Below are 57671 nucleotides of genomic sequence, written 5' to 3'. Positions count from 1 at the left end.
CCGACGGCTTCGCCCGCCTCGCGGACGTCATCGACCCGTCGGAACTGGAGGCCGTCGTCACCGGCTACGCCCGGCTCTCCGGCGCCACCCGCGACCAGGTGAACCGGACGGGGTGACCCCGGAGATGGCGCGGCTCCATGAGGAGGCCCTGGGCCCCACCGGGCCGCCGCCGAGGTGCCGGTCGAAGGCCGCGCGGAACGCGTCCAGCATGATCTCGAACGCGGCTATCAGGCGCTCCGCGAGCTTGAGCTCCAGTGGCTGGGCGAACCCGTGACCGATGCCGACGAGCTCGCGGCTCCGTCGTCCGAGCAGGCGTCCATCGCCGACATCGCGGCGAGAGGCGGACCTCGTCCGCCGCTCCACGTGTTCCGCGGCAGGGGCGGCAAGCTCCTTCGCATCCCCGCCGACCTGCCCGCCCAGGCGGTCTTCGAGTTGAAGGGCCACGGGCAGGGCACGACCAGATTCGGCATGCGCCGCTGGAAGATCTCGCCGGACCGGCTCCAGAGCACGGTCACCGGCGACGGAGTCGTCCGCGGCTTGTTCCACCACGGGTGGCTGCACGAACACCGGTACATCCGGATCGCGTCCGACACGGAATGGACGCTCTCCTTCCTGGACCGCGCGGGAGTGCCCCGGTTCGAGTCACGGGCGCAGGGGTCGGGGGACGACGTCGTCCTCTACACCGGCGGCCCGGCTTTTCCACCGAGATCGAAGGCTCAGGCTGCGAGTTCGGAGACCCCACGTCCATGACCTTCGAAACGACCCTCCTCCTGAAGGAGGGAAGCGTCCTTCAGGTCATGGCGGAGGAAGGCGACTGGACCATCCAGACCACCCCGGACCAGCCGTCCACTCCGCCGGAGGAATGACTCTGAGCGGGCGTTAGCTTCCAGGCCGTCCCAGGGTGGGTTCAAGACCGCGGGACCGTCTCCGCGAGGGGCTCGAAACCTGGAGCTATCGAGCAGAAAGTTTCGGCGCGAGTTGCTTGATGATGATCGCGATTCTGTTTGCTCTGTCCAGGAATTTGGACTTTCGTCGGGATGACATCCGCTGACCAGGCGAAAGGCGGGCTGAACGAAAGCGGCGGCTTCGAAAGGTTTCCGAAACTGTTGACATGCCACGGGGGCCGAACGAACACTGGCGCCATCGACGGAGGCCGCCCCCCGCCCGCGTCCACGAGTAAGGACCCACCCCCATGAAGAGCGCGCCCATCAGCGACACCATCCGGCTCCCCCGCAGACGCCGCCCCGCGTCCCTCATCCGCACCAGGCCCCTCATCGGCGCCTGCGCCGTGGCGCTGGCGGCGGCCACGGCGCTCCTGCCCGGCACCGCCAGTGCCGACACGACCATCACCACGAACCAGACCGGCACGAACAACGGCTACTACTACTCCTTCTGGACGGACGGCGGCGGGTCCACGTCCATGACCCTCGGCTCCGGCGGCAACTACCGCATGAACTGGAGCAACGTCGGCAACTTCGTCGCCGGCAAGGGATGGAGCAACGGCGGCCGCAGGAGCGTGAGCTACTCGGGCAGCTTCAACCCGTCCGGCAACGCCTACCTGGCCCTCTACGGCTGGACGTCCAACCCGCTCGTCGAGTACTACATCGTCGACAACTGGGGCACCTACCGGCCCACCGGGACGTACAAGGGCACCGTCACCAGCGACGGCGGCACCTACGACATCTACCAGACGACGCGGTACAACGCGCCGTCGGTCGAGGGCACGAAGACCTTCCAGCAGTACTGGAGCGTCCGGCAGTCGAAGCGGACCGGCGGGACCATCACGACCGGCAACCACTTCGACGCCTGGGCGAGCAAGGGCATGTCCCTGGGCAGCTTCAACTACTACATGATCCTCGCGACCGAGGGTTACCAGAGCAGCGGCAGCTCCAACATCACGGTCGGCGGCACCGGCGGCGGGGGCGGCGGGGGCGGCGGGGGCGGCGGGGGCGGCACCGGCGGCTGCACCGCGACCCTGTCGGCCGGGCAGCAGTGGAGCGACCGGTACAACCTCAACGTCTCGGTGTCCGGGTCCAGCAACTGGACCGTGACGATGAACGTCCCGTCCCCCGAGAAGATCATCGCGACCTGGAACACCGCCGCGAGCTGGGACTCCAGCGGCCAGGTCATGACGGCGCGGCCGAACGGCAACGGCAACAACTTCGGCGTGACCATCCAGTCCAACGGCACGTGGACGTGGCCGACGGTCTCCTGCAGCGCCTGAACAGAACACCGCTCTTGTGGCGCGGCGACCAGGCCTCCGGTCGCCGCGCCACACCGTCCCCTATCTGAAGGCGGCGACGTTGGCGCGGGCCCACTCGGCGAAGGTGCGGGGCGCCCGGCCGAGGACGCGCTCGACGTCGGGGCTCAGCCGCAGCTCGGCGGGCCTCGGGTCGCCGAGGACCCGCAGCGTCGTCTCGACGACCGGCTCCGGCATGAACGCCGACATCCGTTCGTACGCCTGCGCCCGGGTCAGCTCCACGAACCGGACCGGCTCGCCGAGGGCCGCGCCGATCGCCGCGGCCTGCTGCCGGGGCGTGACGGCGGCCGGCCCGTTCAGCTCGTAGACCCGGCCCGCGTGCTCGTCCTTGCGCAGGGCGGCGGCCGCGACCGCCGCGATGTCCGCCGGGTCGATCACCGGGATGCCGACGTCGCCGAACGGCGCGGCGACGGTCCGCTCGGCGCGCACCGACTCCGCCCAGCCGTAGGCGTTGGACGCGAAGGCGCCGGGCCGCAGGATCGTCCAGGCGAGGCCCGACCCGCGCACCGCCTCCTCGCGCGCCGCCATGACGCCTCCGTGCGAGGGCGACTCCGGCCGGGTCGCCACGCCCTGCGACGAGAGCAGGACGACGCGCCGCACGCCGGCGTCCCGGGCCGCGTCCAGGACGGCCCCCGAGCCGAGGCCCTGGCCGCCGGCGCCGCCGTCGTGCAGGAACAGGGTCTCGGCACCGTCGAACGCGGGCCGCAGCGTCTCCGGCCGGGACAGGTCGGCGCGCACGTGCGCGGCCCCGTCCGGCAGATCCGCCGGCGTGCCGCGCGACACCGCCGTCACCCGCTCCCCCGCCTCCGCGAGGGCCCGCACCAGCGGCCGGCCGACGTTCCCGGTCGCACCCGTCACCACGATCATGTTCGACTCCCCGTCTCCTCGATGCCGCGTCTCCTGCGCGACGACGGGGACGCTAACAGCCCCTGGATAGTAGGTACCTAGGAGAAAGCGACTACCCCGGAGGAGACGATCGCGGCGGGCGGCGCGGGTGCGGCGGGGGCCTTCCCGGCATTCGGCCGTCCGGAAGAGGGCCGAATGCCGGGCTGTGACCGGTCACTCGGGTCCGCCGTTTACGGGGGGCCGGAAAGTCGCCGGTTGAACCGGTTCGAATGGCCGGCCACGTCAATTACCGACCCGAGCGGAATTGGTTGATCATTCAATATGGCGCCGTTCACATCGCCGTTTCGCGCGGGGTCAGGTTCATCGTGATGTCGTCGGCCGCCCACAGCACGAAGCGCTCGATGGGCGTGACCGTCTGACCGGGGGCGAGTTCGAACTGGAACCGCTTCAGCAGGACGGCCAGGACCAGTTCGGCCTCCACCATCGCCAGCGTCGAGCCCTCGCAGCTGCGCGGGCCGAGCCCGAACGGGATGTAGGCGAACCGCGGACGCCCTGCGGACGCCTCCGGAGTGAACCGCTCCGGGTCGTAGACCTGCGGGTCCGGCCAGTACTCGGGGTTCATGTGGACGGCCCAGAACGGATAGAAGATGGTCGTCCCGGCGGGCACCGTGTACTCGCCGAGGACGACGTCCTCGGTGGCCTCCCGCGCGCCGTAGGGCCCCGGCGGGTAGAGGCGCATCGCCTCCTTGAGGGCCATGTCCAGCTGGGTGAGCGCCTTCAGGTCGGCGTAGTCGGGCGCGGCCCGGTCGCCGAGGACGCCGTCCACCTCGTCGGCGACGCGCTTGGCCACATCGGGGTGCTGCGCCAGCAGGTACAGCGTCCAGGAGATCGCGACGCCGGTGGTGTGGTGGGCGGCGAGCATCGTCATCAGCACCGTGTCGCGGATCCGCGCGGGCGACTCGCCGGACGCCGCCAGCGCCGCGATCAGGTCGCTGCGCTCGGCCTCGCCGGTGCCGCGCTCGCGGTGGGCGGCGAGGACCTCGTCGACGGTTCCGCGCAGGAAGGCCAGCGCCTCCTCGGCCTGCGCGCTCGCCGGGCCCGGCGACCCCATGTACTCGGTGAGGACGGTCTCGAACGCCTCCACCACGCGGCCCGCGGACGCCTCGTCGTCCAGGCCGCTGCCGAGGGCGTAGCGGCAGATCATGCGCAGCGACAGCGCGCTCAGGTCCCGCTGCAGGACGACCGGCCCCGCCGCGGCCGCCCAGCGGTCGGCGAGCTCGGTCGCCAGCACGGTGAACTGCGCGAAGTGCGCCTCGTGGGACGGCCGCCCGGCCAGCACCGACAGCATCGTCCGCCGCCACGGGCCGTGCTCCTCGGCGGGGATCGTCTGCAGGTTGCCCGCCTCCTGCAGCGGCGCGAGGAACTCGAACAGCTTCTCCGGCCGCTTGTCGATCTTCGCGGTGGCCTCCAGCAGGACGGGGTCGGCGACCGACACCGCCACGTCCGCGCCGGGCAGCGGGAACCGCACCACCGGCCCGTACTCGGCGTGCAGTTCCAACTGGTAGTTGTGCAGCCCGCCGGCCGCCGCGATGGCCGCGGCGCCGTCATTTTCCGCGGCCGGTCCGGGGATCTGCGAGGGGATGCCTCCGTCGCGTCGCATTTGCGCTCTCCCGCCGTCAGGATGGTCGATTCGGTTGTTACGGAGTTGATCACAATGCTTACATGTTCGTGCATAGTTCGCGATATGCCGGGCAGAAAATCGTCCGGCTCCGGCAGAACGGGGGAGAAGACACTGGACACCGTTGATCCGACGACGCCGAACGTCCCGCGGATGTACGACTACCTGCTCGGCGGCAAGGACAACTACGCCGCCGACCGGGAGGCCGTGGAGGAGGTCGTCCGGCACGCGCCGGACACCCCGTTCCTCGCGCGGGAGAACCGCGCCTTCCTGCGCCGCGCGGTGCGCTTCCTGGCCGAGTCCGGGATCCGGCAGTTCATCGACATCGGCTCCGGGCTGCCCACGCAGGGCAACGTCCACGAGATCGCGCACCAGGTCGCCCCGGACGCGCGCGTCGTGTACGTCGACATCGAGCCGGTCGTCCTCGCGCACGGGCGGGCGCTGCTGGCCGGCACGCCGGAGGTGACCGTCATCCAGGGCGACGCCCGGCGCCCCGGCGACATCCTGGCCGACCGCGAGCTGAACGACCTCATCGACTTCGACCGGCCGGTCGCGGTGCTGATGCTGGCGGTGCTGCACTTCATCGGCGACGAGGCCGACCCGCCCGGCATCGTGGCGCGGCTCCGCTCCGCCATGGCCCCCGGCAGCTACCTCGCGGTGTCGCACGTGACCGCCGACTTCGACGCCGACAGCCGCGTCCGGGAGGCGGGCGCGGTGTACGACAAGGCCACCTACCAGATCACCCTGCGCAGCCGCGACCACGTGATGCGGCTGTTCGAGGGGTTCGACCTGGTGGAGCCGGGCCTCACCACGCTGTCGCTGTGGCGCCCCGATCCGCGCGCGACCGTCCCGCCTGGTGCCGAGCGCCAGTGGTGCTACGCGGGCGTCGCCCGCAAGGTCGACTAGCCGCGGCCAGGGCCGGTTAGCCGAGGCCGGAGAAGTCCCGCGTGACGACGGTGTTGCGGTCGGCCGGACGGTTCCCCAGGGAGAGCTGTGGCCACTGGCCGGACAGCTCCTGGCGGCTGCGTTCGCTCCAGGCCCGCGCCTCGTCGCCGCGCGTCTTGTAGAAGTTGAGCGCATAACCGCCGGTGTGGACGCGGAGCAGCGTGAAACCGCCCGGGTACTCCTTCACCGCCCCCACCTCCTGCTGGACGACCCGTGGCGCGAGAGGGAACGTCGAGCGCTGGTTGCGGTGCGTGTGCCCGGCATGGTGCAGGAAGACGCCGGGAGTGCGGTTGTAGGCCGTCAGGATGCGCAGGGACTGTCCCGCGTCCAGCGAATGGGCGCCGGTGATGGCGAGCGGGTCGTTCTCGGTGAAGAGCGGATGGTGGCCGAAGACGAGGGTCGGCCGGTCCGGCTCCTTCGCCAGCTCCGCCTCGAACCAGGCCCGCTGGTCGGCGGAGAGCCCGCCGGAGTCGCCGCCGTCACCCGGCTTGTCGTAGGTGTCGAGGCCGATGACGCGCAGGCCGCGCAGGTCGTGCGAGAAGAACGTCCGGCCCGACGGGAAGAACGCGTCCTTGAAGCAGTCGTTCCCCTGCCACGAACCGGGCGTGCAGGCGCCGTAGGGCTCCCCCGAATGCGCGCGGTCGTGGTTTCCGCGCGCCACCAGGTAGTCGCCGCCGAGGGTGCCGAACGTGTCGAGGATGCTCTTGGCACTCTGCAGGTCGGCGGGGGCGGCTTCGCTGGACACGTCCCCGGCGGCCAGGAGGTAGGACGCGCCCCGGCTCCGGGCGTCCTCGATCAGGGCCTTCGCCATGACCTCGGGATAGGGCGGATGGCCCGGCACCTGCTCGATGCCCTTGATCCACGGGAGCTGTCCGACGAGGCCCGCGACCGTCTCGCCCAGATGCAGGTCGTTGCAGAGGGCGATGGAGAAGAGGTGGCGGCCGGGCGGCGGCTGCGGCGTCGTGAACGCGAACACCTCGCCTTGCGGGCTGCCCGCCGCCGTACCGAAGGCCAGCCAGGTCGGCGCCGCGTCCTGCCCGGCCGAGCGCGCCTTGTAGTAGTACGTGCGTCCCGGTTCGAGACCGGTCAGTTCCACATAGTGGTAGGGCGTGCCTGAAGGGCCGTGGGCGACGGACGTCAGGCGGGACGGGTCCGTCCCGTAGAGCACCTCCGCGTCGGACGGCGCGGGCCGCATGCGCCCCAAGCCGTCGTCGGTTCCGGGGACGCCGGTGTACCAGGTGAGGACGGCCGTCGTCTCGGTGACGGTGACCAGTTCGAGGTTCACCGGCCGGACGGCGCCGCCGTCCGCCCGCGCGGTGCCGGGCAGCAGCGACGCGCCCGCGGCGATGGCGCTCCAGCGGAGCAGGGCCCGGCGGCTCGGGCGGCAGCAGATCATGATCGCTACGGTGGCACCGGGGCCGCCGTCCAACCAGACCCAAAACCGCCCGGAACCGGCCGATCTGCTCTCGGCAGGGTCAGCCGACGACGGCGCGCAGGCGCTCCTCGCGGAGGCGGCCCGCCCAGGAGTCGTCCAGCGGCTGCAGCTCGCGGCCGACCGCCCAGCGCAGCAGCAGGTCGGCGAGGCCCGGGTTGCGGACGAGCGCCGGCCCGTGCATGTAGGTGCCGAGGACGCGCCCGCTGTAGGCGCCCTCGAAGCCGTCGCCGTTGCCGATGCCGTGCACGACCTTCGCGAACGGCTGCGCGTTCGGGCCGAGGTGCGTGACGCCCTGGTGGTTCTCGAAGCCGGTGATGCGCGGGACGTTCAGCTCGGCCGCCACGTCCCCGACGATCTCGCCGACGGCGCGCTGCTCGCCGCGCCCGGAGCGGATGTCGAGCAGGCCGAGACCGGGCACGGGCTGCCCCTCCTCGCCGCCGAACTCGTGGCCGAGCAGCTGGTAGCCGGCGCAGACGGCGAAGACCACCGCGCCGGACTGGACGGCGCGCGCGAGGCCGCCGTCGCCGCGCAGCCGGTGCGCCGCGAGGATCTGCGGGCGGTCCTCGCCGCCGCCGAGCAGGTAGATGTCGCCGTCGGCGGGGACCGGTTCGTCCGAGCGCAGGCTCACGGTCTCCGTCGGGATGCCGCGCAGCGCCGCGCGCCGCTCCAGGACGATCGTGTTGCCCTGGTCGCCGTAGGTGCTGAGCAGGTCCGGGTAGATCCAGACGATCTTTATGCGGTCAGACGACACGGCCGTACCTCGTTCGGATGCTCTGGAAGGCGGTGTAGTTGGCGATCACGTCGAGGTGCCCGGGCGGGACCGCCATGACCGCCTGGTCGATGTCGTCCACCACGGTGAACGTCACGTCGGCCGCCTCCAGCCGGGCGGCGAGGTCGATGCGGCGCTCGCCGGTGACCCACACGGGGCGGCCGCGCAGGATGCGGTAGTCGACGTCCCACAGCCAGGACGTGTCGCGGCCGTCCGGCCCCTGCGCGTTGATCGACAGGGCGACCGGGCCGGGCGCGGGCTGCAGCACGTCGAACGCCTCCAGCCAGCCCGCCGGGTTCTTCGACAGCAGCAGCCGGATCGACCGGCCCTCGTGCTCGACCGTCGTGTACCGGCCGGCGACGGAGGTGACCTGCGACAGCAGCGGGAGGGCCTGCTCGGGCGGGACGCCGAACTGGGCGACGACCGCGAGCGCGATCAGCGCGTTCGAGCGGTTCGCGCGGCCCGGCAGCGACAGCCCGGCGAGCGAGAACGCCCGGCCGTCGGGTCCGGTGACGGTGTCGCCGCGCAGCGCCCAGTCGGGGCGGGGGCGGCGGAAGTGGCACTGGCGGCAGGCCCAGTCGCTGTCCTCGTCGGTGTCCTGCCGGTCGAGGGGGCCGCCGCACTCGGGGCAGCACCAGGAGTCCTCGCGCCAGTGCTGGCCGGCGGCGACCCACGTGACGCTCTTGGCGGTGGCCGCACCCCAGGTGACGAGCGGGTCGTCGCAGTTGGCGATGACGTGGCTGGTCGGGGACGCCTCCAGCGCGCGGCGCCACTTGCCCGCCAGCAGCCAGATCTCGGCGGCCCGGTCCATCTGGTCGCGGCTCAGGTTCATCAGCGCGACGAGGTTCGCCCCGGTCTCCTTCAGGACCATCGGGACGTACTTCTCGTCGCACTCCAGCACGCCGTAGCGGGCGGACGGCGCGGACGCGAGCGCGGACACGTGGCCCGTCGGCATGTTCGCGCCGAACGCGTTCGTGGCGACCTCCCCGAGCGGCGTCATCGCCGAGGTGATCAGCCGGGTCGTCGTCGTCTTGCCGTTGGTGGCGCTGACGAGGACGAGCTTGCGGTCCTTCGCGAGCCTGGTCAGCAGCTCGGGGTCGAGGCGGAGGCCGACCCGTCCGCCGATCACCGAGCCGTCCCCGCGGCCCGCCATTCGGGACATCTTGGCGGCCGTACGACCGAGCGCGACGGCCAGCTGCGAACGCAGCGGAAGATCGCTCATGGACTCCGTCTTCTCTGGATGCGCCGGAAAACCGTTCCGAGCCTAGCCGCTGGACGCACCGGTCCGGGCGCGTTGGGGGCGTACCGGCGGGTTCGCGGGCGTCCCCCGGCGAGAGCGTGCACAATGTGAGCATCATCACACGCGACGGTGTAAACCAACCGGGGCATTGTTGACCAGACCTGACATGTCGTGATTCGGTGCGACCTCCGACTGCGGTGTGCCAGATTTCCGTCCACGCATCCGAGAACGGCGGCACCCACTACTTTTGTCGGGAGCCCTGCTGGTTTCGCGGGGAGGCGGTGCCCGTCCCGGCCGGCGGGCCAGGACCGCTAGCGTGGCAAAGCGGCGATAATGCGAGGTCTGAGCGATGCAGTGTCCGACGTGCGGCAATGACACGCCCGGGACGCTCGGCAAGTGTTCGCACTGCGCGGCGCCGATCGACGTGTACTCGGTCGGGCCCGCGGTCCCGCTCGCGGCGCCCGTCGCGGACCAGGCCCCCGGGGCCGGCGCCGCCGACGGGCTCGGCGACCGGACGATGATGGTGCCGCCGCCCACGCCGTCCTGGGCCCCGGAGCCGCAGCCGCCCGCACTGCCGGACTTCTCCGCCCCGCCGGGCGCGATGCCGCCGTCCCCGACGCCGCAGGCCGGTTCGCCGTACGCCGCGACTCCTCCGGCGGGCTCACCGCACGCCGGTCTGCCGCACGCCGGGTCGCCGCAGGCGACGGCCCCCGAGCCGCCGCGGGCCGCGGCCCCGCCCGCCGCCGACCCCGCCGACCCCGAGGACACCGCAGCCTGGACGTTCAACCCGGACGAGGACGACTCGGGCTCCTACGGCACCGTTCCGCCGCCACCCGCCTGGGGCGGCGGGGCGCAGTCCGCGCAGCCCGCACTGCCCGCGAACGAGAGGCCGGCGCTGCCCGCCGCCGGGGGTGCCAACCCGTTCGGCCTCGCCGACGCGCCCGAGCCGACCGAGTCGATCGTCCCGGACTCATGGTTCGCGCAGCCGCGCAAGCCGCAGGAGCCGGACGCGGACGCCACCCAGGTATGGGGCGGGCAGGCCGGCGCCGCGCAGCCGCCCGCCCTCCCGGACCCGGATGCCACGCAGCTCGCCCCCGGGCCGATGCAGCCCGCGCCCATGAACCCCGGCTTCCAGGGCGGGTTCGGAGGCGGGGACTTCGACCAGACCCGGATGGACCCCGGCGCTCCCATGGGCGCCCCCATGGGAGCCCCGCCGATGGGCCAGATGGGGCAGCCCGCCATGGGCCAGATGGGCGCGATGGGCCAGCCCGGCATGGGGCAGCAGCCCGGCATGGCTCCCATGGGCGGGATGGCCCCCATGGGCGGGATGGGGCCCGGCGGTCCCGAGTACGGGGGCTACCCGCCCCAGCACCCGGGCGGTTCGAAGGGCGGCGGGACGAGCAAGCCGCTCATCGCCGCCGTCGCCGCGCTCGTCACGGTCGCGGCCGGGGCCGTGGTGTTCGTCGTGTGGCCGTCCGGTGACGACTCGTCCGCCAGCACGTCGCCGACCGCGACGCCGTCCAGCCAGCAGGTCGCGCAGAAGAACACGATCCCGCCCGAGACCAAGCAGCAGGCCGCGGTGCTGAACAAGATCCTGGACGACAGCGTCGCCACCCGGCGGGTCCTCGCCGGGGCGCTCGGCCGGGCCGGCAAGTGCAAGACGCTGCCGCAGGCGATCCAGGGGTTCCAGCAGGTCGCGCAGCGCCGCCAGGACCAGCTCGGCCGCACCAAGGCCCTCCAGGTCGACAAGCTGGCGAACGGGGAGCGGCTGCGCGGCTCGCTGTCGGAGGCGCTGGACGCCTCCCTCCAGGTCGACCTGGTCCTGCTGAAGTGGGCCCAGGCGAACCAGAGCAAGTGCCGCGGCAAGCCGAAGCCGAGCGCGGCGCAGGTGCCCGGCCGGGCGGCGCAGGAGCGGCGCGCGACCTCGGCGAAGAAGAAGTTCGTCGTCCTGTGGAACCCGGTGGCGAAGAAGACGGGCCAGCCGCAACGCAGCTGGAGGCGCGTGTAACGATCGGTGACGGCCGGTTACGGCCGGGTATCGAACGGGGACGAACCGCCCCGGCCCGGTGGTCCCGCGTTATCTTGTGACCGATCGTTTTCACGGGGGCAGGGAGCCGTCATGCGGTGTCCGAACTGCGGGACCGACACCACGTCGTCGTCCCCGGCGTGCATGCGCTGCAACGCGCCCCTGCCGCCGGACGACGACGCGACGGTCGGCGACGCCACGGCCCGCGACCCCTTCGGTCAGCCGCCCGGCGGGTTCGGGCGGCCTCCCGGCGGGTTCGGGCAGCCGTCCGGCGGCGACCCGTTCGGCGAGGTGCCCGTCCCCCGCGACCCGGTGCCGCCGCCGTGGGCCGGGCAGAGCCCCACCCCGTGGGAGCCCGCGGGCGACTTCACGACCCCGATGCCGCCGTCGGACGAGCACTCGACCCAGCTGTCCCCCGAGCCGTGGGCGGAGCCGCCGATCTGGCAGCCGCCCCCGCCGCCGGGCCGGAGCAGGCTCCCGTACCTCCTGGGCGCGGCCGGCGCCGTCGTCCTCCTCGGAGTGGCGCTCGCGATCGTGTTCTGGCCGAGCGGGTCGAGCGGTCCGGAGCGTCCGCCGGCCGCGGTGCAGGAGTCCGCACCGCAGGAGTCGTCGCCGCCGACGCAGGGCGTCGTGTCCGAGACGGGCGACACCGGCGACCTCGACGCGCAGGCCGGCGCCGTGAACGAGCTGCTCGAGGCGATGGGCGCGACCCGTTCCTCGCTCGGCACGGTCGTCGAGGAGGGCTGCACGACGAGCGGCCTGCAGCGCATCCTCGAAGAGCGGCGCGGCCAGCTGGAGAAGGCGCGCGAGCTGGAGGTCGGCGCGATGCAGAACGGCACCCAGATGAAGGACGCGCTGATCCGCGCGCTGGAGGCGTCGACCGAGTCGAACCAGCGCTACCTCGACGTCGCGCCCGGCTGCCCGTCCGACGGCGAGGTCGCGGACGTCAACCAGCGGGCGAGCAGCGCCAAGAGCGCGTTCATCGGCTACTGGACGCCGATCGCCGAGCAGGCCGGGCTGCCCGCCCGCACCGAGAGCGACATCTAGGCCCGCCGGGGCGTCAGCCGCCCATGCCCAAGGCGGCGCCGAGCGCGCCGACGGCCTCCGCGAGCACCGCCACCCCGGCGACGCGGCGGCCGAGGCGGGCGAGGGCGCCCTCCATGCGCTCGGGGTCGGGGTCGCCGGAGCCGGCCTCCTCGCGGACGTCGGCGAGGTCGCGGCGGGCCCGTCCCGGCTCGGCGAGTTCGGCCTCGTGCGCCGCCAGCAGCCGGTCGAGCCGGTCGAGCGCGGCCGCGACGTCCGCCGCCCGCCCGGCCGGTGCGGCCTGCTGGTACTGCGCGACGTTGTCGCCCGACGCGACCTGCCCGGACACGTTGGCGTTGCCGCCGATCCTGATGCCCCGGTCGCCGTGCTCGCTCATGCCGCCTCCACTGGAAGGTCAGGGGTTGCCGCGGCGGGCGCCGCCGCCCTGCCGCTGGTCGACGCGGCCGCCCGCGGCGACCTGCCCGTTGACGGTGCCGCCGGTCATGATGACGCCCTCGTTCATGATCACGCCGGCCTGCGCCCGGTAGGCCGACACGTCGAGGCCGCACTCGTCGCTCAGGTAGTCGAGCAGCGCCTCGTTGACGCGCCACTCGATCAGCCGGGTGTACTTGTCGGCGTCCATCTCCTGGACGTAGGTGTCGAACGCGTCGGCGGCGCACAGTTCCCGGACGCTGACCCGAGCGCCGTAGTCGTGCACCAGCCGCTGCGCCGACGTCTGCGCGAGCGTCGCCACGATCAGGCTGCGCGCCATCGCCCAGCAGGCCGCGACCGTCCGGACGCCGGGCAGCACCATCGCGCGCAGCATGCCGCGCCGCGCGCGGGCGAAGGCGCGCAGCACCTGGCTCCCGGTGCCCCAGGCGGGCAGCAGGTCGACGACGCGGAACTCGCGCCGGACTGGCGGCAGCACGGTCGCCGCGAAGTGCCCGTACAGCATCCGGCCCTCGACGGCCAGGTACACGAAGGCCGTGAGGGAGATGTCCTGCTCCTCGGCGGGGGCGACGATCCGCCCGTCCCGGCCGAGCACCGCCTGCCCGTGGGCGCCGACGGTGACGCGCTGGAAGCAGCGGATGTGCGACTGCGGATGCCGGATGAGCGCCTCGGCGGCCTCCGGCGTCGCCATCGAGAACGGGCAGCCGTTCGCCGGGTCGATCAGCGGGTGCGGCGGCAGCGTGATCGCGTTCGCCGGATCGGCCGGACGGGTGCGCCGCACGCTCTCCCCGCGTCCGGCGATGTGCATGCCGGTGAGCAGCGCGGTGATCCGCTCGTTCGGCGGCAGCGGCTCGGCGTCTCCCGCGCGGCCGGGCGGCCGCTCGTCCCGCATGGCGTGCAGCCGCTCCCGGACCCGCAGGTGCATGGTCATCGGATCGACGCGGGGCGGAGCGCCGTCCTCGCCCTTGGCGCCCTTCGTGAGGTCGACGGGGCCGGTCGCGGGCCGGTCCAGTTCGAGGACGATCGACCAGGCCCGCGCCCACGGCGAGGTGAGGTCGCCGGCGCCGATGAACGGGTTCGTCCCCGAGTGCAGCGTCACGTTGCCGCGCTGCGCGGACCGGACGCGGGCGAGCACCCGGGTCGCGCGCTCGCTGAACGTGCGCGGCGGCGCGGCGGTGGAGCCGGGCGCGAGGTCGCGCGCCAGCACCCCGTAGACGGCCGCGAGATGCCCGATGATCGTCAGAGCCAGCACGAGGGTGAGGATGATCAGGCTCGGCACGAGCAGGTCCGTCTGGAGGAGCTCAAGCGGCCCCTTGGTCTGCTCCCGTTCGTAGGAGCTGAACCCGGAGTCCTCGGCCCACCGCTCGCCCGCGAGGACGAACAGGACGCCGAACACCGCCCACATGACGACCCCGGAACCGAGCCACGCCCCGGCCAGCCGCCACCCCCAGGGGAGCCGCCGCCACGGGACCGCCGCCAGGCCGGCCAGCACCAGCAGGACGAAGAAGTACCCGACCGCGACGAGTTGCAGGAAGACGAGCGCGGCCAGCCAGATCCCGCAGAGGACCAGGTCGCGGACGAGCCGGTAGCGGCGCGCCCGGAGCGCGTGCAGCACCACCGGCTCCACGTCGAACCCGTAGGACGGGACGACGGCGCGGTTCTCGTCGTCCAGGAACTCGGCGATGACGCGGTCCCCGATCCGCCGGTCCAGGTAGACGGCGGCGCAGAGATACCGGGTGGTGTTCTGCATCGGCTGCCGGGACGTCTCCGCGCCGGGCTGCGCGTGGTAGAACGGCGGCGCGGCGCCGGGGGTCGCCTGCTCCACGGTCATGCGGACGAAATTATCCGGATCATGCCGTTGACACGTGAGAAAGCGCCCAGTTGTGGCCGGGTGGCCACACTTGGTCACGACTCGGGCGGCTCCTCCGCGTCCCGGGCCGGGGCGAGGAACGAGAGCCCGGCGGAGGGGTCCTCGAAGGGGTGCACGAAACGCTCGAACCAGCTCAGCACGGGTTCGAGCCACTCGGTGACGCCCATCGTCCGGGCGACGTGGTCGATCTGCTCGTCCTCGTCGAAGCCGATCGCGACCACGGAGAGGTCCTGGTAGAAGCCCGCCTGGTCGTCGTCGCCGTACAGGGCCGTGAGCGCGATCGGCCGGTTGCGGGCCAGCTCCATCGACAGCGGGTGGCGGCGCAGGGCGCGCAGCCGGTGGCCGAGCCTGGCGTCCGGCGGCTGCTTGAGCCCGGCGAGCGGGTAGTCCAGCGGCGGCGCGAGGGCGTGCTTGTCGGGGGCGCCGCCGCCGTAGGGGAACAGGCGGTCCAGCTCGTGCAGCCACTTGACCTGCGGGATCATCCACTGCGGGCCGGGCGCCCCACCGGGCGCGGCGCCGCCGAGGAGCCGCCCGGCGACGTCCGCGGCGGCGGCGGTGAGGTCCGCCGGCGGGTAGCCGGCCCGCAGCGACCGCGACCGCCGCGTCACGGCCCGTTCGAGGACCGTCGCCAGCGCGCACTCCCGGAGCCGGGGCGCCAGCCGCGACCACGACCGCCCGAGCTCCGCCGGGACGGCGGGCAGCGGCCGGTTCACCACATGCGCCAGCACGAGCGTGTCGGCCCACAGCCGCAGCCACGCCCAGTCGGCCCCGCCGGCGAGGAGGTCGGCCTCGCGCAACTCGAACAGCGTGCACGCACGCCCCGACCGGCATTCGCAGCCGCAGGCCGCGGAGCGCCGTCCGTCCACGGGCGGCGGCGGACCGGGCAGCTCCGCCTCGCGCCCCTCGCCCAGCGGCACCCGGACCCGCAGCGGACGGTCCATGCCGTCCGCGAACACCGCCGCGACCCCGGGACGCAGCGACACCACCTCACGCGACTGGTCGCCGTCCAGGTTCATCGCCGCGCCGACCTGATGCCGGTCGTCGAACGCGGGCAGCCGGTGGACGACCTTCAACGCCGTGTTCTTGATGACGTCCGGAACCAGCTTCGTCGGAATCTGCTCGGCGACGATGATGCCCTCGCCATAGGCCCGAATCTCGGCGAGCATCCCGGCGAACAACTCCACCGCGTGCGAACTGCCGCGCTCGGGCCCCCGATTGCGAAGCAGCCGATGCGCCTCCTCGATGACGATGACGTGCCGCAGCACCGACCCCGTCGCCCTGTCGCGCTTGCGCTCCCGCATCCGCAGATGCTCGACGATGCGGATGATGAGCGTCCCCATGAGGAACGCCTTGTCCTCGTCGTTCGCGACGTCCTCGATCGCGAGCACGATGTTGTCGCGCAGCATCCCGCCGATATCGGCCGGGTGCCCGCCTTCAAAGAACCGCCCAGCGGACCCGATGCGCAGCGACCGCAGCCGCACATCGACGAACCCCTGCACATCGGCCATCAACTCGCGCCCGTACCCGACGTCCTGGATGACCTGGAGCGCCGCATTCTGCAACTGCTCCAACGTCGGAACCGCGGGCTCGATCAGCGACCCGGGCACACCCGCGCCCGTCACCACGTCCCACCCGTTGTTCTCGTACACCCGCTGAAGCGCCTGCGCCATGATCTGCGGGAACGGCTCCTCCGCGTCGAACGCGGCCTGGAACAGCGCCCGCACCATGTCGATATGCGCCTGCACCGGATACCCCGGCTCCGGCGCGAGCGGATTCACCGACAACGGCACCGAATCCGGGTCGGACGGATTCACCACCGTCACCGGCCCGCCCAGATCCTGAATGCGCCCCGCCATCGCCGCGTACTCCGACTTCGCCGGCTCGATCGCCAGCCAGGGAATGCCCGCCCGCGTCAACTGCTCCAGCAGATGCCGCACGGTCTGCGACTTCCCGGCACCCGTGGCGCCCGTCACGAAAACATGCCGGTTGATGGTCGAGCGGGGCACGGCGAACCGTCCGACCTCCCGGTCCTGCCCGTCCAGGATGGCGCCCAGCTCGATCTGCGGCTCCCCGCCCTGCGGCTCGGTCTCCGACGTGACGTCGAAATACCCGGCCTCCAGCACCCGCAGCCCGGGGACCTCCCGCCGCGGCAGCCCGGCCAAGGCCGCCAGCGCCCCCGCCGTGGCGACGAACGGGAACCGCTGCTCCGCCTCCGCCATCGGCCGTACCGGCACGGGCCCCATCCCGGGGCTGAGCATCTCGGCGAACGACCCGCTCCCCTGCCCCGACCTCAGCCGGTACGGATGGTGCCCGAGCTCCATCGACCCGACCAGCACGGGCGCGATCTGCCCCAGCTCGTCCTGCGACGCCGCCCCCGCCACCACCCTGACCTGCCACAACCCGGCCTCGCGGAACGCGTCCAGCTCGGCGAGCCGCTGATCGGCCCGCGCCACCGCCAGCCGCGCGTGCTCGTCCTCACCCCTCCGGAGCATGCGCAGCTCGTGATGCAGCTCCCGCATCTCCTCGTCGATCATCCGCTCGTCACACGGATCGGCGACGACGAACCACCCGAACGGACGCTCCATCAACGTCACGAGCGTCGCCTCGAACAACCCGGGCCCGCCCGCGGCCCCCTGCGGCGCGAGCCGTCCCGGACACCGCGTCCACGTCATCCGCTCCGCCTGCCGCAGCCACCCGTCCCCGACGGGCACCCCCCGCGCCCCGCTGGGGAACAGCAGCCCGTGCGTCTCGACACCCGGTACCGGCGTCCCGATCGGCCCCGCATTGGTGATCAGCTCCAGGGGCGCGCCCGCCCCCGCCGACAGCCACCCCACCACGAACGGCCTGCCCCGCCGCGCCGCCGACAGCGCCGCGGGCAGCACGCTCACGAAGTCCCACTCCGCCGACCCGTCCCGCTGCGGCGCCGGAATCGCCTGGATCCGGTACCAGGGCCCCGGCAGCACGAACGGCTGATGCTCCGGCGGCCCGCCCCGCATCCCCGCCGGCGGCCCACCCGGCGGAACCCCGCTCCCCGTTCGGTAGGGCGGCATCGGCGGCATCCCAGGCGGCAAAGTCACCCCAGCATCCTGACGCGCCCCCACCCCCCACGCCAACGCCCCCCGAAAACCTCACACCCCGATCAGTGACCGGGCCGGCCGATTCCTCCGAGGAACAGGGCCAAGAGCCGGCTGAGCGCGCGGGCCGCGCGCGGAGGCCATGAATCCGGCACCGATCTGGTGGAGTTCCCGGCCGCCCGCCGACCGCCTTGCCGAAGCAGCCGTCCGATCAGACCTCCGGCGGGCCCAGATAGGTGAGGAGATCGGAACGCCCGTCTTGACTGACCGCCGACTCCAGTACCGCGGTGATCGCACGAACGCCACCGTCACGCACTATCACTAGGTCAGGGCAGCGAAAAACGGTGCCGTTCTGCCCCTCCCCGCTCATGCGCCAGCGATCCATGATCCGCTCTATCTCACGAACCGTGAGGAAGGTCGCCCCCCACCGCGTTCCATCCGAGAACGTGACCTCCACATCAACATTCTCCACCGAGTCGGGTTCATCATCCCTTCCCAGCATGAACGTAGCTTCGAAGTCGTCCGTGGCAACCACATGGAATGGACTACTCGCCATACATCTCCAACAGCCTGTTTATTACCCTTTGCTCGTTCTTCTTATCCGCCTTGCCGACGACCTGAACGCCTCCCTCCACGTTCCTGAAGAACAGACGCGCCCCATTCGCGCCGCGCGCATAGTAGACATCGGTGCCTTCAAGCGCGCTGGTTCCGATCCCCGGGTTCATGTTCCCATTCGCGAGCTGCCTGAACAGGTTGTCCATCTCGCGCTGCACCGTCTGATCCCTGCCCGCCCTCTGCGCGGCCCTGACCAGGAGGGGATCCTCGCTGACGATCGAGGACATCACCAGGCACGACTGATCGGCGTTGTGCACGAGGACCGGCGCACCGTCCGCTGCCACATAGTACGTGTGGGTGTTGGCGACGGTGAGGTTATGGACGCGCTGGTGTTCGACGGCCCGCCTTCCAGTGGCGGCGACCTGCACGTAGGTTCCGGCACCGGTACGAAGCCACATACCGGGTTCGAGATCGCCCGCCTCGACCCAGGCGTTGACGTCGCCGGCGACCCAGACGGGGTGGTTGTCGGTGGCGATGAGCACGCCGCTCTTCGACTTCTGAAGGACGAGGGGTGCCGCAGTCGCAGGTCCGAATGCTTCACCGGTCATCCAGCCGAGGGCGGGAGCCTCCGCGTCGACAGCGATCTGAATGAGATTCTTTTCGCCCGCACTGACGATTGTTCCGAGTACGGGCTGCGCTTCGGTCCTACCGGTTTCCGGATCGGTGGCGAGAACCTTGTCACCGACCTTGACATCCTCGATCCGCTTCTTTGCACCGTCCGCCATGAGCACTTGCGTTCCGGGCACGAAGCTGCTGCACATTCCGAGCGACCGCGCCGCCTTGAGTGCCTTCGATCCCTTGACTCCAACTTTTCCCGCTCCGGCGATATCTCCGAGAATCGGTATCACGGACAGCAAGGAGAAGGACGCTTCGCCCGGCTTGCCCTCCAGCCCGTAGTAGATGGCATTCGCGCCGTCTGCGGCGGGTCCGACGTAAGGCATTATTCCGAAAATGTCTAGGAGGGTATGTGCACTTGGGCCGCCCATGTCTCCGCAGAGCACATCAGTAACGAACTCGGCGCAGAAGGCATTCTTGGCCTGGTTGTAGCGCTGCAGTTCAGGGACGGTTTTAGCGATCCCCATCATTTGGGTGATGACGGAGCGGAGGGCGATCTGCCGCTCGTCTCGTGGCATGGTCGCTGGTGGGAGTTTCATGCCCCGCGGATAATTCGGGGCGCTCGTCCCGTGGCGGGTCAGCACGCCCCATGGGCTGGTCGAACTGACCCATCTTCCCTTGCGGTCGTAGACGGAGTAGCCGTGCTTGGTGGGTCGGCGGTCGACTCCGTCTCCGTTGGAGCACTCCATGTATCCACCAATGCGGCGGCACATCTTCCCGTCGGGGTCGCTGTTGGTGATGGGGCTGTTGTTGGCGTAGGTGTAGCCGTTCATCTGCTGGGGGTCGGCCTGGTCCATGAGGGGGTCGACGGAGATGAAGCGGCCGGTGTCGGGATCGTATTCGCGGGCGCCGAGGTGGGTGAGGCCCGTGGGATCTTGGGTGCCGCCGACGAAGCCCTTGTCGTTCGGCCAGGTGGCGTCCTCGTCAAAGCCACGAATCGATCCGAAGGGGGTGAAACGGCGGATTGTGCTCGCCTGTGTGGTGGCATTGATGGCGACCTGGCCGCTACCGGCATGGTCGGCGCTCAGGTACGTGATGGTGCCGCCGGAGGTGCGCATCGCGACGGTCTGGCCAGCGAAGGTGTAGTACCGGGTGCCGGTGGCGGTGGTGGCGCCGCTCAGGGCGCGCAGTTCGGTGCCGCCCGGCAGGTAGAGCGTGGCACCGGCGGGATCCTTGCGGATGAGGCGGTTGCCGTCGGCGTCGTAGACGTAGGTTTCGTCGTTGCCGTTCTCGGTGACCTTGGACAGCTCGCCTTCCGTCCCCCATTCGAAGGTTTGGCCTGCGCCCGGGGTCCCGGAGCCGATGGTTCGTTGGGTGGTGTTGCCGGTGTCGTCGTAGCCGTAGGTGTCGGTGCGGTTTCCGGTGGGGCCGGTCTGTGTGACCTGGGTGAGGCGGTTGCCCTGTCCGGCGGGGGCGTAGGTGTAGGTGCGGGTGGTGTCGGTTGTGCCGCCGATTCCGTGCCGGGTTTCGCCGGTGCGGTTGCCGGCCTTGTCGTAGGCGAAGCTCTGCCAGTACGGAGCGGGGCCGCCGAGCACCGAGGCGGTGGGTTCGGTGGCGCAGACATCGGTGGTGCCTTGCGTCCAGGCGTGGGTGAGGCGCTGGAGGTGGTCGTAGGTGAAGCACTGGTTGTCGACGCCGTCGCGGGAGTCGTCGGTGATGGAGGTGATGATGCCGGAGTCGGTGTAGTGGTAGGTGGCGTACCGGTCGTTGCCGTCGATGCCCTCGCGGAAGGTCTTGGCGGTGTCCAGTCGCTGGGTGCCGTACTGGTAGCCGAAGGTCTGCCAGGCCCGTTTCGGTGCGGTGCCCATCTCGATGATCGAGGGCTTGCCGGTGGGGGTGTAGACGGTGTCGTTGACGTAGGTGCCCTTGGTACTGGCCATGCGGGTGGGCCGCTGCCAGGTGTCGTAGGTGTTGACGACGGTCTCGGTGGGCAGCCCGCCGGCGGCGGGCAGGCTGCTGCTCTGCACGGTGCCGTCGAGGCTATAGGCGGTGGAGAACAGGTACGTCCCTGCTAGCGGCCCCTGCTGAGCGGGGACGGTGACGGTGGCAGCTTCGACCCGTCCAAGTTCGTCGTAGCCACGGATCTCGTTGACGTATTGGGCGCCGTCGTGGTGCCGGACCGACTTGGTGAGTTTGCCCTTGCCGTCAGTGACCGTGTCGTAGGTGTAGGAGGTGAGCAGTGGCCCGTCCGCGGCGCCTTCGCGGGTCGCGGTTTTGCGGCCCAGACCGTCGTAGGTGGTGAAGACCTTCTTGTCGCGTGCGTCGGTGGTGGAGGTGACGCGGTCGAGGTCGTCGTAGGTGAAGGTGGTGGTGCCCTTGTCGGGGTCGGTGGTCTTGGTCTTGCGGCCGCGCACGTCGTAGGTGGTGGTGAAGGTGTTGCCGGACGGGTCGGTGACCGAGGCGATCTCGCCGGCCGGGGTGTAGGTGTAGGTGGTGGCGTCGAACTCCCCGGTCGGGGTGGCCGCCTTGTACTGGCGCCGCTCGACCACCTGACCGCGGGCATTGGTGATCTGCGCGGTGGGAGTGCCGCCGCCGGGCGGGGTGACCGAGGTGCGGTTGCCGCCCCCGTAGGAGTAGGTGGTGCGCCACAGCTCCTGCTCGGGCTGCGACCCGTTCCCCTTCATCGCCTTCTCGATGGTCTTGCGGCCCAGGCCGTCGTACTCGGTGCGGGTCTGCGTCTCGACGTTGCCGGGAGTGCCGACCCCGAACAGTGCGGTCTCGGGAGCGCCTGCGGCCGGGTACGCCGCGTAGGACTTGGCCACCTGCCCGCGAGTGTCGTAGAAGGTGTCGCTGATGAGGCGTCCGGCCGGGGCGGGCACCTGGGTCTGCCGAGGACGAAGCCACCCGTCCATCAACTCGACCCTGGCGATGCGCTGCCCACCGCCGGCGGTGAGGGCCTTGGTGGTGACCGCGACAATCTGTCCCTCGGCCACCTGGTACTCGAACTCGTGGTTGGGTTTATGGCCGTTGGCCTTGGAGCGGTTGGGCAGCCACACCTTTCGCAACCGGCCCAATCCGTCGTACACCAGGTCGGTGCTCAGTCCGTTGGCATCGGTGGTGCGAGTCGGCTGCCCCCAGGCAGGATCCAGTTGCTGGCTTGTTGTGAGGGCCGTCGATGCGTTTCCAGGCGTGGCCGGTGGAGTGGTGACCCGCGTCAGGGTGGTCAGGCCCTGGGTGTCGGTGTACGCGGTGGTGGTGGCCTGCCCCAGCGCGTCCTTGACTTCGGTCGCGCGACCGAAGTCGTCGTAGACGGTGGTGGCCTGCGTGATGTACTGCGGGGTGCCTCCGTTATAGCCGGAGAGCTTCTCGACCTTGGTCGCCTGGCCCTCGGACGGGGCCTCAGCGTAAGCGCCGTTGTCGTAGTAGGTCCGTGAGTCGGAGACGACCTGGGCGGGACGGTTCGGGGTGGCGGTGCAGGCGACCGACACGGTTTCGACCCGGGACGGGTAGGAGACCATCCAGGCGCCGGTGTTGTCGGCGTAGGTGGTGCGGGTGCACTTGTCGTCGCTACTGGTACTGGTATCTCCGAGATCGTTGACAGACGTCGTTCGGCCAACGCCCGGACCGGAACTCACGAAGCTGTTGTCGGTTTTGGTCTCGGTCCAGCCGCCGCCGTCCTTGGCCGTCCACGTGCGGGTCGTGTCGACCGCGACGACATTCGCCGTGACTGTGCCCCAAGAGCGGGTGCGGGACGCGGTCTGCGCGCGCCACGGGGTGTTCACCGTCTTGCTGTGGACGCTGCCGCCGGGGGCGGGGTACTCGACGGTCTTGAGGGTGAACCCGGCGAGGGCGTCGTGGTCGGTGTAGGTGCCGCCCTCACCGTCGGAGACGGTGACGCTCTTCTGACCGCCGTCTTTGTTCTTGCGGTCGCCGTCCATGCCGCGCAGGTAGAAGGTGTCGGTCTGGGCGGCGGGGTTGTCGAAGTCGCCGGTGAGGGTGCGGACCTGGCCGTAGCCGCGCCATTGCGACCAGGTCTTGTTCTTCTCCTTGGTCAGCCCGTCATCGTCGTCGAAGTGCCAGGCCGCGCCACCCAGGTACTGGTACTTGGTCGCCATGTCGGGGGCCAGCCCGGTGCGGTCGGTCTGGATGACGGAGGTGACCACGTATTTGTGGAACCAGTCGGTGATGGGGTCTTCCCGGCCGGGCGGTGTCCAGATGACCGGCATGCAGCGGGTGGTGTTGGTCTCGGGTGTCGGCAGGTTGGCCAGGGTGCAGTCGGGGTCGGAGTAGGCGATGTCGATCTGCCCGCCGGACTCGTCGTAGATGGCGCCGAGCCGGTAGCGGGTGTAGGCCAGGATGTCGTCGCCGGTCTTGTCCAGCCGGTTGTCCATCTGGACGTGGTTGAACGTCACCTTGGGCAGGGTGACCGGGGCGCTGCCGTCGGTGGCGGCGTGCCCGGTGTGCTCGATCTCCTTCAGCACCAGGTCGCGCTCGATGTCGGCCAACTTCCACTCGTGGTCCAGAGCCCAGGAGTCCACCGGCCGGTACCCGGACGCGTCCGGCTTGAGGATCTGCGTGGTGACCTTGGTCAGCCGCTTACGGGACCAGAAGGTGGGTGTGCTGGTGCCGTGGGTGTCCTTGCATTCCTGGCCGGAGTTGCAATTGAGGTCCCAGGGGACGTCCCACCACTTGTCGGGGTTGCTGCCGATCTTGGACGGGTCGCAGTCGAAGTTGTCGTCGGGGATGCAGCGCTCGGAGGTGGTGAAGGCGACCTGCGCCGGCGCCTTGGCGAACAGCGCGTCCTTGCGCAGCCCGTAGGAGATCGTCTTCAGGTAGCCGCCGCGGATGTAGGGGGTCTCGTCCTCGGGCTTGAGGTTGCGGCCATAGTGGTTGGTCTCGGTGCCGTAGGTGTAGTTGATGGCGTTGCCGGACGGGTCGACGACATAGTCCAGGTTCCACCGGTACGCCTGCTGGCACCACGACCCCGCGAACGACGAATCGTGGCACGGCTCGTCGGCGTCGTCGCCGAACACCGGCGCCGTCCACGTCGAGTTGGTCTCGGGTTTCCCGCTCGCCCAGCCGGGGAGCCGGTTCAGCCCGAAGAAGTACTGGGTGCCGTCGGTGGTCGTGACCTTCCAGTACTCCCCGTTGTCGTCACCGTTGCCATTGGTCGAGCTGGTGAGCTTCTCGTACCTGGTTCCGTCGTCGCCCTCTGTTCGCCACGAACCGTCGGAAGCCTTGATCAGCTCTCCGCCCTTGCCGTTCCACGTGACGGTCGCGTTGTCGTAACCCCAGCACCGGTCCCCAGGCGAGTTGCCGTACTCGTCCTTCGGTGCATCGTCGTCTTCACACGACTTGTAGCGCCGCTCGATGAAGCCCGGCCACAGCGAGAACCCCTCACCCACCCAGGACGGCTGCCCATTGGTGTTGGCGGTCTTGCCGTCCACACTGCCGGAGGAATAGGAGAGCTCGACGTTCGGCGCCAGGCCACTGGGGACGGGCGGCACCCGCATCGGGTACGACCACGTGAAGTCACCGCTGCTGCTGCCAGCGCTCCAAGTCGCTGACGCCTCCAGTGACGTGGCGCCGTAGTCGCCCTGAGAACTGTCGGAGGAAGCCGCAGCCACCAGCAGTGTCGCGTTCGCGGAAGTGGTACTGGCCGGGGCGGCCTCCACTTCGGCGGTCAGGGTTTTGGAGGCACCGTCGTTGTCCGTCGTCACCGGCTCACCGGTGCGGCACTCGGGCTTGTCGGGGGTGGTCAGGGCACATTGCGGGAGTTGGGTGAGGCGCAGCCGAGCGCCGTAGGCACCGCCGAATGCTTGCGCGAATGTGGAGTAGTCGAGCTGGACCTTCGCCCTGCCCGAGGCGTCGGCATCGGTGCGCGCCACTGTGAAGGCCAGACCGTCCACCCCGAGTCGCTGGGTGGTCTGCCGGTCGAGGACTTGCACCCGCACTCGGTCCGCCGCCGGCACGGCCCGCGCTGCGCGGGCCTGCTTACCCGGCGCCAACACCCGCACGGGGAGCGTGCCCGCACGTGCACCAGAGCCCTTGGTGTCGGAGGGGACGGTGACCTCGGCGGCTCCCGGCTTCGGCCACGCGGCCTTGGCGGCGGGCCCGGGCTGGGAGGGGTCGGTCTTGCGGGGCCGGACCTTCAGGTCGTGGCCGGGCACCGGCTTCTCATGACTGGCCACCTTGGGGCGATGGGAGTTGGGCGGGTCGGCCAACACCGGTGGCACTGACAGCAGCCCGGCCGGCATCGCCATCGCCACCACGGCCGCGACCACGGTCACGGCCCGGCGCGATCCCAGTACCAGCCTCTTGCGGCCTGCGTTCACGACGTCCTCCATCGCCACCGCCCCATGGCTCGGGGGGCATCATGCGATCAGCAGAAGAGAATCGGTCAGGGGTCAGGGGCGGTCCGCCGCTGCGCACAGGGCGCAGCGGCGGACGCCGTGGCTAGGGGCCGTCGTCGGTGGGGAGTTCGGCTCCACCGGCCAGCATCTGGATCTGTTCGGTGGTCAAGGCGCCCTGGTAGGCCCAGATGTCGTCGATGGCGTCGGTCCAGTACTCGGTGCCGTCGGTGGCGCCGAACTTGGTGCGGCCGACTTGCAGTCCGCCGTTGTCCTTGGCCTCGAACCCGATCACCTGGTCCTGCTGGGACACGCTGTCGGCGGTCTGCTCCAACTGCCCGTCCACGTACAGGCTGACCCGGTCGCGCAACGCGTCGTACACCACCGCCACATGCGACCAGTCCTGCACCACAAACCCCGAATGCGACGCCGTCAACCCGGTCGCCGACCCCTCATCGGAGTTGTGCATCACCACCTGCCAGACGCCCTGCTCCTCAGGATCCTCGCCAGGGACATAGCGCAGCGCGAACGCGTTCGTCGCCGCACCCGGCTGGGAGATCACCGTCGCCGGCGCCAGCGGCCGCCCGTCGTTGCGCACCCACCCGGCGACCGTGAAGCTCTCGTTGGTCGCCACGACCGGACCGGTCGTCTCGGCGAACGCCTTCACCGCAGGGTCCAGCTTCAGTCCCGCCGCCGACGCCCAGCCCTTGAACCCGGCCGCAGGATCGATGAACGCACCGTTGTGCAGCACCAGACCCGGCCCCGCACCGTCCTTGGTCTCACCCGAACCGTCAGAGTTGAGCAGCCACCGGGCCTTCAGGACCGGGTGCTGGGTGACCATCTCCTCGGCCTCCTGCTGACCGACGATCCGGTCGTAAACCCGCACGTCGTCGATCTCGCCGGCCCAGTGGTCCACCGGGTTGCCGCCCCATTGGGAGCGTCCGATTTCCAGGCCGCCGGTGGCCTGCCAGCGTGAGGTGACCTCGGGGCTGTCGGTGCCGCGTACACCGTTGACGTAGATCCGCAGGCGCTTGGAAATGTCGTCGTACACCCCGACGACATGCGTCCACTCATCGGTCTGCGCTAGATCCTTCGATGTGGCCTGGTACCAGCCCGGATCATCACTGTCCTGCGCGGTTCGAGCGAACACCCACCGGCCCGTGCCGGCCACGTACTTCAGGTAGAACCCACTCTTGGACGTGCCGCGCGCCGAGACGGCGGTGAAATTGTTGGTGGGTGAGGTGGCGCTGCCGTCGGCCTTCAACCAGGCCGATATCGCGAAACTCCGCATGGTGTTGACGACCGGCCGTTCGGTCGCCGCGTACTGCTGTGCGGTGTTGTCCGTTTGCAGCGCGGTGTTCACCTGCCCCGCCGCCCCGAGCGTCGCCCCGTTGTGCAGGGTGGCCTTCCACGGCGCGACCGGGCTGTAGACCACGGGATTGCCCGCCGGCTCGTCCATGTTCCAGTCCGCCACCAGACCCGCGCCCGCGGGGACGGTGCCGCCGGCTAGCTGCTGAGCCTGAGTGCCGGACAAGGCCTGGTCGAACACCCGGACGTCGTCGATCGCTCCCGGCCAATTGTTGACGACGAAGCCGTTGTACTGGCTTCGGCCGATGTGCAGCGGACCATGCGATTCCAGGGGCGTGACGCTGCTCCTCGTCGCCTGGAGCTCGCCGTTCACATAGAGCCGTGTCTCAGCGGCGCTCTTGTCGTACACACCGATCAGGTGGCTCCACTGCCCGAGGGGAAGCGGCACATCGTCCGTCGCCGTCTGCCAGACACCGCCGCCGTCATTGGTATCGGTGGTCGGCCACTTGAGCACGGCATGCCCGTTGGGCTCCATGCCCAGGTAGAAGCCGCCCTGGTAGCTGCCGAGCTGCGCGACCAGGTCGCCGATCTTCGTCTGGTCCGGCTTCGCCCATGCCGAGACCGTGAAGCTTTGGGTGGTGTCGATGGCGGGCAGGCTGCTTTCGGCGTACCCGGTCGTCCCGTCCAGTGTCAGCGCGGTGCCGTTCTTGCCCGCCCCGCCCAGGGTTGCCGCACCGTGCAGCCACGCCGGCCGCCCCGGACCGGTCGAGGTCACCTCGGACGACCCGGCGCCCTCGTCCATCGTGAACGTGGCCACCGGCTCGGTGCCCGTGTTCGACCGGAACTCATACGAGACCGTGGACCCGTTCTGGTTGGACGGCGCGAACGCCTGCACCGTCAGCACGTTCGGACCCGAACGCGTCGGCGCGATCTGCACCTGCCGCGCCGCACCGGCCGTGGTGGTCACCGTGCGGGCCGGTTCGTCGTTGAGGGTGATGACGTACCGGTCGGCGACACCTTCGGAGTCGGAGATGGTGAACGTGCCCGCCTGGCCGACCCCGCCATGCCAGCTGTCATCGGCCGGATAGTCGGTGGAGGTGATGGTGGGTTTGGCCGGGACGGCGGGGTCGTAGACGAAGTAGCAGCCGGTCTGGGCGCCGTCGTAGGACCAGGGGCCCCACTGCTCGCCGTCCCAGGCGCGCACACCCCAGCCGATCTTGGTGCGCTGCGGGATGGTGGACGGCAACGTGACCGAGAACCGGCTCCCCGACGTCTTGGCCGGGGTGAGGGAGGAGGTCCACTTGGGGCCCCAGTCCGACCCGTCGGCCTTGTTGGCCCAGTGCAGCGTGAACTGCCCCTGCACCTTGTTCTTGTCCTCGGTGTCGGGATCCTTGAGGTAGGCGTACACCGTGGACAGGTCGTTGACGGTCTGCTGCTGCCCGCTGGGGAGGCACTTGGTGCCGGGGTTGGCGAACATGGTGTCGGTGTCGGGCTGCAGCGGCGGGTTGTTGTACTGCACCTTCAGGTAGGCGTCATCGGCGAACCGCTTCCACCAGTCCATCGTCGACTCGCTGTAGGCCCGCAACCCGAAGGTGATCGTCGAATTCCCGGCGTTCACCGCGCTCTGCACATGCGAGCGCAGCTTGGCCCCGCCGAACTCCACCGGCGCCCTGGAGCAGTACGCCACATCCCGCGAGGCCAGATGCTCCAGCCACACCGACGAGGTGTTGGTGTTGCTCCACGTCGCATACGACTTCAGCGCCGTCGTCCGCCACAACTGCACCGACGTCGGATTGCTGCAGTTGTAGGCACTGGTCTCGAACGCCGTGAACTCCACGTTCTGGATGTAGCGGCCCTTGATCGACGGCAGCGGCATCCGGAAGAACAGCCGCTTGGTCTGGTTCTTCACACAGTTGGGATCCTTGGCCACCTCGCAGCGGCCCACACCCTCGGTCGACTTCCCATCGAACTTGTAATACGACTCATCCGGCCAGCCCGAGGACACCATGCCCCAGCTGGTGGCCTTACTGGTCGTCCACACCGGGTCGATGAACACCGGAAACCGGGTATCGGCAGCGGTGAGCAGTTCACGGTCGGGGGTGAGGGTGAGCTTGCCCTTGCCGACCGCCACCCCCAGCCGGGCGGTCTTGGCGCCGTCGGCCGGGCCCTCGGCAGGGTCGGCAGCCGGGTCCGCGGCACGCGCCCGCGAAGCCTTCGGATCAGCCTGGGAGGAGTCCCACATGCGCGCGGTCGGTGCTTCGAACACCGCCGAACCCGACCCGCTGTCGGCCGCGGTCAGCACCCCGTTCTGCGCCTGCCGGACTGTGAGGCGGTCGGCTGAGACCTTCAACGCCAACTCCGCCACGCGGGGGTCCTTGGCCGCCTCCGGTGTCTTGACCACCAGGACGTGGGAGAAGCCGTCCGCGCGGGCCTGGAGCCGCAGGTCCACATCCGGCCCGGCCACACCCGCGTACACCGCGGTGTCGCCCTCCAGCACCGGCTCGGGCAACCGTCCCGGCCACGACAACGCCAGCCGGTGCCCGGCCCGGGTCATCTGCACCATCGGGCCGTCCCCACCGGCCGAGAACACCAGCCCCACCGTGGTCGCCGCCGGCACCACCCCACCGCCCGAGCGGCGCAGCGTGGTGTCGATGTCCACCCACTTGCCGCCCCGGCGGGTCCGCACGGGCTGCAGCCGCTGCTCGACCTCGATCCGCCCGTTCGGCAGCGCCCGCACCGTCCGCGACTCACCCCGCTGCGACAAGACCTCCACCGGCCGACCCGACCGCGCCGCCGCCGCGACCGCCTCCCGCTCAGTCGCCACCCCCGCCGGCGCGGCCGGTTTCGGCGCGTCCGCACGCGCTACCGCACCCGGTGCCCCGGACGCGATGCCAGGCGCCTGCACCACACCGGCCACCAGCACCAACGCCGCCAACCGCGCCGACCACATCGGGCGCCGCCACAACGCCAACCGCGCACCCCGCGCACCATCAACCGCCCGACGGCGACCCATAAAGAACCCCCACACATAAAGGGTTGTTAAAGCCGCCTTAAGGTAACCCGCTGATCAACTTCCAGGAAGACCCCCCACAACAACCAACCGGCCGTGACTCAGATCACATGACGAGCGGGTAAACCAGACAGGGCGCGCAGCGCGTCTTGTCCTAATCGCCACCGCCCGAAAGATGACGCTGCGCTACTCGACGGCCGCGTAACGATGATCTTCACCACGCCAAACAGATCCGGCTAGACCAGCCGCCTCGGAGAATCAAGGGATTTGGGTGTCCAGAAGTGCCCATGTCCACCTGGGTAGATAATTGCACCTTGACACAACCCGTCAACCCGCTATATCGGCGCGCGATGTGGTTGACGGAGATCAGGTGGACGACGGTGGGTCGGCCTTGTGTTTGCCGTTGGGTCTCAGTGGGGGGACGATCCGCGCCGGGCGCGATGCACCTCGGGGCAGTGCGTGACGGGCCGTGCGGCGGGGTGCGGGGACCTCCGGCGGGTCTGCGGCGGCGCGCGGCTCCTCTAGGGCGTCGTCCTCGGCCTCGGGGAGCGGTTCTCGCTGCTGCTCGCGGAGGTACTCCTCGAACTCCATCGAATGCGCGGTCGGCAGCGTGATGATGCCGGGGTTGGCGTCCACGAGCAGCGTGCGGCGGCCGCTGGCGCCGGAGTGGGTGAACACCATCGCGGTCGGCGGCAGCTCCTGCAGTTGCGGCGGCTCGACGAGCAGTTCACGGAAGCGTTGCCTGTCCGATCGGCGGTCGGCGACTGTCCGGCCCCACGCGGTCGCGGAGCTGATGCCCTCGACCAGGACGGAGTCGTCGGCGGCCGGCGCCGGCAGCGGCGACCAGACGGGGTCGGTGAGGCCGTCGCCGCGCGGGCGCGCGAACGCGACCGTGCTGGCGTAGGTCTCCCCCGCGACGTCGAACAGCGTCTCCCCGGCCGCGTCGGTGATCTCCGCGACGAGGAGCGGCTGCCCGGCGCCGATGTGCTCGGCGGCGACCCGCGCGTCCTCGGGGTTGCCGAGCCGCATGAAGCCGACGGCGGCGTGGCCCCGTCGTCCGAGGCGCTCCCGCACGTGCCCGGGGATCGACCGGTACATAAGCACGAGGCCGGTTCCGGTCGCCTCGCACGCGTCGATGAGGCGATCGAGGACGTCTCCGCGCAGCTTCTCCGCTCCGCAGAGGAAGAGGGTGTGGTCCCACCGTCCGCCGGGCGGGGACTCCCGGATCCGGTGGGTGAGCGCGGTCGTCACGTAGGTTCCGAGGATGCGGTTGGTGAGGACGCCCGCGCGGCGGTCCATCGACACCACGTGCAGCCTGGACGGCGGCAGCCGCACGGGCTCGGTCGCGAGCTTCTCCAGCTTCCGGAGCTGCGCCTCCAGCGCCCACGCCCGCCGGACGACGATCCGGTCCGTCGCGTCGCGGCCGAAGAGGGTGGCGATGCGCTCCAGTTGCTCGTCGCTCAGCAGCCCCTTGCGGAGGTCTTCGCGCGGGTCGCCGACCTGGGCGAGGACGCGCAGCGCCGCCGTGATCCGCGGGATCGTGGCGTCCGGACCAAGGACCTCGATGAGCCGCTCCAGGATGGAGTTGTCGAACGACAGGTCCCGGGTGCCGCCCTCCTCCTCGCCCGCGCTGACGACCAGCGACAGGACGTCCGCCAGCGCCTCGCGGTTCAGGCCCCGGGTGACGTCCAGCCGGGGCAGGTCGGCGGGCAGCACCCATACCAGTGGGTCGTCGCCGCGGTCCGCCGCGAGCCGCAGCAGGTCATGCGCGACCGCGCCCTCCGACAGGTCGATGACGGTGAGCCGCGCGCCCACCGCGAGCCGGGCCGCGCCCATGGTGGTGACGGCCGCCGACCATCCGGCGAGCGTGCCGCCGACGACGTCCAGCCGGTCGACCCCGGGCGGGACGGCGACCGGGTACCACTCGCGCTGCCCCTCGTATGCGGCCTGCCTGCGCTCCCATTCGGCCCGGGCCTTCGCGTACGCCTTCTCGGCGGCCTCGCGCTCCCTCGCCTGCGCGGCGCGCTGCCGCTCGTCCTCGAACCGCTCCTGCGCGAGCCGTTCACGGACGCCCCGCTCGTCCCGCCACAGCCCGCCGCCCGTGATGCCGAGGACGACCAGGCACGCCAGCAGCGCCACCCCGGCGAACGCCCACGGGATCACGCCGAGCAGCCCGCACACCAGGAACAAGACGATGAAGACGACGGTGCCGCCGACCGCGATCCGCAGCGGGCGGCCGGCCATGTGCTCGCCGGGGCGCCGCGCCGGCGGCGGCAGCGGTGCCCCGCCGGGCCGCTCGGGCGCCTCCGGAGGCGGCCCCGGATCGGGGTGAACCTGTGCATAGCGCCAGCCCACGTGGACGCGGTCGGCCTGTGTGAGCCGCGCCATCGCGGACCCGCTCGCCATGTCCGTCACGTCGAGAGACCCCTGGGAGTCGCGGGAGTGGAGGGAACGCCTCGGGGTTGCCGGGTTCGGTTTTCCTGCGGTCGGTTACCTGCATGTCCCAGGGTAAAGACCTTCCCGCCTCACTGCCTCTCGTTCAAGGGAACAGCTCCCTAGATGCACCCCTATCCCCGACATTCCGGTCACAACGCCCACCTGCGCCGAAGATCAGACAACATACACGCAGGCCCCTGGCCACACCCGGCCAATGCGGGGGGCGCGCACGGGGATCAGCCGACGGGGTCTGCCTTCACCGGGAGGAACGTCTCCAGTTCCATCGACGGGTGCGGGTACTTCCACTCCACACTGTCGAACCGGACGTACATGCCCTCGGGAGTATCGGCCAGGAAGTAGTTGCCGTTCCATTGGTTGGGCTCGGTCACCGGCGACCCCTGCGCATACCGAGCACCCAGGGCGTCGTACTTCACCTCGACGCCGAACATGGCGTAGACGGCGGCGTCCACGAAGTTGAAGTAGCCGATCTCCCCCCGCAGGTGGGTGTCCTGGAGCGCCACGCCCTGGACCCGGTCGCGGACGAAGTACAGGGAGCTCAGGTCCTTGACGACCTGGTTGAAGTCGTGCGCCCCGTCATGGTGGATCAGCGCGCGCGTCTGCGGCTCCGCGCGCAGCACGTTCGCCGCGTAGGTCGGCAGGTCGCCGTGGAATATCCGGACTCGCGCCATGGCCCGCGGGAAGATGCGGCGGATACGTTCACGGGCGAACTGCAGGAACACCGGGTTGACGTCGACGAGGTCGAGTTCGAGCCCCATCGGTTCGACGCATCCGGCGAGGAGCGCGCCCGAACCGCCCATGAAGACCCCGACGTCGACGAGCCTCGTCAGCGATCCCCGCTCCCGCTCGACGCAGCCGAAGACGTCGTAGTAGTGCTGTGCGCTGCACTGGTCCTCGTAGGCGAGCTTCACGTCCCCTGACCGGGCCGCGATGCGGTCGAAGACCGCGTTCCTGCCCGTGAAGGCCGTCAGATCGGCGTGATGACCGCTGAGGATGGGGATCCCGAGGAGTTCGTGGAGGTTCTCGGCGTCCTCCAAGGCCGGGTCAGGTTCGAGGAAGCCTCCCCACGTGCTCTGGTGCATCGCCACCGTCGCGACGTAATCCGCCATTGTCAGTTCCCTCTCCTTGAGACGCGGCGGGCTCCGAGCCCGCCGCGAAGCCGGGGGCCAGCCGGATCATCACGCCCAGCGCGGCGAGCCCGGCCACTGCGGTCACGAGGGCCGTGGCCGGACCGAGCGGGGGCAGCCACTCCCCGGACAGCGGGTTGACCGCCGGGACGTCGGCGTACAGGCCGTGCTGGTACCTGATCATCGTGTACGCGAGACCGATGAGATGTGTGGGCAGGACCGCCGCGGCCAGCCACCCGGTGGCCGAGCGGGCGGGCCGCGTCGTGAGCGGCCCGCGCTCGTCGATGACGTACGCGGCGAGGATCGCCGCGCCGACCGCGGTGGGCAGGATGTAGCGGCCCTGCGCCATCATCCCGTCCTCCTCGGCGCCCAGGACGTCCATCCAGAGCGGGAGTGCGAACGCGCCCGCCACCAGCAGCCCCAGCCGCAGACGGTCGATCCGGCCGCCGACCGCGAGCGCCGCGATCGCGAGGAAGCCCGTCACGGCGAACCAGACGGCGTAGTAGCCGACGGGCATCGAGACGTCCACCCAGCCGAACACGCCGATCATCCCGGTCAGGTAGGCCGACGACTTGTCGACGACGACCGCCCGCAGCGCGTCGGCGGCGCCGAGCCCCGCCCCGCCCGGGACGGGGACGAGCTCGGTGGACTTCATCGCGAGCGTCCAGACCGCCGAGAGCGCGCAGGCCGCGGTCGCGACGCCGCCCAGGACCCAGGACCCGCGGTCGCGGACGAGCGTGCCGAGGCGCGCGCGGCCGGCGGTGGCGGTCAGGATCGCCAAGGCGAGCACGACGCTCAGCGGCCCGTCCGGTCTCGCCCACGCGACGGTGACGGCCGCCACCCCGGCCAGGATCTGCAGCCGCCGGTCGGGAGGGCCGTTCCCGAGGACGAGCGGGATCAGCGCGGCCCACATGGCGATCGCCGCCGTGATCTCCAGCCCGTTGGCGTTGATGACCCCGGCGAGATGCAGCGCCATCGGCGTGGTGGCGACCAGCAGGCCCGCGAGCAGGAACGGGCGTCGGGACCAGGCCAGCACGCTGTGCACCGCCGCGGCCAGGAACCCGGCGGACAGTGCCGCGCTGATCAGCCGGGCGAAGAGCAGGCCCGTCTCATCGGGCCACCATTTGAGCGGCCAGCCGACCAGTGCGTAGTAGGTGGGCTGGTAGCGGCCGGCGCCGGTGGAGAACCGCTCGACTGGTCGCCGGGGGTCCGGGGCCTCGTGGTGCGCGCAGCTCGCCGGCTGCTCCGGCTTGAAGGCGAAGCACGGCGGCGACGGCCGGGCGACGCCGTCCGGGATCGTCTGGTAGGCCCCCGCGAGCGGCTCGTCGAGCCCGGGGAGGGGCAGGTAGCGGGGCGGCGCGGCGAAGTCCCCGCCGACGACGCCCGCCGCGCGGGTGATGTGCGACTGCTCGTCCGGTCCGCCGTCCCACGGCATGGCGATCGCCCAGCCGGCGCCGACCGCGAAGAAGCCGAGGAAGGCCAGCAGCGTGAGCAGCCGCAGCCGGCGGACCGGAATCGTCGTCGGCCCCGGCTCGGACGTCGTCGCGTCCGGCGGGGTCATCGCGGCCTGCCGGGCGTCTTGAGGATTCTGGCGGACAGTGCGCGCCCGAGATGCGACACGGCCTCGCCGAGGTCCTGGGACGCGGGAGCGGGATCGACGGCGGGCGGCGCCGCCTGGTCCCGCAGCCGGCGCGCCTCCGCCTGGCTCGCCGCGGTTTCGGCGCGGGATCGGTCGAGTTCTGCGCGGAGCCGGGCGATCTCGCGCTGCTGGGCGGTGACGGTCTCCGCCAGCCGGTTCGCGTCCTCGGTGCGGGCCTCGGCCTCGTACTGGAGCTGCAGGACGCGGGTGTAGAGCGCGATCCGGTTGTTCTCCATCGCGGCGAGCAGTTCCGCGGACGTGTACGGCCGCAGCGCGTCGAAGATCTCGGCGGCGCCGGGGGCGTCCGACCTCATCAGGATCCCGAACCCGAACACGGCGGGGACGATGGCGAACCGCCAGTCGGCGGCCCCCGCCAGCGCGTCCTCGACGGCGGTGAGGACGCCGTTGCGCTCGCCGCCCGCGTGCGCGGCCACGGTGAACACGCCGTCGCCGACGAAGCCCGCCGGGGTGACGTCGTCGTGCCAGACGGTCGGCCCGTCGGCGGTGGCCGGGTGGACGTCCTCCGGCGGCAGCGGGGACGGCTGGTAGTAGAAGTCGCGGCGCCCGCACGGCCACAGGACGTCGTGGAGGACGACCACCGCGTCGGGGGCGTTCGCCATGATCCACGCGAGTTCGCGGCGGACCACCGCGTAGTTGTGGTCCCCGTCGAGGACGTACAGGTCGGCCGCCGGCACGTCGCCGAGCACGTCCGGGGACGGGCCCTCGACCAGGTTCAGCCGCGGGTCGGCGGCCAGCACGGCCCGCAGTTCCTCGCCGGGCGCGGGCTCGACGCAGTGCACGGTCGCGCCGAGGTCGGCGTACAGCGAGCTGACCTGCCCGGACTCCACCCCGACCTCGACCACCGTGCGGATCTCCCGGCACGCGAAGACGGCGGCGAACAGCTCGCGGAACACCGACATCGAGTGCAGCAGCAGCGGCTGCTCGCGGGCGGCGCGGGCCTGGGCGTGCGGGTCCGCGGGGGACCCGGCCTCCCCGGCTCCGCGGTCAGCGGTCGTCACCGAGCTTCCTCCTCGCCACTCGCCTGGCGCCGGCCGCGACGCCCTTGACGCCGGCCGTCCGGTACTCCTCGCGCATCCGCTCGGTGAGCCGCGCCGCGCGGGCGGCCCGCTCGGCCCGCCGGTCGACCGGCATCCGCGGCGCCATCCCGGCCGCCGACTGCGGCAGCATCGCGAACGCGATCGTGACCTGCGCGGACGACACCGTCGGCGTCCCCGCGCGGCGGGCGAGCGGGAGCCATACCGCCGCGTAGGAGGTGTCGAACTCCATGAGGTTGCCGCCGAGGTACCGGCAGTCGGCGTAGTGCAGGCCGACGAAGTCCTCCGGTCTGTCCCAGCGCAGCACCTGTTCTCGCCTGCGCCCGCCGGCGATGACCTTGGCCTCGATCCAGTCGACGCGGACGATCGCCGGGCGGCCGGGGATCGCCAGGGAGATGTCGACGGTGTCGTGGTGCTCGAAGTCGATCCGGGCGAACGACAGCCCGTTGTGGTTGATCCGGACGCGGCGGCGGATGGGCTCGTGCCACCGGTCGTCGGCGGTCCGGTACCGCAGCCGCGTCTCGTACGGCTCGCCGGCGGGGTCGAACGCCTCCGGGTCGATGGCGCCGTCCGTGATCGCCCGGACCATGGCGCCGAGCCCGGTGTCGGACGCGGCGATGAGCGCGGGCCAGAACGAGTCCCGCATGTGCAGGTCGCCGAGGTCGCCGGGCGACAGGTACGGGACGGCGGGTTTCAGGTCGGCGGGCAGCAGGGTCGTGACGAGGGTGGAGCCGAAGTTGTCCTCGTGGGTCCAGTTGCCGAAGACGGACGCCTCGTCGGCGGTGGGCGACTCCAGCGCGGCCACGAGGATCCGCGCGAGCCTGTCGCGGGCGGCCGGCGGGCGGGCGAGGTCCGGCCAGTCCCCGCCGGACGCGGCGACGTAGCGGTTCCACAGCTGCTGGAAGGCGAGGACGCCGTCCTGCACGGTGCGGCGTTCGGCGTTCTGCGAGGGCGCGTCGGGGGTGTCGCCGAGGACGGGCTCGCCGTCCGGGGAGAACCCGATCAGCGAACCGCACAGCGCGTTGACGCACTGCTCGACGATCTCCGGGCTGCGGGTGATGGTCGCGGCGACGTGCGCGGGGTGCCCGGCCTGCGCCAGGTAGCCCTCGGCGCGCAGCCCGGCCAGCGCGACCCGCTCCGAGCGGTTGTCGGTGGCCAGGTACAGGCCGGACACCCGGACGTCGATGCGCGCGATCTCCAGGGCGCGGGCGAGCTGCCGCTGGATCGTCCCGCCCCAGCCGAGGTCGACGAGGGTCAGTTCCGGGTCGTCGAGGGCGCCGGCGTCCCGCAGCGACCTGAGCATGCGTTCGCGGGCGGCGGTGACCGTCACCGCGAGCCGGTTGCACAGGTGCGGGGTCTCGGTCAGCGCGCGGGCGACACGGTCGGCGATGTCGCCGTTGTCGATGACGGTGTCCAGCTCGGCGGCGAGGCCCGGCACGTCGCCCGGCTGCAGTTCGAGGACGGTCAGCGCCTGCCGGACGGTGAGCCGGTAGCCGGACCGGATGAAGGCGTGCACCGCACCGGTGTCGTGCGGGTCGAGCCCCGCCAGCGACGTCACGAACCGGGACAGCCAGACGGGCCGGGCGTGGACGTCCCAGCCCCGTGCCGCCGCGGCCTCGTTGATCAGCCGGGAGAGCAGTTCGCCCTCGCGCATCGAGCACCACAGCCTGCGGGTGCCGGCGTCGTGCGCCTTCCATGCCGCCCATTCGGCGAACCCCGTCAGCACCGGGCCGAGCACGCCGGCGCCGTACCGCCACGCGACGTCCAGCGCCGACGTGGTGAACGGGACCCCCGAGTGGACGGCCTTGGCGCGCAGGCTGGTGAGGCCGAAGTCGCCGTACCGGTCGTCCAGGTCGGGGGCGTGGTCGCCGAACGGCTGGACGGGCTCCTTCTCGCGGCGCAGCACGTCCAGGTAGGCGTCGTCGAGCCGCCGGTAGTGCACCGTGCGGACGCCGAGCGCGGACGGCACCTCGTGGTCGGCGACCTCGTGGTCGCCGATGTGCACGATCTGCTCGGGGCTGCGGCCGAGGTCGCGCAGGACGATCTCCCAGAGGCCGGTCGCCTTGCCGGTGCCGTGCTGGTTGGACCGGAAGATCCGGACGGAGTCCATCGGGCCCAGCTCGGGGCGGTCGAGGAGCCGCGCGAGCTGGTCGTCGGTGAAGTAGGTGTCGGACACCAGGACGACCTCGATGTCCTGCTTGCGCGCCGCGCGCACGACCTCGGCGATGTCGAGGTCGACGATGGTGAGCTCCCGTTCCAGCCGCAGTTCGGCGTCGACGAGCTGCTCCAGGGGCACCGGGCCGAAGACGCCGTCCGGCATGGCGCGCCAGATGTCGAACAGCGAGACCTCGGGGCCGAGGGTGCCGCGGTCGCGGCGGGCGGCGTCCTCAGCCGCGATGCGCATCCGGCGGAACGTCGCGTCGGTCACCCACGGCGGGCACAGGCCCGCGTCCCGCAGCCGGGAGCCGAGCAGACCGAACGCGTCGGCGGGCCGGGGGACGCGGCGCCACAGCACGGTGTCGAAGATGTCCAGGGACAGCACGGAGCACGCCCTGTCGGCGACGATGCGACGCACGTTGTCGAGCAACGGGCTCCCGGCTTCCTGCTTGGTCAACGCCGTACCTCTCCCCTGGCTCCGGACCGGCGGCGGCCGCTGCCCCCGGCCGCGGCTCGGGATACCTTATCCACCGGTATCTCCCGCTGTGGTGGAAGTTCTGGCCGCGGCGGCGGCCCGGCGGGCCGCGCGGTCTTCGCGGACCAGCCGGCCCGCCTCCTCGGTCGCCCCGTCGAAGATCAGCCGGCCCTGCCGCATCGTGATGCCGCGGTCGCACAGGTCGACGAGCATCCTGATGTCGTGCGCGACGACGACCATGGTGCGGCCCTCGCCGCGCAGCTCCCGGATGCGCTCCAGGCACTTCTCCCGGAACGGCGGGTCGCCGACGGCCAGCACCTCGTCGATCAGGAACACGTCCGGCTCGGTGTGCGCCGCGATCGAGAACGCCAGCCGCATGAACATGCCGGACGAGTAGAACTTCACCTGGTCGTCCAGGAACCGCTCGACGCCGGAGAACTCGACGATCGCGTCGAACTTCCGGGCGATCTCCTCCCGGGACATGCCGAGGATCGCCCCGTTCAGGTACACGTTCTCCCGGCCGGTCAGCTCGGGATGCAGCCCAGCGCCCACGTCGATCAGCCCGGCGACGCGCCCGCGGACGCGCACCGACCCCTCGTCCGGCCGCATGACCCCCGAGATGAGCTTGAGCAGGGTGCTCTTTCCCGACCCGTTCAGCCCCATGAGGGCGACGGTCTCGCCCTGGTCGATGGTGAGGCTCACCTCGTCCAGCGCACGGAAGCGGTCCGACAGCCGCTGACGGCGCAGCGCGCGGACGCTCATCTCCTTGATCGACCGCGCGTGCCGCAGCGTGAAGTTCTTCGTCACGCGGTCGATGACGATGGACGGCGTGGGTGGCGTGGGTGGCGTGGATGAGGGTGAAGGTGGGGGCGTGGCGGGAGAGGGCATCGGCTAGAGCTCCTGCGCGAAACGCGTCTGCATGCGGGCGAACGCCGCGTGCCCCGCGACGAACACCAGCAGGCTCACGGCGAGGGACATGCCCGCGCGGGCGTACAGGTCCGGCGGGAACGCGAAGCCGCCGCCCTGCCCCGGGTACCAGAAGGCCCGCTGGAACAGCGACACCGCGCTGACGAGCGGGTTGGCGAGGTAGACGTCCAGCACCCAGCCGGGCGCGTGGGTCCGGACGTGCGTCCACGGGTAGATCATCGGCACCGACCAGGTGATGACGATCATCAGGATGTCGACGACCTGCTCCAGGTCGCGGAAGAAGACGTTCACCGCCGCGCACAGCAGCGCGATGCCGAACCCGAGGACGATGATGATCGTGAAGCCGAGGACGGCCGCGCCGAGGCCCGCGAGCGAGGGCCGCCAGCCGGCCGCGAGGGCCCCGCCGAGCAGGATCAGCATGCCGGGCAGGAAGTGGACCAGCGAGACCAGCGCCGACGCCGTCGGGAACAGCTCCCGGGGCAGGAACACCTTCCGGACGAGCGGCGCGTTGCCGGTGACCGACCGGGTGCCCGAGTGCAGCATCTCGGTGAACAGGTTGATCAGCACCATGCCCGCGAACAGGTAGACCGGGAAGTCGTCGATCTGCCGGTCCATGCCGAGGAAGACGCCGATGACGTAGAAGTACACGGCGAAGTGCACGGCCGGCCGCACGTAGGACCAGCCGAGCCCGAGCAGCGACCCCTTGTAGCGTGCGCGCAGCTCGCGGCGGACGAGAAGGCGCAGCAGGTACTTGTTGCGGAGCGTCCGGCGGAGCCCGCCGTCCTCTCCGGGTGTGCGCAGGCCGGTGTCCTCGCGGATCGGCGTGACGGTCATCCCGGCCCGTCCCCGGGACCGCCGCCGGAGCCGCCGGGAGCGGCGCCCGCGTCATCCGGGCTCGCCGTGCCGGGGCTCGCCGCCTCGAACGTGGCGCGCCATGCCTCCGGCGAGGCGATCTCGGCCATCGCCGCCCGGTAGCGCCGGCTCAGCTCGGGCCACTCCCGGGTGAGCCGCGCGTGCAGCAGCGACGTCCGCGCGAGCAGCCGCCGGAACCGCTCCGGGTCGCGCTGGTACCAGGCCACCTTGGTGCCGTCGGCGGAGGAGACCAGCGCGCTGTCGACCTGCGCCAGCAGGCTCCAGTGCCGGTCGATGTGCGGCACGGTGAGCTGCGGGTTGCCGCGCGCCGCCGGGTCCACCGGGCGCAGCTGCTTGACGGTGCCGAGCATCGCGCTCGCCAGCACGTTCACCGTGCCGCGCGGCGGTTTGAACCCGCGTCCCCGCTTGGGCGGCCGGCTCCGCCGCACCCGCGGGAACTCCTCGTGGCTGGCCCGGTTCCGCGCGTCCGGGAAGTTCGCCCGGAACCGCATGATCTCGGGCAGCTTGGTGGCGATCCCCGCGTGCATGTGCTCCGGGCCGCTCAGCACGTCCTCGATCGCCGACAGCATCAGCTCGGCGGTGGAGTACTGCATCGCGAGCGCGTGCTTCACCGAGATGATGAAGCTCTCCTTGACGAGGTTGCCGCCGCGCTCGTAGGGCGAGTGCATCAGCGCGGTGACCAGCCGGTTGCGCTCGTGGAAGTACGCCTGCCAGTCGATGCCGTCGTCCTTGTCCTGCCACGGGACGTGCCACGCGGCCATGCCGGGCAGGCTCACGGTCGGGAAGCCCGCCTCGCCCGCGCGGACGCAGTACTCGGCGTCGTCCCACTTGATGAACATCGGCATGGACAGGCCGACCTTGCGCACGACGTCGACGGGGATCAGGCACATCCACCAGCCGTTGTAGTCGACGTCCACGCGCCGGTGCAGCCACTTCGTCTTGCGCAGGCTCCCGGTGCTGGGCCGCGCCTGCTGCTTCGGGTGCGCGTCCGGGGAGGCGGCCGGGCTCGCCGGCAGCGCGAAGTCGTGCTCGCGCCTGGTGTGCGGGGCCTCCTCCCACCACCAGCGGTACCGCCCGATGGTCTCGCCGTAGGCGTGCAGCTGCGAGCGGACGAACAGGTTGAACATGTGCCCGCCGACGATCGTCGGCGTGCGGGCGAAGTCGGCGAACGCGACGCCGCGCAGGATGCCCTCGGTCTCGGTGACCACGTCGTCGTCGAGGAGCAGGACGTAGTCGCTCGCGCCCGCCCTGACCGTCTCGTCCATGGCCCGGGAGAACCCGCCGGATCCGCCGAGGTTCCCCTGCTCGATGACGCGCAGCGTGTCGCCGAGCGCCGCGGCGGCCCGCGCGAAGTCCGCGTCGTCGCGGACGCGTTCGGTGCCCTGGTCGACGACGTAGACGGCGTCCACCACGCTGAGGACTTCGGGGGCGTCGGCCAGCGCGAGGAGCTGGGCCACGCAGAAGCCGGGGCGGTTGAACGTGGTGATGCCCAGGCTGACCCGGCCCTGCCGGACGGTCTTCGCCGGGTCCCGCACCGCGCACCAGTCGGCCCGTTCGAGGACCGCGTCGCCCTCGCCTGCCAGGACGTCCATCCAGTACCAGCCGCCGTCGATGAACGGCCGGAGCGGCAGCCGGAACGACTCCTCGCGCGAGGTCTCCGAGTCGACGCGCACGGAGTCGACGCGCTGGATGTGCCCCTTGGCGCTGGACCGGTAGACGATCACGGTCGCCTGGCCGCGGACGCGGACGCGCAGGACCACCTCCTCCACCGACGTCCAGCGCCGCCAGTAGCCGGCGGGGAACGCGTTGAAGTAGGTGGCGAACGACACCCGCCGCCCGACCGGCACGACCACGCTGCGCCGGCCCACGCTGTCGGCGAGGCCGGCCAGGATGCCGGCCTCGACCGCGGCCTCGGCGGCGAGCGCCTCGGCGCCCCTGGCGATCTCGCCCTCGACGTACAGCTTGAGGACGTCGAGGTCGCGGTCGACGGGCATCACGACGCGCTGCAGGACGCGCAGGTCCGCGGGCGCCGCCCCGGCGTCGCGGCCGGCGGTCTCGGCGGGTGCGCTCATACGGCCCTACCTCCGCTCTTGAGACGCGCCCCGTCCTCGAAATGGGGGCGCAGTTTGTTGTCGACCATGCTGAGCGCCGCGGCGATGGCCATGTGCATGTCCAGGTACTTGTAGGTGCCGAGCCGCCCGCCGAACAGCACGCCCGGCTCCCCCTTGGCCAGCTCGCGGTAGGCGAGCAGCCGGGCCCGGTCGGCCGCGGTGTCGACGGGGTAGTACGGCTCGTCGCCGCGCGCGGCGGCCCGCGAGTACTCCCGCATGATCACCGTCTTGTCGGGCGGGTAGTCCGCGCGCTCGGGGTGGAAGTGCCGGAACTCGTGGATCCGGGTGTAGGGGACGTCCTCGTCGGCGTAGTTCATGACCGGGGTGCCCTGGAAGTCGCCGGTGGGCTCGACCCGCGTCTCGAAGTCCAGCGTCCGCCAGCCGAGCTCGCCTTCGGCGTAGTCGAAGTAGCGGTCCAGCGGCCCGGTGTAGACGACCGGCACGTTGCCGACCGCGTCGCCGCGCAGGTCGAGGAAGTCGGTGTCGAGCCGGACCTCGATGCGCGGGTGGTCGGCCATCCGCTCCAGCCAGGCCGTGTAGCCGTCGACCGGCAGGCCCTCGTGGACGTCGTTGAAGTAGCGGTTGTCGAAGGTGTACCGCACGGGCAGCCGCGTGATGATCTCCGCGGGCAGGTCGCGGGGGTCGGTCTGCCACTGCTTGGCCGTGTAGCCGCGGATGAGCGCCTCGTACAGCGGGCGCCCGATCAGGGAGATCGCCTTCTCCTCCAGGTTGGCCGGGTCGGTCACCTCCGCGGCCTGCCGGGCGATCAGCGCCCGCGCCTCGTCCGGGCTGAAGGCCCGGCCGAAGAACGCGCAGATCGTGCCGAGGTTGATCGGCATCGGGTAGACCTTGCCCTTGAACGTGGAGTACACGTGGTGCCGGTAGCCGGTGAAGGCGGTGAACCGGTTCGCGTACTCCCACACCCGTTCGTTGGACGTGTGGAACAGGTGCGCGCCGTACCGGTGGATCTCGATGCCGGTCTCCGGCTCGGCCTCGCTGTAGGCGTTCCCGCCGATGTGGCCGCGCCGGTCGAGGACGAGCACGCGCAGCCCGAGCCCGGCCGCGCACCGTTCGGCGACCGTGAGCCCGAAGAACCCGGAACCGGCCACCACGAGGTCGACGTTCACAGGCCGGCGTCCATCACAGGGCGGTGTCCATCACAGGGCAGGTCCATCACAGGGGGCGTCCATCCCGTGCGGGGGGAGCGGAGGACTCGGCCGCGCCACGGTACCGGCCGGTCCATACGTACGGATTGCGGCTAAGATACCGGGGATTTCATCGGCACCAAGGCAGGGCTCCCCAAGGATCGCGGTGGTCGCACCCACTCCGGGCGGTACGGAAGGCGGTACCGCGGGCGGTACGGCGGGCGGCCCGCGCCGGGCGGTCTACCTGCACGTCGGAGCGGCGAAGAGCGGCACCTCGTTCCTGCAGGACGTGCTGTGGCAGAACCGCGGCCGGCTGCGCGAGCACGGCGTCCTCTTTCCTGGCGCCGACTTCTCCGCCCAGGTCAGAGCCGCTTTCGACCTGCGCCGGACGTTCTTCCCCGAGGCATCCGACCCGTGGACGCGCGATGCCTGGCGCGACCTGGTGGACGAGGTCCGCGCCTGGCCCGGGAACGCGGTCATCTCGCAGGAGCTGTTCGCCCCGGCGAGCCCCGCGGACGTCCGGCGGGCCATGGCGGACCTCGGTTTCGCCGATGTCCACCTCGTCTTCACCGCCCGCGACCTCGGCCGGCAGATCCCCGCGCACTGGCAGGAGGACGTCAAGAACCGGTTCACCACCTCGTTCACCGAGTTCGTGGCCGCCCTCCGGCGGCGCAGCTGGCGGACGTTCGAGAGCGCCCGGCTGTTCTGGGGGCTCCAGGACCCGGTCGCGGTCCTCCGGCGCTGGGGCGCGGGCCTGCCGCCGGAACGCGTCCATGTCGTCACGCTGCCCCCGCCCGGCGCGCCCCGTGACCTGCTGTGGCGGCGCTTCTGCGCGGCCACCGGCCTCGTCCCGGACGAGTACGACCTCTCCGGCACGTTCGCCAACCCGTCGCTCGGGCTGACGGAGACCCAGTTCCTGCTCCGCCTCAACGCGGCGCTCGGCGAGCGGATCGGCTGGCACGCCTACAACGACGAGGTCAAGCTCTTCCTCGCGCAGCACGTGCTGGCGGGACGGCCGGCCCCGGTCCGGATCGAGCTGCCCGCCGAACACCTGCCGTGGGCGACCGAGCGGGCCGTCGAGATGGCCGAGGGGCTGCGCGCGGCCGGCTACCACGTGGTCGGCGACCTGTACGAGCTGATGCCGATGGCCGCGTCCGGCCCCGCGCTCGGGACGCCTCCCGCGCCCGACCCCGACGAGCCGCGCTGGGCGGAGATGGCGGACGTGGGCGTCGACGCGGTCGCGGCGCTGCTCGCCCGCGTCCGGGAGCGGCACGAGCACGCGGCCTCCGTCCCCGGCGCCGAGATGCCGGTCCGCGACCGGATCGGGCCGCTGCGGCGGGACGCCGCCGCACTGGCGGAGGAGACCGCCCGGATGGCCCGGGACGCCGCGCCGTTCGCCGCGCGCGCCGCCCGGGCCGCCGGGGACCGCTACCCGGCCGTCCGCCGCCTCCGCGGCGCCTACCCTCGGTGGCGGGGCGCGGCGGCGCCGTCCGATGCCGAGACGAGAACGACGAGGTGAGCGCGCTGGTGAGCGAGCGGAGGTCCGGCAAGTCCGTCTACCTGCACGTCGGTGCGCCCACCGCGGGCACGGCGTACCTGCACCGGGTGCTGTGGGACAACCGGCGGCGGCTCGCCGACGCCGGCGTGTGCTACCCCGTCGCCGGGCCGCAGGAGCATTTCGGGGCCGTGATGGACCTGCGCGAGATGAGCTGGGGCGGCCGTCGCGACCCGGCCTGGGACGGTGCCTGGACGCGGGTCGCGGAGCGGGCGCGCGACTGGGACGGCCCGGCGGTCGTGTTCTCCCAGGGGCTGCTCGCCGGCGCGACCGAGGAGCAGGTGAAGCGCGCCGTGGCCGCGCTGGAGCCGGCCGACGTCCATGTGGTGTTCGCCACGCGCGGCCTGGGCTGGCAGCTCGTCCTCGACTGGCAGGAGCAGATCCGGCACGCCCACACGGTCCCGTTCGGGCGGTTCGCCGACGACCTCGTCGCGCTCGGCATCGAGGCGCCCGAACCGTACGGCGAGATGTTCTGGGGGCTGCACGACCCGGTGCGGGTGCTGGCCGCCTGGGAGTCCGCCGTGCCGAAGGAGCGGATCCACGTGCTCACGCTGCCCGCGCCCGGCGGCGGCTCCGCCGTGCTGTGGGACCGGTTCCGCGCCGCGACCGGGATCGGCGCGGGCGTGTGCGACACCGGCGGTATACCGGCGGACGAGCCGCTCACGGCGGTGGAGGCCGAGCTGCTGCGCCGGTTGAACGAGCGGATCGGCCCCGCGCTGGGCGAGGACTACGAGCGCGTCGTCCGCGCGTACTTCCTCGGCGAGAACGGTGCCGGGGGCGCGGCGGCGGACCGGGCGCCGATGGGCCTGCCCGCCCGGCACGCCGAGTGGGCGGCGGCGCGGGCACGGGAGACGGCCGCGTCGCTGCGCGCGTCCGGCTACGACGTGGTCGGCGACCTCGCCGAGCTCACGGACGCCCCGGCCCCCGCGGCCGGGCTCGTCCCGGACGAGGTGCCCGACGAGCTGATCGCGACCGCGTCCGTCGAGGTCGTGGCGCACCTGATGGAAGAGCTGTCGATGACGCGGGAGCGCGTCGGCCTCGCCCACCTGCACGGCGAGCTGGCCGGCATCCGGGAGAACGTGCGCGAGCTCATGGAGGCCGCCGCGGACCCGTCCCCGGCGCTGCGGCGCGCCGCGCGCCGGGCCGCCCGCCGGCGCGGCCGATGAGCGGCGGGGGTGAGCCGGAGGCGGACACGGCCGTGACCGCCGTGGTCGTCACCTACAACCGGTGCGACCTCCTGGCCGAGGCACTGGCCGCGCTCGCCGCCCAGACGCGTCCCCCCGACCGCACCATCGTGGTGGACAACGCCTCGGCGGACGGCACCGCCGCGATGGTCGCCGACCGCTTCCCGGACGCGGACCTGCTGTCGCTGCCCCGCAACGTGGGCGGGGCCGGCGGCTTCGGCGCCGGGATCGCCCGGGCGCTGAGCGGCGGAGCGGACCTGCTCTGGCTGATGGACGACGACACCGTCCCCGAGCCGCCCGCCCTCGCCGAGCTCCTCGCCGCGCGCGAGCGGGCCTCTACCGGTGCGGACGGCCCGCCCGCGCTGGTGGCCAGCCGGGTCGTGTGGACCGACGGCCGCCCCCACCCCATGAACACGCCCCGCCCGAAGCCCCGCGCGACGGCCGCCGAATCGCGGCTCGCCGGCGCGGCGGGATGCGTGCCGATCCGCTCCGCGTCCTTCGTGTCCGTGCTCGTGGACGCCGCCGCGGTCCGGGAGCGCGGGCTGCCGGTCGCCGACTACTTCCTGTGGAACGACGACTTCGAGTTCACGACGCGGCTGCTGCGCGGCCGCCGCGGGCTGCTCTGCCCGCGCAGCGTCGCCGTCCACCGCACGGAGCGGTTCGGGGGCGCGGACGCCGATCCCGGCGACCGCTTCTACTACGAGGTCCGCAACAAGATCTGGCTGTTCACCGGCAGCCCGGGGCTGGCGCCGGCGGAACGCGTCCTGTACGCGGGGTCGACGCTGCGCCGCTGGTCCCGCACCTTCGCGGGCTCCGGGGACCGGCCGGTGCTGCGCCGCGCCCTGGCCCGCGGCCTCAGGGACGGCCTGACCGGGCGCCCGCGTCCCACGGCGGCGGTCCTCCGGGACGTCGGGGTCGAGGTCCCGCCGGACCCCTACCGCACCTCGACGTAGTCGACCTGCCCCTGGCCCGGGCCGCCGAGGGGGCGCAGACCCACCGTGTTCCATCCGGCGGCCAACTCGACCTGAGCCGTCACCGACGTCCAGGCGAAGCCCCGCGTCGCGCGCAGCCGGACGGACGTCGCGGCGTACCCGTTGACCGCGAACTCCATCTCGGCGTCGGCCCCCGCGGGGTTCGCGTACTGCGTCCGGACCGCGTACTTCCCGGCGACCGGCGCGAAGACCGGCACGTCCATCCGGCAGTCGGCGCGGACGAGCGGCCCGACCGCCACGCCGCCGGACGCGCCCGGCCGGGCCGCCGCGGGCGCGCAGCCGTTCAGCCGGCCGCGCTCCGCCTCGAAACGGGCGGGGACGCCGCGGACGGCGGGGCGGGCGCCGTCCCAGCCGAGGCGGGCGACGTACATGCCGCGGGTGACGCGGGAGCCGCCGTGGTAGTCGAGGATGCCGTGGAAGACCAGGTAGTCGCCGGTCTCGTCGGTGAGGACGTCCGCGCTCCCCGGGCCCTGCACCGCGCCGCCGTACTGCCCGGTCGACTGGATCGGCCCGGCCTTGCGGTACGGGCCCTCGATCGACGGCGCCACCGCGTAGCGGGTCTGGTAGTTCGACTGGAAGTACCAGCCCGCCGAGTAGAGCAGCACGTACTGGTTCCCGCGCCGGACGAGGTCGGGCGCCTCCACCAGGACCGGCTCGTCCGGCGCCCGCGCCATGATCTTCTTCGGCTCGGCCGCGCGGCGCAGCCCGTCCGGACTCAGCTTGACCAGGTAGATCGACGCCGTGGTGCGGGCGTCGGTCTTGTAGAGCAGGTAGCGCATCCCGTCCGTCTCGATGTAGGACGCCGGGTCGATGGCGCCGCCGAGGTCCAGCGGGCAGACCAGCGGCCCGCCCTCCACCGGGACGAACGGCCCGGCGGGCGCGGTGGCCGTGGCCACGCCGACGCACTGCGCGTCGCCGCCCTTGCGTCGGGCCGAGAAGTACAGGATGTAGGGGCCGGACCCGTGCTGCGGAGGGACGACCTCGGGCGCCCAGGTCCAGCCTTCGGCGGCCCAGGCCGGCAGCCGGGCGAGGGCGTCGCCGGACGTCCGCCAGGGCCCGGTCGGGGACGGCGCCGTCGCGACGGGCACCGCCGCGTCCGCGTTGTTGGTGCCGTAGGCGAAGTACGTCCCCGCGGCCTTGATCACGGTGGGGTCGGCGAACGAGCCGTCGATCACCGGCTTGACCGGCGAGTAACCGGGCGGGTCGAGCGGCACCGGGGAACCGGCGGGGCTCGGCAGCGGCGGCCGCGCGGAGCCGCGCGCCGAGCCCGGCGAGGTCCCGCCGGAGGAGGGCAGGCAGGAGACGGCCAGCAGGACGACCAGCGCGATCACACCGCTGATCGCGGCCCCCGCGACCAGCGGCACCAGCGGCGCGAGCGCCCGCGGATCCCCGCCCGGTCTCCTCATCTCACCGGCATCATGCCAACAAGGCGCAGGTGCGGCGAACCGCCCGGACGCGCGGAACGGCGTCCGAATCGTTACGCTTGCCCGGCGACCGCATCGTGGAAGGGAAGACGTTGATCCGACACCGGGGGGCGGCCGCCGTCCTGTGCCTGATCGCCGTCCTCGCCCTCGGCGGGTGCTTCCTCCAGCCCGGCGGCGACGCGAAGACCGGCGGGGACGCGAAGGCGGGGCGGGGGGCGCGCAAGCCCAACATCGTCTTCGTCCTCACCGACGACCTCTCCTGGAACCTCGTCGCGCACATGCCGCAGGTGCTCCGGATGCAGCGGGAGGGGCTGACGTTCGACAACTTCATCGTGGCGGACTCGCTGTGCTGCACGTCCCGCGCCACGATCTTCACCGGCCAGTACCCGCACAACACCCGGGTCCGGACGAACTTCCCGCCCGACGGCGGCTTCGAGGTGTTCAAGCGGAACGGCGGCGAGCAGATGTCGTTCGCCCCGGCCCTCCAGAAGGCCGGGTACCGCACCGCCCTGCTCGGGAAGTACATGAACGGCTACCTGCCGAGCATGAAGCAGGGCGGGACGACGCCGTACGTGCCGCCGGGCTGGACCGAGTGGTACGTCAACGGCAACGGCTACCCCGAGTACAACTACAACCTGAACGAGAACGGCCGGCTCGTCCACTACCGCTCCGCGCCGCAGGACTACCTGACCGACGTGCTCGCGGGCAAGGGCGTGGACTTCATCAAGCGGTCCCAGGGCTCGGACAAGCCGTTCTTCATCGAGGTGTCCACGTTCGCGCCGCACGGGCCGTTCATTCCGGCGCCGCGGCACGCGGGGATGTTCGCCGACCTGCGGGCGCCGCGGTCGCCGTCCTTCAACGAGGCGGACGTGCGCGACAAGCCGTCCTGGCTGCGGTCGCACGCTCCGCTGCGCAAGCCCGGACTCAACGGGATCGACGCGGGCTTCCGCGACCGCGTCCGGATGGTCCAGGCGGTGGACGAGATGATCGGCCGAATCCGGACAACACTGAAGGAACTGGGCATCGACCGCGAGACCTACGTGGTGTTCGGCTCCGACAACGGCTTCCACATGGGCGAGCACCGGCTCGCCGGCGGCAAGATGACCGCCTTCGACACCGACATCCGGGTGCCGTTCGTCTTCACCGGGCCGGGCGTCCCGGCCGGCCGCACCGTCCCGCAGATCGCGCAGAACACCGACCTCTCCCCCACCTTCCAGGAGCTGGCCGGAGCGCGTCCCTCGCCCGCCGTCGACGGCCGGTCGCTCGTGCCGTTCCTGCGCGGCGGCACGCCGCCGGACTGGCGCGAGACGGCGCTCATCGAGCACGTCAAGCCGCCGCCGTCCGCGGAGGACCCCGACCGGCAGGACTCCGCCCCCGGCGCGCCGACGACCTACAACGCGCTCCGCACGAACGACATGCTCTACGTGGAGTACGCCGCCGGCGAGCGGGAGTACTACGACCGCACCCGGGACCCGCACGAGCTGACCAACATCGCGGGGACGCTCCCGGAGCAGCGGCGGCGGCACCTGTCCGACCTGCTGTACGCGCTGACGCACTGCGCGGGGGCGAAGTGCACCGCCGCCGGCCGGAGCCGGTGAGGACTTCCGTCCCTTATGCGCCGCTATCATCGCTGACGACTGCGGCGACGCAGCGCGACGTTCAGGGTGAGCAGATACGGGGAGAGCCGGCGTGACTCCAACCGGAAATCCGGACGACGACCACGAGGCGGAGCGTCCCGACCCCGGGCAGCCCGCTCAGGTCCCGCCGCCCCCGCGTTGGCTGGACGGCCAGGGCGGCCCCTCCGGGCCGCTGCTCCCCGGCGACGGCGGACCGGCGAAGGCCCTGCCCCCGGAACCGCCCGCCGAGGCGGCACCGCCCGCGGAGACGGCACCGCCCGCAGAGACGGAGGCGGAACCGCCCGCCGCCGAGGAGGCGCAAGCCCCCGAGACCGGGGTGGCCGACCGCACCGTCCTGGAGTTCAGGTTCGAGCAGGAGAACGAGGCGAAGCCCGCGCCCGCGGCCCCCGTGGCTCCGGCGCCGGCCACGTCCACCGACATTCCCGGGCCGCCGCCGTTCCCGTACGCGCAGCAGCCGCCGGCGCCGCCCGCACCGGTCCCGGCTCCGCGTCCCCCCGCCGCGCAGCCTCCGGCCGTGCAGCCGCCTCCCGCGCAGCCCCCCGCCGTGCAGCCTCCGCCTTCGCAGAGTCCGCCGGCCCACGAGCCGTTCCCCTTCGCGCAGGAGATCCCGAGCGCCCCGCCGCGTCCGGCCCCGGAGCCGTTCCCATACGCGCAGGAGGTGCCCGGCGCCCCGGCGCCTCCCGCACCCGAGCCCTTCCCGTACGCGCAGGAGGTCCCGGGCGCGCAGAGCGCTCCCCCGGCCGCGGAGCCGTTCCCCTGGGCGCAGCAGATCCCCGGCCCCGGCCCGGCCGCGCAGGACGCCGGCCGCCCGGCGCCGCCGCCACCGGTGATCGACGAACCGTGGCGGACGGGGCAGAGCGCGCCCAAGCAGCGCAGGAGCCTCAAGAAGCCGCTCCTCATCGGCGGGGCGGGGCTGGCCGCCGCGGCCCTGGTCGCCGCGGCGGTGCTCGTGGTGCCCGGCCTGTTCGAGGGCGAGGAGGACGCGGGCGGCGGCGACGCCAAGCTGGCCGGGGCGGTCTTCCCCGTCGACGGCGCGGCGCCCACCGACGGCCGCGACCAGCAGATCACCGGCGTCGCGGCGTCCGGCTCGACGGTCGTCGCGGTCGGCGGCGAGACCGATCCGCAGAACGCCCGCGGCCTGTTCCTGGTCTCCGGGGACGGCGGCCGGACGTTCGAGTCCGTCCCGCAGCAGAGCACCGACGGCGGCGTCGCGCCGCCCGGCGGGGTGCCCGAGGCGGTCGGCGCCTCGCCGCGCGGCTGGGTCGCGATCGGCAGCCGCGCGGGCGGCGCCGGTGCCGTGTGGACCAGCGAGAACGGCCGGGAGTGGCGGCGGCAGCCCGACGCCGTCGGCGACGTCTTCGGCCCCAACGACCGGGTGACCCGCATCGTCGGCACCCGCAGCGGCTTCATGGCGATCGGCGAGTACTCCAGGAAGGGCGACTTCAGCGACGCCCAGCGCGCCATGTGGCTGTCCTCCGACGGCCGCCGGTGGGAGGCGCGGATCGGCGACCAGACGGGCCTGCGCGTGGAGAAGGCCGGCGTGTCGTTCGTCGAGGCCGCCGCGAGCGGCGACGTGATCCTGCTGCAGGCGCTCGTGACGCCCAGTTCCCGCAAGCCGGGCCCGTACCGGAAGGTGTGGCGCTCCCAGGACGGCGGCCGGACCTGGGGCGGCTCCGAAGTGCCGGTGCCGAAGGGCAGCCGCGGGCTGATGATCGGCGGCGGCGCGGCCGGGTTCGCGGCGATGCGGGAGATCACGGTGTCCGGCAGGCCCGCCGGGCAGGCGTTCCTGTCCAAGGACGGCAGGACCTGGACCAAGGCCGGCGTCCTGGCCGCGGGCGGCTACCGCAACACCACCGGGATCGCCGTCGACGGCGACGGCTTCACCGCCGTCGTCGCCCGGGACGGGGACACCCTGCTGGCGCGCAGCGCGGACGGCCGGACCTGGCGCAACGCGGGCACGGCCGAATCGAAGCCGGGCCGGGAGATCCTGGACGCGGCGGCGGCGGGCGGCCAGGCGGTGCTCGTCGGCCGCGAGCCGGGCGGCGGTGACACCAACGCGGTGCTCGGCGTCTGGGACGCGAACGGCACCGAGGTCCCGATCGACCTCGCGAAGGTTCCCGGCGCCGTCCGGCCCGACCACTCGGTCCGCTCCGTCAGCGCCACCGGGGACCTCGCGGTCGCGGTGGGAAGCGCGAGCGGCGACGCCGCCGTGTGGACGTCCCAGGACGGCGGCACCTGGAAGGCCGCGCAGGGGCTCGGCGCGGCGTTCACCCGCCCGGGCTCGCAGCAGCTGACCGACGTCGCCGCGGGGACGTCGGGCTGGGTCGCGGTCGGCTACGACCAGGCGGCGGCCCGCCGCCCGCTCGTCGTCACCTCGGCGGACGGCGCCGGCTGGCAGGCCGCCGACTCGGCCGCCGCCTTCGCCGCCGACCGGAGCGGCCAGCCCGTCACGTACGCGGCGGCGGCCGGCGAGCGCGGCTACGTGGTCATCGGCACCCAGGGGACGTCGGCGGTGACCTGGTTCTCGTCCGACCTCAAGAACTGGGAGCGCGGCACCGGGGCCGACCCGAAGGCGCTGACCGGCGGCAAGAACGACCCCCGCTGGATGCTGGACGTCACGACCGGCCCGTTCGGCTTCGCCGCCGTGGGCGGCGTCCGCGACGCCAAGGGCAACCATCCGTCGGTGTGGCTGTCGGCCGACGGCAAGAAGTGGGCGCCGCAGCAGCTGCCGCTGCCGTCCGGCGCCACCGAGGCCCACCTCACGAACGTGGCCGCCAAGGAGAGCACGGTCGTGGTCGCGGGGATCGCCGCGACGCCGAAGGGCCTGGACCGGTTCGGCTTCCTGTCCACCGACGCCGGCCGGACGTGGCGTCCGATCACGCTTCCAGGCGGTGAGACCATCACGGTCACCGCGCTGGCCGCGACCGCCAAGGGGTTCGCCGCCACCGGCACGACCGGGCGGCCGGGTGCGACGGACGTCGTGTCGTGGACGTCCGCGGACGGCGCCTCCTGGAAGTCCGCGACGCCCGGCGGCACGGGCCTCGGCGGTGTCGGCGACCAGCAGATCACCGGCCTCGTGACCTTCAAGAACACGCTGCTGGGCGTGGGCCGCAGCGCCGACGGGAACGGGGACCAGCCCGTCCTGTGGTCCCGGCCGAACTGACCCGTCCGGCGTCCGGTCCGGGAAGCCGGGCCGGACGCCGCGCTCCGCTCGGCGGTCAGCGGGCGGGCGGGACGGGCGGGACGGGCGGCTCCTGCGGCGGCGTCGCGAGCGGCGGCGGGGCCTGGTTGGCGCGGCGGGCGTGGCGGGGGATGTAGGAGAGGGCGCCGGCCGGGGTGGTGCCGGTGTCGGAGCGGTCGCGGGTGCGGTTGCGGCGGGCGCCGTAGGGGGCGACGACCGCGCGGTAGAACGGTTTGCGGATCACGGTGGGGACGAGGCGGTAGCCGCCGCGGACGACGACGTTGCGCCAGTACTGCGGCTGGGAGATGAAGCCCTCGCGGAGCATCTCGCGCTGCAGCCGCAGTTCGGAGCGCAGCAGCTCGGTGCCGCCGCGGCGCTCGTAGGCGCCCTCGCCGACACGGTAGTAGACGAGCGGCTCGGCGACGTTCACCATCCGGGCGCCGTTCGCGATCATGCGGACGAACAGCCAGTAGTCCTCCATGAGGGGCAGGTCGCCGTAGCCGCCGGCGGCGACGACGGCGCTGCGCCGGTAGACGACCGTGGGGTGGTTGAACGGGTCGTGGAGCCGCGAGTAGCGGGCGATGTCGGCGGGGTCGCTCGGCGGGATGCGGCGGCCGACGACGTCGGTGATGTCGGTGCCGAACTCCAGCAGGCCGGCGCCGACGAGGTCGGCTCCGGCGCGCACGAGCGGCACCTGGGTCTGGAAGCGGTGCGGCATGGCGACGTCGTCGGCGTCCATGCGGGCGACGATGTCGTGCCAGGCGGCGTGCAGGCCGGCGTCCAGGGCGGGGCCGAGGCCGCGGTTGTGCTCCAGCGGGACGAACACCACCTTGACGGGGCTCCCGGCCATGAGTTCGCGCAGGCACGCCGACAGCTCGGGCGGGACGGGGCCGTCCTGGACGAGGACGACCTGGTCGGGCCGCAGGGTCTGCAAGTGCACGGCGCTCCGGAACGCGTCCCGGACATGTTCCGCCTGGTCGCCGCCATAGACGGTCATCAGCAGGGAGAAGGGTTCGGGCTGCATGCGTCCGTTCCGGGGGAGCTCGGGCGGCCGGTGGAGCCCAGTGCGGGGAGGCGGCTCGTCGGGCCAGGGTCGGAGGGATTCAACTAGGCCGTCCTACTAGGGACGCTTTGAGGCGGTTAATGGTTTGCGCGGGCCAAGATATCGCTGATGCGGCTCCACATCAGGTGTGGGCGCAGATGTCACGGTCCGCACGGATCTCGCCGGCCACCTTGGGCACGGCCGGGGCGAGCCCGCGCAGCCGCGCGCCGTCGTCGCCGATGAGGAGGTACACGTAGCCGGGCTTGGCGGATCGCCAGGGGCGCGGCGTGTGCCCGGGGACCGCGATCGCCACCCGCGCGGCCTGCCGTTCGGCGCCTTCGCCGTACAGGATCCGGGTGCGGGCGTACTTCTTCTTGCTGGTGCCGACCTTGACGACCTGGTAGCCGCGGTCGGCGAGCTGCTCGGCGGTCCGCTGGGCGAGGCCCTCGGTGGCGGACGCGTTGTAGACGCCGATCTTCACCTGTGCGGGAGGGACGGGCTGCACCGTCTTCTGCGCGGCCACCGGGGCGGGCGGCGGGGTCGGCTCCGGCTCGGGGAGCTTGTTGTCTTCCCGGACGGCCTGGAACAGCGGCTCCGCAAGCGCCTGATCGAACTGGACGCGGTTCTTGTCCTGCGGGTACGCCTGCACCGGCACGGTCACGAACCGGACCTTCCCGGCGCTCATGCCGCGCAGGCTCGCCGCGAGCTTCTGCATCACCGAGAGCGTGAGCCGGTCGTCGGCCTTGATGGACTTGGTGGCGGCGGAGAGGAAGGCGTAGGTCCGCCCGGGGTCGGTGAGCATGCCCTTGTCGGTCGCCTTCTTGACGACGGAGGCCATGAACGCCTGCTGCCGCTTGATCCGGTCGAGGTCGGAGCCGTCGCCGAGGACGTACCGGGTGCGGACGTAGCCGAGCGCCTGGTCGCCCTGGACGACCTGCTTGCCCGCCTTGAGGTGCAGTTCGGCCTTGGGGTCGTCGATGCGCTTCGGCACGCAGATCTCGACGCCGCCGAGCGCGTCCACGACCCGTTTGAAGCCGGTGAAGTCGACCTCGACGTAGTGGTCGATGTGGATCTTGGTGAGCGACTCGATCGTCCGCCAGGTGCAGGCGGGGCCGCCGTTGGAGAACGCCGCGTTGATCATCCCGAACTGGGCCGGGACGACGGTGCCGTTCTTCTTCTTGCACGGCGGCATCCGCACCATGGAGTCGCGCGGGAAGCTGATCCCGATGGCGCTCTCCCCGCCGGGCGAGATGTGCAGCAGGATCGTGGTGTCGGAGCGCTGCCCTGCCTCCTCGCCGTAGCGGGCGTTCTCCCCGGCGCGGCTGTCGGACCCCATCAGCAGGATGTTCAGCGAGCCGTTCAGCTTGGGCGGGCGGTTCGCGCCGAGCCGGTCGTCGACGTGCTCGCGGTCGATCTGGCCGTCCAGCCGCCGCCAGAAGCCGTAGGCGGTGAGGCTGCCGGCCACCAGCACGACCGACAGCGCGATCGACAGGCCGCCGAGCACGCGCCACAGACGCCCCCGCACCGGCGGCTCCGGTGGCGTCGGGGCGTTGTCCGCGTAGTAGACGCCGGAGGGCGCGGCGGCTCGCTGCATCCGTAACATTTCAGCACAGATTGGACATGCGTCACCGGCGTCACCGGAAACTGCGGGACCCGCACCGCCCGGGGTCCGGCGGGCGCCCGGCCGGCGGGTGCTCCCGGTGACTAGACTCCCGGACGAGATGAGCACCGTAGACGCGCTGACCGACCAAGCGATGGTCGTCCTCCAGGACCGGCCGGTCGTGCCGCTGAGCGCCTGGCTGAACAAGGCCCTGGCCGACTGCGCCGAGACCGGCCGCACGCTGCAGCTCGTCACGCCGCTGGAATCCCGGCTGACGCTGCCGCTGCGCACCGCCGCGTCCGGCGACGGCGCGCAGTGGATCGTGCGCAACGGCGACGGCTACTACGAGGGCCTGACCGGACGGCCGATGAGATGGGGCGGCGGGACGTTCGTGCCCGTCCCCGAGGCCCGCGACTACGCGCCCGGGTTCACCACCCGCCCGACCGCGCCGATCGGCGCGCAGCTCACCCTCGTCTACCGGATCCGGCACGCCGCCGAGGGCGACCTCGCCGGGACGATCGAGCGCCTGCTGCAGCTGCTCACCGGCAAGTACCCGGCCGGGCTCGGGCCCGCCGAGCCGCTGGAGCACCCGTGGCGGCGCGACCGGCTCACCGAGTACGTGCGCGGACGCTCCAGCGTGCGGCTCGTCGTCGGCGGCGACGGCCCCCGCCCCGCCCAGGCGATCTGCGACTACAGCGCCGGCGAGGGCGGCGCCGTGGCCGAGACCAGCACCGTCACCGTCGGCTACGCCCCGCAGGACCCGCCGCCCCTCCAGCACCTCCCGACGCTCGTCGGCGCCCTCGCCGCCGACCAGCCGATCGCGTCGCTGTTCGTCCAGCTCACCCCCGGCCGCGCCGACCTCACCACCGAGCCGCGCTGGACGGGCGCGCCCGCCCCGGTCGCGCTGGCCGTCGCGGGCACCGTGGCCGGCCCGAACGGGATCCCCGGCCAGCAGGTCGGGCCGCCGCGCGCCCCGCTGACGTTCTTCCCGCTCGGCGACGGCCGCTCCCCGGACGGCTGGCAGCGGCACAGCGCGCTCATGCAGCACCTCCAGTCGTCCTGATCCGGGCCGGCCGATCCGGTCACGGCTGATCCCGGGCCCGGCTGATCCGGTCACGGCGGGACGTCCCGCCCATGCCGCTCTTCGGCCGGATGATCTACCCGGAAGGGATGATGTACGGTCCTTGACCATGGTGATGGACGGCCGGCTCGACGCGCTTGAGCGGGCCGTCGAGGGGACGCTCGCCGAGGGGTCGTTCGAGTACGACGGCGACGCGGCGGTGCTCCGCATCGAGGGCTCCCCCGTCCGCACCGCCGGCTGGGGCATCGGGGCCGGCGCGGGCGGCGTGGCGCTGCTGCTCGCCGGGGCCGTGCTGTCCCTCGCCGGGCTCCCGGACGAGGCGCGCTGGGCGCTCGCCCCCGGCGCGGCGCTGCTCGGCGCCGTGGCCTGCTTCCTGCTGCTGTGGCGGTTCAGCCCGCTGTCGCGGCTCTGGACGGACCTGGAGCTGCGGTTCGCCGAGCGCGCCATCGTCCACCGGCGGACCCGGCTGTCATTCGGCGACCTGCGCCCCGAGCACCTGGTGTGGAAGAACGGGCCGTTCTTCCGGCGGCTCTACGTCCGGCACCCGTCGCTGCGCAA

General features: G+C 72.2%; 36 protein-coding genes (2 of these 36 cut by a window edge). 13 read left to right on the top strand and 23 right to left on the bottom strand.

Annotated features, from left to right (window positions below; translation table 11 throughout):
• The 3 genes from ACGFI1_RS19870 to ACGFI1_RS19860 form a co-directional block, all read left to right on the top strand.
• A protein-coding gene (locus tag ACGFI1_RS19870) for a flavin-dependent oxidoreductase (protein ID WP_392786923.1) crosses the window boundary here: on the top strand, window positions 1-116 show its end. 1126 nt of this gene lie to the left of the window's left edge; the window shows 116 of its 1242 coding nt (coding positions 1127-1242); the start codon falls outside the window, past its left edge; its stop codon occupies window positions 114-116.
• A gap of 154 nt (window positions 117-270) precedes the next feature.
• Complete coding sequence (locus tag ACGFI1_RS19865; protein WP_392786921.1) at window positions 271-750, top strand: hypothetical protein; 480 nt, start codon at window positions 271-273, stop codon at window positions 748-750.
• Between the two features lie 442 nt (window positions 751-1192).
• The gene (locus ACGFI1_RS19860; RefSeq protein WP_392786919.1) at window positions 1193-2224 is read left to right on the top strand and encodes a glycoside hydrolase family 11 protein; all 1032 of its coding nucleotides are present in this window, start codon (window positions 1193-1195) and stop codon (window positions 2222-2224) included.
• Between the two features lie 60 nt (window positions 2225-2284).
• Here ACGFI1_RS19860 and ACGFI1_RS19855 read toward each other — a convergent pair whose 3' ends face one another.
• Window positions 2285-3127, bottom strand: coding sequence for an NAD(P)H-binding protein (locus ACGFI1_RS19855; RefSeq protein ID WP_138640874.1), 843 nt, complete (start codon window positions 3125-3127; stop codon window positions 2285-2287).
• Window positions 3128-3437: 310 nt separating this feature from the next.
• Entirely contained in the window at window positions 3438-4766 is a 1329-nt protein-coding gene (locus tag ACGFI1_RS19850) for a cytochrome P450 (protein ID WP_392786915.1), read from the bottom strand.
• Between the two features lie 84 nt (window positions 4767-4850).
• On the opposite strand from ACGFI1_RS19850, the gene ACGFI1_RS19845 reads away from it, so the two are divergent.
• Window positions 4851-5690 carry an SAM-dependent methyltransferase gene (locus ACGFI1_RS19845; protein WP_386870812.1) on the top strand — a complete coding sequence of 280 codons (840 nt, stop codon included), beginning with the start codon at window positions 4851-4853 and terminating at the stop codon, window positions 5688-5690.
• Window positions 5691-5706: 16 nt separating this feature from the next.
• Here ACGFI1_RS19845 and ACGFI1_RS19840 read toward each other — a convergent pair whose 3' ends face one another.
• From ACGFI1_RS19840 to ACGFI1_RS19830, 3 genes are all read right to left on the bottom strand, one after another.
• Complete coding sequence (locus ACGFI1_RS19840) at window positions 5707-7125, bottom strand: fibronectin type III domain-containing protein (protein WP_392786912.1); 1419 nt, start codon at window positions 7123-7125, stop codon at window positions 5707-5709.
• 79 nt (window positions 7126-7204) lie between these two features.
• Window positions 7205-7915 (bottom strand): type 1 glutamine amidotransferase, encoded by a 711-nt coding sequence (locus ACGFI1_RS19835; protein WP_138640870.1) that lies wholly within the window; start codon window positions 7913-7915, stop codon window positions 7205-7207.
• Window positions 7905-9155: a MurT ligase domain-containing protein gene (locus ACGFI1_RS19830; protein ID WP_138640869.1), complete on the bottom strand. Its 1251-nt coding sequence runs from the start codon at window positions 9153-9155 to the stop codon at window positions 7905-7907. The genes ACGFI1_RS19835 and ACGFI1_RS19830 overlap by 11 nt, the downstream gene beginning before the upstream one ends.
• Before the next feature lie 367 nt (window positions 9156-9522).
• Between ACGFI1_RS19830 and ACGFI1_RS19825 the strand changes: the two genes are divergently transcribed.
• Entirely contained in the window at window positions 9523-11181 is a 1659-nt protein-coding gene (locus tag ACGFI1_RS19825; protein ID WP_392786910.1) for a hypothetical protein, read from the top strand.
• Window positions 11182-11292: 111 nt separating this feature from the next.
• Window positions 11293-12246, top strand: coding sequence for a hypothetical protein (locus tag ACGFI1_RS19820; protein WP_392786907.1), 954 nt, complete (start codon window positions 11293-11295; stop codon window positions 12244-12246).
• A gap of 13 nt (window positions 12247-12259) precedes the next feature.
• Here the strand turns inward: ACGFI1_RS19820 and ACGFI1_RS19815 are convergent, their stop codons facing one another.
• The 15 genes from ACGFI1_RS19815 to glf all read right to left on the bottom strand — a co-directional run bounded on the left by ACGFI1_RS19815 (window position 12260) and on the right by glf (window position 43399).
• Window positions 12260-12619, bottom strand: coding sequence for a DUF5955 family protein (locus tag ACGFI1_RS19815; protein ID WP_387073647.1), 360 nt, complete (start codon window positions 12617-12619; stop codon window positions 12260-12262).
• Window positions 12620-12637: 18 nt separating this feature from the next.
• Window positions 12638-14503, bottom strand: a complete 1866-nt coding sequence (locus ACGFI1_RS19810; protein ID WP_392786905.1) for a hypothetical protein — start codon at window positions 14501-14503, stop codon at window positions 12638-12640.
• A 74-nt stretch (window positions 14504-14577) separates the two neighbouring features.
• Window positions 14578-17505, bottom strand: coding sequence for an ATP-binding protein (locus ACGFI1_RS19805; RefSeq protein ID WP_392786902.1), 2928 nt, complete (start codon window positions 17503-17505; stop codon window positions 14578-14580).
• A gap of 322 nt (window positions 17506-17827) precedes the next feature.
• Window positions 17828-18118, bottom strand: a complete 291-nt coding sequence (locus ACGFI1_RS19800; protein ID WP_392786900.1) for a hypothetical protein — start codon at window positions 18116-18118, stop codon at window positions 17828-17830.
• 43 nt (window positions 18119-18161) lie between these two features.
• Window positions 18162-25133, bottom strand: a complete 6972-nt coding sequence (locus ACGFI1_RS19795) for an RHS repeat-associated core domain-containing protein (protein ID WP_392786897.1) — start codon at window positions 25131-25133, stop codon at window positions 18162-18164.
• A gap of 109 nt (window positions 25134-25242) precedes the next feature.
• Entirely contained in the window at window positions 25243-29379 is a 4137-nt protein-coding gene (locus ACGFI1_RS19790; RefSeq protein WP_392786895.1) for a LamG domain-containing protein, read from the bottom strand.
• 441 nt (window positions 29380-29820) lie between these two features.
• Entirely contained in the window at window positions 29821-31860 is a 2040-nt protein-coding gene (locus ACGFI1_RS19785; protein WP_392786892.1) for a hypothetical protein, read from the bottom strand.
• 266 nt (window positions 31861-32126) lie between these two features.
• Window positions 32127-33017 (bottom strand): class I SAM-dependent methyltransferase, encoded by an 891-nt coding sequence (locus tag ACGFI1_RS19780; protein WP_392786890.1) that lies wholly within the window; start codon window positions 33015-33017, stop codon window positions 32127-32129.
• Window positions 32953-34596, bottom strand: coding sequence for a DUF2142 domain-containing protein (locus ACGFI1_RS19775; RefSeq protein ID WP_392786889.1), 1644 nt, complete (start codon window positions 34594-34596; stop codon window positions 32953-32955). Before ACGFI1_RS19775 ends, ACGFI1_RS19780 begins: the two co-directional genes overlap by 65 nt.
• A complete protein-coding gene (locus ACGFI1_RS19770; RefSeq protein WP_392786888.1) occupies window positions 34593-35693 on the bottom strand; it encodes a class I SAM-dependent methyltransferase in 1101 nt (366 codons plus the stop codon). The genes ACGFI1_RS19775 and ACGFI1_RS19770 overlap by 4 nt, the downstream gene beginning before the upstream one ends.
• Window positions 35680-38343: an HAD family hydrolase gene (locus ACGFI1_RS19765; RefSeq protein WP_392786885.1), complete on the bottom strand. Its 2664-nt coding sequence runs from the start codon at window positions 38341-38343 to the stop codon at window positions 35680-35682. The genes ACGFI1_RS19770 and ACGFI1_RS19765 overlap by 14 nt, the downstream gene beginning before the upstream one ends.
• Before the next feature lie 66 nt (window positions 38344-38409).
• Window positions 38410-39168 (bottom strand): ABC transporter ATP-binding protein, encoded by a 759-nt coding sequence (locus ACGFI1_RS19760; RefSeq protein WP_392786882.1) that lies wholly within the window; start codon window positions 39166-39168, stop codon window positions 38410-38412.
• Window positions 39169-39252: 84 nt separating this feature from the next.
• Window positions 39253-40122, bottom strand: coding sequence for an ABC transporter permease (locus ACGFI1_RS19755; RefSeq protein WP_386870778.1), 870 nt, complete (start codon window positions 40120-40122; stop codon window positions 39253-39255).
• Window positions 40119-42233 (bottom strand): glycosyltransferase, encoded by a 2115-nt coding sequence (locus ACGFI1_RS19750; RefSeq protein WP_392786879.1) that lies wholly within the window; start codon window positions 42231-42233, stop codon window positions 40119-40121. The genes ACGFI1_RS19755 and ACGFI1_RS19750 overlap by 4 nt, the downstream gene beginning before the upstream one ends.
• Entirely contained in the window at window positions 42230-43399 is a 1170-nt protein-coding gene (gene glf / locus ACGFI1_RS19745; RefSeq protein ID WP_386870774.1) for a UDP-galactopyranose mutase, read from the bottom strand. Before glf ends, ACGFI1_RS19750 begins: the two co-directional genes overlap by 4 nt.
• A 184-nt stretch (window positions 43400-43583) precedes the next feature.
• Between glf and ACGFI1_RS19740 the strand changes: the two genes are divergently transcribed.
• The 3 genes from ACGFI1_RS19740 to ACGFI1_RS19730 are packed head-to-tail and all read left to right on the top strand — an operon-like array spanning window position 43584 to window position 47109.
• Window positions 43584-44936, top strand: coding sequence for a hypothetical protein (locus ACGFI1_RS19740; RefSeq protein ID WP_386870772.1), 1353 nt, complete (start codon window positions 43584-43586; stop codon window positions 44934-44936).
• An 8-nt stretch (window positions 44937-44944) separates the two neighbouring features.
• A complete protein-coding gene (locus ACGFI1_RS19735) occupies window positions 44945-46138 on the top strand; it encodes a hypothetical protein (protein WP_392786876.1) in 1194 nt (397 codons plus the stop codon).
• A complete protein-coding gene (locus ACGFI1_RS19730) occupies window positions 46135-47109 on the top strand; it encodes a glycosyltransferase (RefSeq protein ID WP_392786873.1) in 975 nt (324 codons plus the stop codon). The genes ACGFI1_RS19735 and ACGFI1_RS19730 overlap by 4 nt, the downstream gene beginning before the upstream one ends.
• Here ACGFI1_RS19730 and ACGFI1_RS19725 read toward each other — a convergent pair.
• A complete protein-coding gene (locus ACGFI1_RS19725) occupies window positions 47091-48554 on the bottom strand; it encodes a family 43 glycosylhydrolase (protein WP_392786870.1) in 1464 nt (487 codons plus the stop codon). The two genes, ACGFI1_RS19730 and ACGFI1_RS19725, sit on opposite strands and share 19 nt — an antisense overlap.
• A 110-nt stretch (window positions 48555-48664) precedes the next feature.
• Between ACGFI1_RS19725 and ACGFI1_RS19720 the strand changes: the two genes are divergently transcribed.
• Window positions 48665-50170 carry a sulfatase family protein gene (locus ACGFI1_RS19720; protein WP_392786867.1) on the top strand — a complete coding sequence of 502 codons (1506 nt, stop codon included), beginning with the start codon at window positions 48665-48667 and terminating at the stop codon, window positions 50168-50170.
• A gap of 91 nt (window positions 50171-50261) precedes the next feature.
• Window positions 50262-53372 carry a hypothetical protein gene (locus ACGFI1_RS19715; RefSeq protein WP_392786866.1) on the top strand — a complete coding sequence of 1037 codons (3111 nt, stop codon included), beginning with the start codon at window positions 50262-50264 and terminating at the stop codon, window positions 53370-53372.
• 55 nt (window positions 53373-53427) lie between these two features.
• Here ACGFI1_RS19715 and ACGFI1_RS19710 read toward each other — a convergent pair whose 3' ends face one another.
• Window positions 53428-54414, bottom strand: a complete 987-nt coding sequence (locus ACGFI1_RS19710) for a glycosyltransferase (RefSeq protein WP_364545831.1) — start codon at window positions 54412-54414, stop codon at window positions 53428-53430.
• Between the two features lie 160 nt (window positions 54415-54574).
• Entirely contained in the window at window positions 54575-56026 is a 1452-nt protein-coding gene (locus tag ACGFI1_RS19705; RefSeq protein ID WP_392786864.1) for an LCP family glycopolymer transferase, read from the bottom strand.
• Between the two features lie 127 nt (window positions 56027-56153).
• Between ACGFI1_RS19705 and ACGFI1_RS19700 the strand changes: the two genes are divergently transcribed.
• Window positions 56154-57095, top strand: a complete 942-nt coding sequence (locus tag ACGFI1_RS19700; RefSeq protein WP_301176440.1) for a DUF6177 family protein — start codon at window positions 56154-56156, stop codon at window positions 57093-57095.
• Between the two features lie 127 nt (window positions 57096-57222).
• A protein-coding gene (locus tag ACGFI1_RS19695) for a DUF1266 domain-containing protein (protein ID WP_392786861.1) crosses the window boundary here: on the top strand, window positions 57223-57671 show its start. The gene runs 994 nt beyond the window's last position; 449 of the gene's 1443 nt are visible here — the first part of the coding sequence; it begins with the start codon at window positions 57223-57225; its stop codon lies beyond the right edge, outside the window.

The organism is Actinomadura geliboluensis, from assembly GCF_043197915.1.
In the GTDB taxonomy this organism is placed as follows: domain Bacteria; phylum Actinomycetota; class Actinomycetes; order Streptosporangiales; family Streptosporangiaceae; genus Spirillospora; species Spirillospora geliboluensis.
This window is presented reverse-complemented; position numbering and strand designations above follow the sequence as displayed.

Bases quoted from the DNA above. Each gene is read 5' to 3' on its own strand.
- ACGFI1_RS19750 (WP_392786879.1), bottom strand. From the start codon at position 42,233: ATGAGCGCACCCGCCGAGACCGCCGGCCGCGACGCCGGGGCGGCGCCC.
- ACGFI1_RS19825 (WP_392786910.1), top strand. From the start codon at position 9,523: ATGCAGTGTCCGACGTGCGGCAATGACACGCCCGGGACGCTCGGCAAG.
- ACGFI1_RS19810 (WP_392786905.1), bottom strand. From the start codon at position 14,503: ATGACCGTGGAGCAGGCGACCCCCGGCGCCGCGCCGCCGTTCTACCAC.
- ACGFI1_RS19840 (WP_392786912.1), bottom strand. From the start codon at position 7,125: ATGATCTGCTGCCGCCCGAGCCGCCGGGCCCTGCTCCGCTGGAGCGCC.
- ACGFI1_RS19795 (WP_392786897.1), bottom strand. From the start codon at position 25,133: ATGGAGGACGTCGTGAACGCAGGCCGCAAGAGGCTGGTACTGGGATCG.
- ACGFI1_RS19780 (WP_392786890.1), bottom strand. From the start codon at position 33,017: ATGGCGGATTACGTCGCGACGGTGGCGATGCACCAGAGCACGTGGGGA.
- ACGFI1_RS19855 (WP_138640874.1), bottom strand. From the start codon at position 3,127: ATGATCGTGGTGACGGGTGCGACCGGGAACGTCGGCCGGCCGCTGGTG.
- ACGFI1_RS19755 (WP_386870778.1), bottom strand. From the start codon at position 40,122: ATGACCGTCACGCCGATCCGCGAGGACACCGGCCTGCGCACACCCGGA.
- ACGFI1_RS19730 (WP_392786873.1), top strand. From the start codon at position 46,135: ATGAGCGGCGGGGGTGAGCCGGAGGCGGACACGGCCGTGACCGCCGTG.
- ACGFI1_RS19725 (WP_392786870.1), bottom strand. From the start codon at position 48,554: ATGAGGAGACCGGGCGGGGATCCGCGGGCGCTCGCGCCGCTGGTGCCG.
- ACGFI1_RS19850 (WP_392786915.1), bottom strand. From the start codon at position 4,766: ATGCGACGCGACGGAGGCATCCCCTCGCAGATCCCCGGACCGGCCGCG.
- ACGFI1_RS19710 (WP_364545831.1), bottom strand. From the start codon at position 54,414: ATGCAGCCCGAACCCTTCTCCCTGCTGATGACCGTCTATGGCGGCGAC.
- ACGFI1_RS19815 (WP_387073647.1), bottom strand. From the start codon at position 12,619: ATGAGCGAGCACGGCGACCGGGGCATCAGGATCGGCGGCAACGCCAAC.
- ACGFI1_RS19700 (WP_301176440.1), top strand. From the start codon at position 56,154: ATGAGCACCGTAGACGCGCTGACCGACCAAGCGATGGTCGTCCTCCAG.
- ACGFI1_RS19830 (WP_138640869.1), bottom strand. From the start codon at position 9,155: ATGAGCGATCTTCCGCTGCGTTCGCAGCTGGCCGTCGCGCTCGGTCGT.
- ACGFI1_RS19785 (WP_392786892.1), bottom strand. From the start codon at position 31,860: ATGGCGAGCGGGTCCGCGATGGCGCGGCTCACACAGGCCGACCGCGTC.
- ACGFI1_RS19860 (WP_392786919.1), top strand. From the start codon at position 1,193: ATGAAGAGCGCGCCCATCAGCGACACCATCCGGCTCCCCCGCAGACGC.
- ACGFI1_RS19820 (WP_392786907.1), top strand. From the start codon at position 11,293: ATGCGGTGTCCGAACTGCGGGACCGACACCACGTCGTCGTCCCCGGCG.
- ACGFI1_RS19800 (WP_392786900.1), bottom strand. From the start codon at position 18,118: ATGCTGGGAAGGGATGATGAACCCGACTCGGTGGAGAATGTTGATGTG.
- ACGFI1_RS19845 (WP_386870812.1), top strand. From the start codon at position 4,851: ATGCCGGGCAGAAAATCGTCCGGCTCCGGCAGAACGGGGGAGAAGACA.
- ACGFI1_RS19775 (WP_392786889.1), bottom strand. From the start codon at position 34,596: ATGACCCCGCCGGACGCGACGACGTCCGAGCCGGGGCCGACGACGATT.
- ACGFI1_RS19705 (WP_392786864.1), bottom strand. From the start codon at position 56,026: ATGCAGCGAGCCGCCGCGCCCTCCGGCGTCTACTACGCGGACAACGCC.